General features: G+C 45.5%; 64 protein-coding genes and 4 tRNA genes (2 of these 68 running past the window's edge). 7 read left to right on the forward strand and 61 right to left on the reverse strand.

Features of this window, described 5'->3' with window-relative positions; translation table 11 throughout:
• Position 1: a 1-nt sliver of an N-acetylmuramoyl-L-alanine amidase gene (locus RQP50_RS27425; RefSeq protein ID WP_315747325.1), read on the reverse strand. 692 nt of this gene lie to the left of the window's left edge; only 1 of the gene's 693 nt is visible here; only part of the start codon is in view: it crosses the left edge, with 1 base visible at position 1; its stop codon lies off the left edge, out of view.
• On the reverse strand, positions 1-461 hold the 5' portion of the coding sequence (locus RQP50_RS27430; RefSeq protein ID WP_315747326.1) for a phage holin family protein. Its footprint begins 16 nt before the window's first position; the window shows 461 of its 477 coding nt (coding positions 1-461); it begins with the start codon at positions 459-461; its stop codon lies off the left edge, out of view. The genes RQP50_RS27425 and RQP50_RS27430 overlap by 17 nt, the downstream gene beginning before the upstream one ends.
• A gap of 87 nt (positions 462-548) precedes the next feature.
• Positions 549-650 carry a CD1375 family protein gene (locus RQP50_RS27435; RefSeq protein ID WP_315747327.1) on the reverse strand — a complete coding sequence of 34 codons (102 nt, stop codon included), beginning with the start codon at positions 648-650 and terminating at the stop codon, positions 549-551.
• Positions 643-945 (reverse strand): hypothetical protein, encoded by a 303-nt coding sequence (locus RQP50_RS27440; RefSeq protein WP_315747328.1) that lies wholly within the window; start codon positions 943-945, stop codon positions 643-645. Before RQP50_RS27440 ends, RQP50_RS27435 begins: the two co-directional genes overlap by 8 nt.
• A gap of 12 nt (positions 946-957) precedes the next feature.
• On the reverse strand, positions 958-2,343 hold the full coding sequence (locus RQP50_RS27445) for a pyocin knob domain-containing protein (RefSeq protein WP_315747329.1): 1,386 nt from the start codon (positions 2,341-2,343) through the stop codon (positions 958-960).
• Positions 2,336-2,644, reverse strand: coding sequence for a hypothetical protein (locus RQP50_RS27450; RefSeq protein ID WP_315747330.1), 309 nt, complete (start codon positions 2,642-2,644; stop codon positions 2,336-2,338). The genes RQP50_RS27445 and RQP50_RS27450 overlap by 8 nt, the downstream gene beginning before the upstream one ends.
• Positions 2,645-2,657: 13 nt before the next feature.
• Positions 2,658-3,194 (reverse strand): putative phage tail protein, encoded by a 537-nt coding sequence (locus tag RQP50_RS27455; RefSeq protein ID WP_315747331.1) that lies wholly within the window; start codon positions 3,192-3,194, stop codon positions 2,658-2,660.
• Positions 3,191-4,015: a baseplate J/gp47 family protein gene (locus RQP50_RS27460; RefSeq protein WP_315747332.1), complete on the reverse strand. Its 825-nt coding sequence runs from the start codon at positions 4,013-4,015 to the stop codon at positions 3,191-3,193. Before RQP50_RS27460 ends, RQP50_RS27455 begins: the two co-directional genes overlap by 4 nt.
• Positions 4,012-4,446: a DUF2634 domain-containing protein gene (locus RQP50_RS27465; protein WP_315747333.1), complete on the reverse strand. Its 435-nt coding sequence runs from the start codon at positions 4,444-4,446 to the stop codon at positions 4,012-4,014. Before RQP50_RS27465 ends, RQP50_RS27460 begins: the two co-directional genes overlap by 4 nt.
• On the reverse strand, positions 4,439-4,792 hold the full coding sequence (locus tag RQP50_RS27470) for a DUF2577 family protein (RefSeq protein WP_315747334.1): 354 nt from the start codon (positions 4,790-4,792) through the stop codon (positions 4,439-4,441). The genes RQP50_RS27465 and RQP50_RS27470 overlap by 8 nt, the downstream gene beginning before the upstream one ends.
• 2 nt (positions 4,793-4,794) lie before the next feature.
• Positions 4,795-5,772, reverse strand: coding sequence for an XkdQ/YqbQ family protein (locus RQP50_RS27475; protein WP_315747335.1), 978 nt, complete (start codon positions 5,770-5,772; stop codon positions 4,795-4,797).
• Position 5,773: 1 nt separating this feature from the next.
• Positions 5,774-6,415 carry a hypothetical protein gene (locus tag RQP50_RS27480; RefSeq protein WP_315747336.1) on the reverse strand — a complete coding sequence of 214 codons (642 nt, stop codon included), beginning with the start codon at positions 6,413-6,415 and terminating at the stop codon, positions 5,774-5,776.
• Positions 6,416-6,420: 5 nt separating this feature from the next.
• Positions 6,421-9,861 carry a phage tail tape measure protein gene (locus RQP50_RS27485; protein WP_315747337.1) on the reverse strand — a complete coding sequence of 1,147 codons (3,441 nt, stop codon included), beginning with the start codon at positions 9,859-9,861 and terminating at the stop codon, positions 6,421-6,423.
• 146 nt (positions 9,862-10,007) lie between these two features.
• On the reverse strand, positions 10,008-10,418 hold the full coding sequence (locus tag RQP50_RS27490) for a hypothetical protein (protein WP_315747338.1): 411 nt from the start codon (positions 10,416-10,418) through the stop codon (positions 10,008-10,010).
• Positions 10,419-10,478: 60 nt separating this feature from the next.
• Positions 10,479-10,922, reverse strand: a complete 444-nt coding sequence (locus RQP50_RS27495; protein ID WP_163974699.1) for a phage tail tube protein — start codon at positions 10,920-10,922, stop codon at positions 10,479-10,481.
• The gene (locus RQP50_RS27500) at positions 10,922-12,274 is read right to left on the reverse strand and encodes a phage tail sheath subtilisin-like domain-containing protein (RefSeq protein ID WP_163974701.1); all 1,353 of its coding nucleotides are present in this window, start codon (positions 12,272-12,274) and stop codon (positions 10,922-10,924) included. Before RQP50_RS27500 ends, RQP50_RS27495 begins: the two co-directional genes overlap by 1 nt.
• Positions 12,255-12,518: a hypothetical protein gene (locus RQP50_RS27505; protein ID WP_315747339.1), complete on the reverse strand. Its 264-nt coding sequence runs from the start codon at positions 12,516-12,518 to the stop codon at positions 12,255-12,257. The genes RQP50_RS27500 and RQP50_RS27505 overlap by 20 nt, the downstream gene beginning before the upstream one ends.
• Complete coding sequence (locus RQP50_RS27510; protein ID WP_315747340.1) at positions 12,515-12,994, reverse strand: hypothetical protein; 480 nt, start codon at positions 12,992-12,994, stop codon at positions 12,515-12,517. Before RQP50_RS27510 ends, RQP50_RS27505 begins: the two co-directional genes overlap by 4 nt.
• Positions 12,991-13,461, reverse strand: a complete 471-nt coding sequence (locus RQP50_RS27515) for an HK97 gp10 family phage protein (RefSeq protein WP_315747341.1) — start codon at positions 13,459-13,461, stop codon at positions 12,991-12,993. The genes RQP50_RS27510 and RQP50_RS27515 overlap by 4 nt, the downstream gene beginning before the upstream one ends.
• Positions 13,448-13,774, reverse strand: a complete 327-nt coding sequence (locus RQP50_RS27520; RefSeq protein ID WP_315747342.1) for a hypothetical protein — start codon at positions 13,772-13,774, stop codon at positions 13,448-13,450. The genes RQP50_RS27515 and RQP50_RS27520 overlap by 14 nt, the downstream gene beginning before the upstream one ends.
• Complete coding sequence (locus RQP50_RS27525; protein WP_315747343.1) at positions 13,771-14,145, reverse strand: head-tail connector protein; 375 nt, start codon at positions 14,143-14,145, stop codon at positions 13,771-13,773. The genes RQP50_RS27520 and RQP50_RS27525 overlap by 4 nt, the downstream gene beginning before the upstream one ends.
• Entirely contained in the window at positions 14,123-14,473 is a 351-nt protein-coding gene (locus RQP50_RS27530) for a Rho termination factor N-terminal domain-containing protein (RefSeq protein WP_315747344.1), read from the reverse strand. The genes RQP50_RS27525 and RQP50_RS27530 overlap by 23 nt, the downstream gene beginning before the upstream one ends.
• Positions 14,473-15,408 (reverse strand): major capsid protein, encoded by a 936-nt coding sequence (locus tag RQP50_RS27535; RefSeq protein ID WP_268594172.1) that lies wholly within the window; start codon positions 15,406-15,408, stop codon positions 14,473-14,475. The genes RQP50_RS27530 and RQP50_RS27535 overlap by 1 nt, the downstream gene beginning before the upstream one ends.
• 32 nt (positions 15,409-15,440) lie before the next feature.
• Positions 15,441-16,664 (reverse strand): XkdF-like putative serine protease domain-containing protein, encoded by a 1,224-nt coding sequence (locus RQP50_RS27540; RefSeq protein WP_315747345.1) that lies wholly within the window; start codon positions 16,662-16,664, stop codon positions 15,441-15,443.
• A gap of 68 nt (positions 16,665-16,732) precedes the next feature.
• On the reverse strand, positions 16,733-17,119 hold the full coding sequence (locus RQP50_RS27545; protein WP_315747346.1) for a toxin-antitoxin system HicB family antitoxin: 387 nt from the start codon (positions 17,117-17,119) through the stop codon (positions 16,733-16,735).
• 64 nt (positions 17,120-17,183) lie between these two features.
• Positions 17,184-17,414, reverse strand: a complete 231-nt coding sequence (locus RQP50_RS27550) for a hypothetical protein (protein ID WP_315747347.1) — start codon at positions 17,412-17,414, stop codon at positions 17,184-17,186.
• 412 nt (positions 17,415-17,826) lie between these two features.
• Entirely contained in the window at positions 17,827-18,657 is an 831-nt protein-coding gene (locus RQP50_RS27555) for a phage minor head protein (RefSeq protein WP_315747348.1), read from the reverse strand.
• Entirely contained in the window at positions 18,650-20,128 is a 1,479-nt protein-coding gene (locus RQP50_RS27560; protein ID WP_315747349.1) for a phage portal protein, read from the reverse strand. Before RQP50_RS27560 ends, RQP50_RS27555 begins: the two co-directional genes overlap by 8 nt.
• Positions 20,125-21,474 carry a PBSX family phage terminase large subunit gene (locus tag RQP50_RS27565; RefSeq protein ID WP_315747350.1) on the reverse strand — a complete coding sequence of 450 codons (1,350 nt, stop codon included), beginning with the start codon at positions 21,472-21,474 and terminating at the stop codon, positions 20,125-20,127. The genes RQP50_RS27560 and RQP50_RS27565 overlap by 4 nt, the downstream gene beginning before the upstream one ends.
• A complete protein-coding gene (gene terS / locus RQP50_RS27570; RefSeq protein ID WP_315747352.1) occupies positions 21,455-22,339 on the reverse strand; it encodes a phage terminase small subunit in 885 nt (294 codons plus the stop codon). Before terS ends, RQP50_RS27565 begins: the two co-directional genes overlap by 20 nt.
• 100 nt (positions 22,340-22,439) lie before the next feature.
• On the opposite strand from terS, the gene RQP50_RS27575 reads away from it, so the two are divergent.
• Positions 22,440-23,072, forward strand: coding sequence for a DUF4145 domain-containing protein (locus tag RQP50_RS27575; RefSeq protein ID WP_315747353.1), 633 nt, complete (start codon positions 22,440-22,442; stop codon positions 23,070-23,072).
• Here RQP50_RS27575 and RQP50_RS27580 read toward each other — a convergent pair whose 3' ends face one another.
• The 8 genes from RQP50_RS27580 to RQP50_RS27615 form a co-directional block, all read right to left on the reverse strand.
• Complete coding sequence (locus RQP50_RS27580; RefSeq protein WP_315747355.1) at positions 23,073-23,288, reverse strand: hypothetical protein; 216 nt, start codon at positions 23,286-23,288, stop codon at positions 23,073-23,075.
• A 128-nt stretch (positions 23,289-23,416) separates the two neighbouring features.
• The gene (locus tag RQP50_RS27585) at positions 23,417-24,445 is read right to left on the reverse strand and encodes a DNA cytosine methyltransferase (RefSeq protein WP_315747356.1); all 1,029 of its coding nucleotides are present in this window, start codon (positions 24,443-24,445) and stop codon (positions 23,417-23,419) included.
• Positions 24,446-24,447: 2 nt separating this feature from the next.
• Positions 24,448-24,981 (reverse strand): ParB N-terminal domain-containing protein, encoded by a 534-nt coding sequence (locus RQP50_RS27590; protein ID WP_315747357.1) that lies wholly within the window; start codon positions 24,979-24,981, stop codon positions 24,448-24,450.
• Between the two features lie 37 nt (positions 24,982-25,018).
• Complete coding sequence (locus RQP50_RS27595; protein WP_315747358.1) at positions 25,019-25,345, reverse strand: hypothetical protein; 327 nt, start codon at positions 25,343-25,345, stop codon at positions 25,019-25,021.
• A gap of 306 nt (positions 25,346-25,651) precedes the next feature.
• Positions 25,652-26,359, reverse strand: a complete 708-nt coding sequence (locus RQP50_RS27600) for an ATP synthase subunit B family protein (protein ID WP_315747359.1) — start codon at positions 26,357-26,359, stop codon at positions 25,652-25,654.
• A 132-nt stretch (positions 26,360-26,491) separates the two neighbouring features.
• The gene (locus tag RQP50_RS27605) at positions 26,492-27,046 is read right to left on the reverse strand and encodes a hypothetical protein (RefSeq protein ID WP_315747360.1); all 555 of its coding nucleotides are present in this window, start codon (positions 27,044-27,046) and stop codon (positions 26,492-26,494) included.
• 85 nt (positions 27,047-27,131) lie between these two features.
• On the reverse strand, positions 27,132-27,890 hold the full coding sequence (locus RQP50_RS27610; protein ID WP_315747361.1) for a hypothetical protein: 759 nt from the start codon (positions 27,888-27,890) through the stop codon (positions 27,132-27,134).
• Positions 27,891-27,931: 41 nt separating this feature from the next.
• Positions 27,932-28,060: a hypothetical protein gene (locus RQP50_RS27615; RefSeq protein ID WP_315747362.1), complete on the reverse strand. Its 129-nt coding sequence runs from the start codon at positions 28,058-28,060 to the stop codon at positions 27,932-27,934.
• 714 nt (positions 28,061-28,774) lie between these two features.
• Between RQP50_RS27615 and RQP50_RS27620 the strand changes: the two genes are divergently transcribed.
• Positions 28,775-30,106 (forward strand): hypothetical protein, encoded by a 1,332-nt coding sequence (locus RQP50_RS27620; RefSeq protein ID WP_315747363.1) that lies wholly within the window; start codon positions 28,775-28,777, stop codon positions 30,104-30,106.
• A 42-nt stretch (positions 30,107-30,148) separates the two neighbouring features.
• Here RQP50_RS27620 and RQP50_RS27625 read toward each other — a convergent pair whose 3' ends face one another.
• From RQP50_RS27625 to RQP50_RS27715, 19 genes are all read right to left on the reverse strand, one after another.
• Positions 30,149-30,637, reverse strand: a complete 489-nt coding sequence (locus tag RQP50_RS27625) for a hypothetical protein (protein WP_315747364.1) — start codon at positions 30,635-30,637, stop codon at positions 30,149-30,151.
• A gap of 115 nt (positions 30,638-30,752) precedes the next feature.
• Complete coding sequence (locus RQP50_RS27630; protein ID WP_315747365.1) at positions 30,753-30,932, reverse strand: hypothetical protein; 180 nt, start codon at positions 30,930-30,932, stop codon at positions 30,753-30,755.
• Positions 30,933-31,950: 1,018 nt separating this feature from the next.
• Positions 31,951-32,958, reverse strand: a complete 1,008-nt coding sequence (locus RQP50_RS27635) for a hypothetical protein (RefSeq protein ID WP_315747366.1) — start codon at positions 32,956-32,958, stop codon at positions 31,951-31,953.
• Between the two features lies 1 nt (position 32,959).
• Positions 32,960-33,499 (reverse strand): crossover junction endodeoxyribonuclease RuvC, encoded by a 540-nt coding sequence (locus RQP50_RS27640; protein WP_315747367.1) that lies wholly within the window; start codon positions 33,497-33,499, stop codon positions 32,960-32,962.
• A 132-nt stretch (positions 33,500-33,631) separates the two neighbouring features.
• Positions 33,632-33,805: a hypothetical protein gene (locus RQP50_RS27645; protein WP_315747368.1), complete on the reverse strand. Its 174-nt coding sequence runs from the start codon at positions 33,803-33,805 to the stop codon at positions 33,632-33,634.
• Between the two features lie 14 nt (positions 33,806-33,819).
• Positions 33,820-35,214 carry a replicative DNA helicase gene (gene dnaB / locus RQP50_RS27650; protein ID WP_268594194.1) on the reverse strand — a complete coding sequence of 465 codons (1,395 nt, stop codon included), beginning with the start codon at positions 35,212-35,214 and terminating at the stop codon, positions 33,820-33,822.
• Positions 35,211-35,555 (reverse strand): replicative helicase loader/inhibitor, encoded by a 345-nt coding sequence (locus tag RQP50_RS27655; protein WP_315747369.1) that lies wholly within the window; start codon positions 35,553-35,555, stop codon positions 35,211-35,213. The genes dnaB and RQP50_RS27655 overlap by 4 nt, the downstream gene beginning before the upstream one ends.
• Positions 35,533-36,423 (reverse strand): MarR family transcriptional regulator, encoded by an 891-nt coding sequence (locus RQP50_RS27660; protein WP_315747370.1) that lies wholly within the window; start codon positions 36,421-36,423, stop codon positions 35,533-35,535. The genes RQP50_RS27655 and RQP50_RS27660 overlap by 23 nt, the downstream gene beginning before the upstream one ends.
• Before the next feature lie 11 nt (positions 36,424-36,434).
• Positions 36,435-36,623, reverse strand: coding sequence for a hypothetical protein (locus RQP50_RS27665; RefSeq protein ID WP_268598181.1), 189 nt, complete (start codon positions 36,621-36,623; stop codon positions 36,435-36,437).
• Between the two features lie 202 nt (positions 36,624-36,825).
• A complete protein-coding gene (locus RQP50_RS27670) occupies positions 36,826-37,533 on the reverse strand; it encodes an MBL fold metallo-hydrolase (RefSeq protein ID WP_315747371.1) in 708 nt (235 codons plus the stop codon).
• Positions 37,533-38,618 carry a hypothetical protein gene (locus RQP50_RS27675; protein WP_315747372.1) on the reverse strand — a complete coding sequence of 362 codons (1,086 nt, stop codon included), beginning with the start codon at positions 38,616-38,618 and terminating at the stop codon, positions 37,533-37,535. The genes RQP50_RS27670 and RQP50_RS27675 overlap by 1 nt, the downstream gene beginning before the upstream one ends.
• Positions 38,619-40,610, reverse strand: a complete 1,992-nt coding sequence (locus RQP50_RS27680) for an AAA family ATPase (protein ID WP_315747373.1) — start codon at positions 40,608-40,610, stop codon at positions 38,619-38,621.
• Complete coding sequence (locus tag RQP50_RS27685) at positions 40,607-40,810, reverse strand: hypothetical protein (protein ID WP_315747374.1); 204 nt, start codon at positions 40,808-40,810, stop codon at positions 40,607-40,609. The genes RQP50_RS27680 and RQP50_RS27685 overlap by 4 nt, the downstream gene beginning before the upstream one ends.
• 358 nt (positions 40,811-41,168) lie before the next feature.
• Positions 41,169-41,429 (reverse strand): hypothetical protein, encoded by a 261-nt coding sequence (locus RQP50_RS27690; RefSeq protein ID WP_315747375.1) that lies wholly within the window; start codon positions 41,427-41,429, stop codon positions 41,169-41,171.
• Positions 41,426-41,695 carry a hypothetical protein gene (locus RQP50_RS27695; protein ID WP_315747376.1) on the reverse strand — a complete coding sequence of 90 codons (270 nt, stop codon included), beginning with the start codon at positions 41,693-41,695 and terminating at the stop codon, positions 41,426-41,428. Before RQP50_RS27695 ends, RQP50_RS27690 begins: the two co-directional genes overlap by 4 nt.
• Before the next feature lie 13 nt (positions 41,696-41,708).
• On the reverse strand, positions 41,709-41,951 hold the full coding sequence (locus RQP50_RS27700) for a helix-turn-helix domain-containing protein (RefSeq protein ID WP_251487807.1): 243 nt from the start codon (positions 41,949-41,951) through the stop codon (positions 41,709-41,711).
• A gap of 86 nt (positions 41,952-42,037) precedes the next feature.
• On the reverse strand, positions 42,038-42,277 hold the full coding sequence (locus RQP50_RS27705) for a hypothetical protein (RefSeq protein WP_315747378.1): 240 nt from the start codon (positions 42,275-42,277) through the stop codon (positions 42,038-42,040).
• A complete protein-coding gene (locus RQP50_RS27710; protein ID WP_315747379.1) occupies positions 42,274-42,582 on the reverse strand; it encodes a hypothetical protein in 309 nt (102 codons plus the stop codon). The genes RQP50_RS27705 and RQP50_RS27710 overlap by 4 nt, the downstream gene beginning before the upstream one ends.
• Position 42,583: 1 nt before the next feature.
• The gene (locus RQP50_RS27715; protein ID WP_315747380.1) at positions 42,584-42,832 is read right to left on the reverse strand and encodes a helix-turn-helix domain-containing protein; all 249 of its coding nucleotides are present in this window, start codon (positions 42,830-42,832) and stop codon (positions 42,584-42,586) included.
• A 160-nt stretch (positions 42,833-42,992) separates the two neighbouring features.
• Between RQP50_RS27715 and RQP50_RS27720 the strand changes: the two genes are divergently transcribed.
• From RQP50_RS27720 to RQP50_RS27740, 5 genes are all read left to right on the forward strand, one after another.
• Positions 42,993-43,397: a helix-turn-helix domain-containing protein gene (locus RQP50_RS27720; RefSeq protein ID WP_315747381.1), complete on the forward strand. Its 405-nt coding sequence runs from the start codon at positions 42,993-42,995 to the stop codon at positions 43,395-43,397.
• Positions 43,398-43,429: 32 nt separating this feature from the next.
• The gene (locus RQP50_RS27725; protein WP_315747382.1) at positions 43,430-43,756 is read left to right on the forward strand and encodes a hypothetical protein; all 327 of its coding nucleotides are present in this window, start codon (positions 43,430-43,432) and stop codon (positions 43,754-43,756) included.
• A gap of 74 nt (positions 43,757-43,830) precedes the next feature.
• Positions 43,831-44,382, forward strand: coding sequence for an ImmA/IrrE family metallo-endopeptidase (locus tag RQP50_RS27730; RefSeq protein WP_315747383.1), 552 nt, complete (start codon positions 43,831-43,833; stop codon positions 44,380-44,382).
• Complete coding sequence (locus tag RQP50_RS27735) at positions 44,363-44,686, forward strand: hypothetical protein (protein ID WP_315747384.1); 324 nt, start codon at positions 44,363-44,365, stop codon at positions 44,684-44,686. Before RQP50_RS27730 ends, RQP50_RS27735 begins: the two co-directional genes overlap by 20 nt.
• An 18-nt stretch (positions 44,687-44,704) precedes the next feature.
• Positions 44,705-45,862 (forward strand): tyrosine-type recombinase/integrase, encoded by a 1,158-nt coding sequence (locus tag RQP50_RS27740; protein WP_315747385.1) that lies wholly within the window; start codon positions 44,705-44,707, stop codon positions 45,860-45,862.
• A 99-nt stretch (positions 45,863-45,961) separates the two neighbouring features.
• On the opposite strand, the gene RQP50_RS27745 is transcribed toward RQP50_RS27740, so the two are convergent.
• The 4 genes from RQP50_RS27745 to RQP50_RS27760 form a co-directional block, all read right to left on the reverse strand.
• Positions 45,962-46,045 (reverse strand) — tRNA-Leu (locus RQP50_RS27745).
• Positions 46,046-46,057: 12 nt separating this feature from the next.
• Positions 46,058-46,133 (reverse strand) — tRNA-Lys (locus RQP50_RS27750).
• 6 nt (positions 46,134-46,139) lie between these two features.
• A tRNA-Gln gene (locus tag RQP50_RS27755) sits at positions 46,140-46,214 on the reverse strand.
• 12 nt (positions 46,215-46,226) lie between these two features.
• A tRNA-Thr gene (locus tag RQP50_RS27760) sits at positions 46,227-46,302 on the reverse strand.
• Between the last annotated feature and the right edge of the window lie 45 nt (positions 46,303-46,347).

Consider the following 46,347-nt stretch of genomic DNA (forward strand, 5'->3'; position numbering starts at 1 on the left):
TGATTATCTACTTCCTTTCCCTTCTCATTCAATTGCTCAAGAAATGCAACTAACTTCGGCGGTAAGTCCACGCCGTAAACTCCCAAGTTTTCAACGACAGATAGCCCCTCACGCCCGGCATAAAAGAATATCGCGATGGTTCGGAATAGGAGTGAACCAGGTTGGATCCAAGAATCGATGAGAGCGGCCAGACCAATCACGAACAGAATCGTAATTTTTCGAATACCACCCCAGAACATAACCTCGCTGTTCAATGTTTTTGTTTTAATAGCGCCAAGAACACCGGTAACGTAATCAGCGGCCATAAGTGCAAGTAAAAAAATCAGAGGCTTATCCCAACCACCTAACAAAGATCCGAGTGTTCCGATAAATGCAGTGCCTGCCCCCAAGGAAGCCTCTTTTGCATTAGCTCCTGCAGCGGCAGTCCATACTGTAAGTCCTAACTCTTTAAAACGATCCATACTTATCCCCCTTTAGGTGAAATATAAATAACCCCCGACATTAGCCGAGGGCATAAAAATAGCGCTGACCGTCTATCCGGTAGCGCCTTAAACTTCAAGCATATTTTGTACAGCATCCCGCCATGTGAGCGGTACTTGCTCAATGCTTCGTAATCCAAGCCTGATAAGATCACAATAAATCTTAGCCATTCTCCTTTGCACCTCCTGCAACCAACTCGGCAAGCTCGGCTAAAGCTAGTTTCAATTCGGTATTCTCCTTTTGCAGCTCATGAACACGACTTTCAATGGTATCCGGTCTTTCATAATCGTAGTAGAGCCGAACTTTTCCGACGTCCACCTTGAGCACTGGAACCATTCCAGGAATGGCATCCGGAGTCGGAAATACGCCTTCGATCTCAATTCCTGGTTTTGTTTTCTGTTCCGGTGTTGGGTTAAAGAACAGATACTCAACTTGATTGTTTGCTTCTTTATAAATAGCGTACATTCGATTCACTCCTTATGAATAGGTGATTAGTCCTCCTGCTCTGCTTACAACAGTGTGCCCAGTTCCAAAAATATATGTTCCGAAAGACAATCCCTTATCTGGATTCAAATCTGCTGCTTTGTTGTTATAAGTCCCATGCAGCTTATTAGCATCACCATCATAAAACGAGCATCTCGCGTTATTAGCAACCGTATCGATAGAAAAACTAAAGAGATACATTCTAGATCCTCTAAAACTGCCAGCTACCACGCATTCATGTCCGTATCCATCCCGAACAACAAATTCCATCTGGGTACCGTCATAATAATTGCTCTGCTCGTACATCGCTGTGCTATAGTCCGAATCTGCGAAGAAGGTCACTTTTGTCGTACCGGGTGGCATATCGAAGAAATTATGTCTATCCGAATATTTGTTAGGAGCCACTTCGCGTTCAGTGTTGATATAGGCCGTTTTAATTACGGCGGCTTGCCTTACTTTAGCAATCAACGTCCCCCAATCCTCATTAACCGACGCGGCTATCCCCTTGGCGTTAAGCGCGTCGACAAGCGCTTGCTTGTTATTAACGCCAGATTGCTTTACCTGATCGAGTTCCCAAAGGACATTACGACCATTCAGATGTACAGCTCCAGCAGAAGCGTTTAACCAAATGTTAGTTTTGGCATTTACCACTGTGTCACCATGGTCTGACACAACCGCTATGTTATTAGGTGCGTTTGGGTCACCCGCTCCAACATAACCTTTTCTTTGATCGCCCACTAAGAATTGTTGGTATACATGAGTGCTGCCGATCAAATTTGCTGCTGGGCCGTCTGATCTAATATCTAGCCATTTACTGAGTCTTAGCACACCGTCAGAATCAAGCTTGGAGGTCGCTCGCCAAGGTTCCCATCCTCTCCCCGTTGAATCCTCTGCTTTGGAACGTGTAAAGGTGACATTATTTAAAACGCAAGTATACGACTGAACCACATAGGCGGTTGTCCCTAGCGTCTCTACACGCAAGATCCCCCAACTGAACCCGCCATCACTCGAAGGTGCATTGGTGTACTCAGATAGGCTCCCCACGAAAAACAGCCCCGGTTCTCGGTACGTATTAAAATCCTTGCTTGTATTTGTCTTAATGCTTACGCTATTTTTTTGGAATGTGTCCAAGTCCGCCTTTTTCGCAGCTCCGATTGATTCTGGCGTTAATGACTGAGAGATGTTCTCTATAGAGTCATGAGCAGCTTGAATACCATCTTCCATGTGGTTTAACCGAGAAGATGTAATACGTGTACCTTCCTGCACTAGTTCCCATAAAGGGCGTCCTGTTTGAGGATCCACTTTCTGTTTTCCCGTGCTATCCAGAATGGGCTTGGATAAGTCAGGGATTTCATCTTTCCACTCCTGTTTTTTATACATTCACCTTCACCTCCAACTCAAAACTTATCAAGAAGCCTTTGTTGCTCTTTGATATTTTCATGGATTGACTTACTAACTCATTTCCGTCCTTATCGTTTAAGGAAGCTCCAAGAATCGTTTTTCCTATAGCATCAGAATCTTGCACAAAAACATATTTTCGTACAGTTTGACCGGATATGCTCGTGTTATGAATGGGATAACGCTCCATTTTCCCATCAACATTAACAATGGCATGGTCAAATTTATCACTCATATCCTTAATGATGTGATCTATTAAAGCTGGTTTAATGGTTACCCCCAAGTTCTATCCCTCCTCACACCATAGGAATTTCAAGTCCACATATAGGAAAGTCGAAAGTAAAATAATTAGCCTGGCCACTTACAACGATCGTTTCTATTTCTGTTTGAACGGACGTAGTCGCTTTACGCACATGCACAGGACGGATATATTCAAAATCCTGATAGAACTTCTTCAAGTCGATGGGTTTATCCGCTGAAAAATCAAAGCGAATCTCTTTTTCCAAGAAATCCTCTTCGACTCGAATTAATTTACCGTACTGTGAGCCGAGCGCTCGTAACACTGGGAGTTTGAACGGCTTATTGGCAAGCTTTTTCTTGAGAATAGCTTCTCTCCGCTGAACATCGGTTCCTGATTGCATGGCTTGGAAGAAGATCCACTCCCAAACGGATAACGCCCATGTCGCTCGCTGCAGCATGAACTGATTGCCTAGATCCTCGACTGTCGCTTCACGACCGTCCATCTCCTCTTCCATAACTGAAAAATGACGGTCGGCCATATCAATTTCGTACCAATATGGAGGCAGCACCTGCCGGTATTTCAATGGTATCATGATAGAATCACCTCTACCTGGAGGACTGATGTCGTAGGGACATCGACATCCTTCTCATCTCCGTTAAGCTTGAAATCGAAATAGTTTTCGACTCCTGGTCCAAGGAGCAACGCTGCAATGTAGTTGTATACTAACAATGTTCGACCATCCGCATAATCGATAACGCGCTTCCGGATCTGCTCTGCTAACTTCGTGAGATCTTCGATCGTGGCCAGGCGTGCTTCGATCCGTAACGTAAATACTGGTGCTGGATGAACTTCTAGGTCATGGCCGGCAATCCGCTTTTCCTCCCACATCAAGGCTTTTACCTTGGCCGCAAAGTCCGGCGTGATTGGTTGCCCGACCAGATCTGTCAGATACAAGTCAATGGAGTTGTCATGGCGCTCCTTCTCCCTCGCAATTGCGCCACCGACGCCCTCAGTTTCTTTCGCCCACGTTTCGTAATCCTTCCGTCGTCCGCTCCCCTCCTCTGCAAAAGCCTGCTCAAGCATCCGTATACGGAGAGCGTCGTCATCTTCACCAGCTTTTCTGGCCACACCGTTTGCCCAAGCATGTGCATCCAGAAATTCTGAATCAGCCCATATCGGGAATGCTTGTATGAATCCATATGTCCATAGTTCCTGCTGTTCTGCGATTTCTTGAGCAATCGGGTACCAAAGATCATAGAAGTACTCGCCCTCATCCGTCGGTGGCGGCGGCAGCCCCCGATCCTTTGCCATGTCAATCGCTCGATTCACCCACCGACGATAGATTTCGTCCGGGGTTTCCTCCAGGATAGGCATTGGCGGAAGCTTCGGTAAATCGGTCAATTTGATGCTCATAACATTTCCTCCAATACCGTGGTTCCGGCCAATCCGGTCAATTTAACTCGAAGGTGCAAATCCTGACCCTCTCGAGTCATAGACAGTACCTCTGCTTGCTGAATTTCGACATGTGCGGTAAGTGCCTCTTCAATGTCCCGCTGGATCTCTACATCTTCCCATCCAGGCCATTCGGATCGCTGAACGCCAATATCCTCACCATAAACGACATATCGGAACCGCTCTGTATTAAGGATTTTCATGGCGGTCTGAATCAGGTATTCCTCATAGGTTCTAGTCTTCCGCGGCAGCCCCTCATCGGTCAGGACAGCACATCGATTGCGGTAGTCAATCATGTATGTCCACTTCGTCTCCGACGATACCGTCTCTGTCAGCTCCACTTCGGAAATGTCGGAAAAATCCATCTCAGGAAATAGTGTTTCTTCATCCACCGCTGCTCACATCCTTTCCATGAACGTAATAGCGTTGCCCCGTTAGTCGGGACACAATGACACGATCGCCTGACTTCAGAGGACTAGGAATGACGATGCTGCCGGTCAAGGTTGTTCCTGCTACTTCCTTCGGCCCCGTTTCAACCTCGATTTTTACTTTCTCGATACGGCGTTCTAATAGATAATCCGCAAATACAAGCTTGCCAGCCTCGTAAGGCACTTCATCGCCGTCAACCTGCACCTTCGGATTTCCTGGCCATGCCAACAAAGTCCCCCGCTCTACATCGCGCGCATCGATGTGATCCGTTGTCTTCTGGCGCATCAGTTTCAAGGCCTCGCTCAGCACGATCATTCCCTCCTTTCCAGTTCCATCTTGACCACATACATACCGTTTTTCACGCTTGTTTGGGCACTCTCCACAATCCATTTAGATACATGGTCCGTTTTTAACATTACAAGCCATCCAGCCCGCAACTTCGCAAGCGAATGGTCTTCATGCCTTACGGTTATTTTTTTGAGTTGCTTTGGCTTCGATAGGCTTTTCAGACGCTGCTCTGCCACCGTGGCCGGCTTCTCGTTTTCGCCTACCTCTATTATTTCCTCCATGCGTCCAAGACTTTTAATAGCACCAGCGTCACTCTTTGTCGTTGCAGATGCTATCAATTCGTCCTTCCACTTCTGAGCCGTTACGACCGTATATGTATCCTCGATCGTATATCCAGCAGAGCTAGATTCTATTTGTTCGGGCACAAAAATAGGTACGCGGGTATTTGTTCCCTCCCTGCGTACCTCCAAATAGAAACTCTGATCAGTTCGAACCACATCTACATAATAGTGATAGCCGGTACGTTCATATGCTTTCTGCAACACATCCAATATCACATCTGAGTGTGACATTGTGCCATAACGTTCATCAAGGTTAAATCCGAGCTTGGGACAGCGAAAATCGACCCCAGTCGTCTTTATATACCGTTGTAACTCGGCACCCGCCTCCCCTTTCAGATACGGACGGGACCCCTTATTCTTCGTCAGGTACCACCCAACGTCCCGAGCATCAATCTCCCAATCGTTCGTAAACTCATCCACCTCATACCGAATGATCGGGCCATGGAAAAACTGGTTTGCTGCATTCAATTTCAGCTCCGATCCTTGCTGTGCAAAGCACATCAACATACCCGCCACTTTAAGCCCAGCTGCATCTCGGAGTCGAACATTCATGCTCCGACAGATTTCATCGCGGTACGAACTCCACGAAAGCTCAGTTATCGCGTCTGTAAGGATTTGACGAGCCTTCTCCTTTCCATACAAAACCGCGATGCCCTTCATTCTATTTCCCTCCTTTCACTTGCTGATTTTTATTGTCGATTCGCTCTTTCTGTGCGATATAATCAAAATCGCCCTTAGCATTTGCATCTTTCTTCTCCGTTTTCCCCTTAGCTTTGCCCTTCCCCTTACTGTCCTTCTTATTTTTCTGAGACGTCTTTCCCGTCGTATTAGGACGGCTCTTTGACGCCTTAGTAATGATCGTACCGGGCTTCAGAAGCTGCTTGGAATTGGAATAGGAGACGATTTTAACAGGACGGTACTCAACAAATGAAAGACTCACATGCAGGTTCCCTTGGCCGTCTTTGTACGTGCCTTCCATGCTCTCCAGCAGCATGGTCTGAGAAATTAGGTTCTCAAAATTAAATACAACCGGCTTTCCTTTCCATTGTTCTAGCAGCTTCCACGTTATCTCTGGAGTTTTATATGTGACTGTTTGCTTCTTGTCTTTTTCCCAGATGTTCTCCCACTTACGCGGGAGTATGGCAGAAAAAGAGACCCGCTTCACCTTGGAAACGGGTCTACCTGTGCGTTCTTCTCCGGTTATAACGCTGAATGCATCAACCGTATTCCCCGCCGAGACTGTAATCTCTGCGGGGGTGATAGGAAAGGTCATACGGACTTTCCCCTGCGATAGTGCTAGCATGTGACTTAGCCCCCATTCTCAATTGCTTTGTGCAGTTCCTCTCCCAGCACCTTTCTAATCAAAGCCCGCCCCTCAGAACCGGTCAGCATCTTTGCAATTTCTGCGAAGTTAGTAACTCCTTTAGCCAGCTCACCAAAATCGAAATTAACGGTTTGGATTGTAACTTGTCCTGCAGTAACTTTCCCTGTTCCTTGGCCAATGGACTTAGCGGACGTAATACTGTTCGGCATTGGTTGTGCCATCGGCGGACGCAGTGCCCCCGCGATCATAGTCGCTCGATCACGAATTGGCCTAACATCCAAACCACCAGCAAACATTGAAACGAAGTTACCAGCCCACTGGTCTGATTCGCTTGCTGGCCCTTCCTTCGTTGGAGAATGAAATCCAAGGAAGTTCTTGATCACTCCGGCCGCTTCGCTCACGGCTGAAGTAAGAGAAGGGAACTTGCTCCGAATCCCTGATGTCAACATGGAGATCAAGTTACTTCCCCAGGTGCTTCCTTGACTCACTATCGACTGGATTGAAGACAGATGCTGCTTTGTTTCATCAGCTGCCGTCTTCGCCGATGCGCCTACCCCTGTTAGGCTTTGCTTCGCGTTTGCCGCGCCTTGAACGACCAAATCCGTGCTACTCTTGGCTGTATTGCCGAGATCCTTGGTCTTGGCAGCAGTCTGCTGCGATGCCGTGCCCACTTCATCAATGCCTTGCTTCGTTTTGCCGCCCTTCCACATATTTGAGAAGGTTGTGGAAAGATGATTGCCAAGGCTCTCAAATCCCTGCATCGTGTTTTTCACTTCTGGCTGATCCATCACACCATTAAAAGCTTCTTTCCAACCCTTTTCTTTCAGCGTTGTAGTGAATTGAGAAGCTACTTCCTCAATTCTTTTTTTCGCTTCTGGCGCTATGTTACCGAATGTAATTTCTGCTTTCGGTGGCGGCGGTGGAGGTTCCGGTGGTTTCGATTCCGTAATCCCGATCCAGTCCGTAAAATCTCCAAAAGCACCCGAGATCGAATCAGCAGCACTGCTCGTCCAGGATACAACCGTATCTTTCACGGCGATCGCACTGTCTACGACCTTACGGGTGAACCCACTAGAATCAGCCCAGCTGCCTAGCTTCTCGCCCACATAGTTACCGATGCTGGCACCTACCATCGATCCAACAGGGCCAGCAATTGAGCCCACAGCACCCAAGATTGCACCGCCTGCTATTCCACCCACGGCTGCTCCACCTTGCGTCGATGCAGCTTCCCGCCATCCAACATCTTTGGCTGATTGATACATGTTATAGGCGCCGATTCCAGCGCTGGTGATGCCACCAATAATTCCCGCACCTCTTGCGAGTCCTTTGGTAGATGTAAATAATCCTGAGTCTTTCATACGCCCTAAAAACCCACGTTTCGGTGGTGTTGGATCTGGAATCGGGTCAGGACGTGGCGCACGCCGCACGCGGATTGGTTCATTACTGCGAGAACCATTATCCCCTCCAAACGTTTCCCTCGATCCAGGGAATCTAGATCCGCGGCCGCCGCCTCTTCCCCCACCTCTCCGCCCGCCGCCTCTGCGCCCACTACCTCGGCCATCCACATCGCCAATACCGCCGCCGTTACCACCGAGCGGTCCGTTCACGAACACACGGGATGCCTGAACGGTCATGGAAGAGTATGAACGCACGGAGTCAAAGACATCGGTTGTCGTTCTTGATCCACGTCTATTCTCAAACCTAGTAAGTTGTCTTCCCCTGATGCGATCTGTAGGTGTCGGAACGGGGGGATTCTCTCCCCTTCGTCTCCTCTGCTCTCTCCGTTCTTTGTACGCTTGTTGTCTTTCAATTACTTTATCTTTAACTTCCTTACCTTTATCTACAGTCTTTTTGGCAAAGTCATAGACTTTTTTCGTCGCAAAAACTCCACCAAGAGCTATTAAAACACCATTAATTAGATCAAAATGTTCCCCATAGAACTTAGTTACTCCTGATACAAAACTTGCAATTCCAGAACCAAGACTCTGAATGGAGTCCTTATTTTCTGTCAGCAGCGTATTGAACTCTTTCATAACCGGTATCGCTGCTGTTGATATATTCGAACCAATCTCCTGCATCTGAAGATCCATCTGCCGCCTAGTTTCAATCATGTCTTGCATCGGGTTCGCAGCCAGTTGAGTCTGAACCATTCTATCTGTGGTTCCTGCAATATCGCTAGGTGCTTCTTTAAAAGCTGTTCCGTAGTTTTTGATCATGGATATCCCGTTATCTTCCGCAGTAGCTGAACCTAGCATGACGAGGGATTGCTTCAGGTCATTCGGCGACTGACTGGAGAGGTCACCGAGCAGGGCCATGAGCGCCCCTTTCATCCGCTGCTGATTACCAGAGTTAATATCCCCGGTAAACGCCTCAGCCTGACGCTCTGCTTCCTCTTTACCTGAGCCACGCTGCTCAAAATACTTTGCCATATCACCACTATCCAAGGCTTTAACCCCGAAAACTTCCTTGAAGAAGTCGGCGGGCTTGTCAAAGTTGAAGCTGCCTTCTTCAACACTGCGGACGAGGAAATTCGACATTTGAGCAGATGATGCCCCGGTATTTTTGAAATAACCCGAATACTCCCAAAAGGTATCGTAAAGATCCTGCTGACGGTCACCAACTTTCTGATAAGCATACATCATGCTGTCGGCAACTGACTGATAGCTTTCTTTGAAAGTATCCGCTGATTGAGCTAAAGCTCGGTGAATTTCTTCTGAGCTGGCGTCAGGCGTGATTGTCTGCATTTTTGCAGATTGAGTTACAAAGTCGCTTACTTGAGTCTTGTCTTTCACCAATGGAGCCGCATTGGCCAACTGGCTGGCTCCTTCGGAACGAGACGCAATCAGCCCTTTCTTGTACAGTTCATCCACTGTACCTAAACCCTGAGCACGTTCTGCTGGTGACAGGAGAGCTGCGCTTCGTGCTGCAGCGGCATGATAATCCATCACACCACCGAACATCGCATCATTTACCCCGCTGCCTAAGATAAGTGTGCCAGCAGTAGCAGCAATAGCTCCTATTTTCGACGAGATTCCATCTAGTACTGGACTGACATCATCACGTGCGCGTAGATGGACACGAGCATCACTCATGCCTCTGATTTCGCCTTCTGCACGATTTACAGATGAACGCAAATCGTCGGCACCGCGCCGAGCTCTGCGGAACAGATCATCTACGTGCGTGTTGCCAAGACGACGCGTTTCGTCCCGGACATCGTTTACCCGTCTGCCTAGGTCTTCTGCCGTCTCCCGCGCACGACGACCACCCGATACGAAATCATCGAACATATTCCCGGATATTCTGCGGAAATCCAACAGATCATCTGTTGCTCCCTGAATCATGCTTCGCATGTTCCGCACAGCGCCAGAAATAAGATCCCGTGCCTCGAACGGTACTGTAACCCGTGCTGTAGCTATAAAATCCACCCCCTTCCCGCTCTATTTGCTCTGTTTCTCCCTTTCCTGCTCTGCGATCATGCTGGCCGCAAGGCAGAAATAATATTGTCGTTCCTTGTCTACGTCATAAGGCAAGACTTCCGCCGGCAGCCGCTTCTGATTAATCCAAAAAGACGCTACCCAGCTTGCTTCTCCGTCTTGCCGGATGAGTTTTTTGCTTCTTTCAGCAATGCGTCTTTCGTCTCCTGAAAGTTACGGACAGCTTTGCTTAGAGCTGCATAGTCATCTGGATTCTCCAGCAAGCGCGGCGGCAACTCGAACTTCTCTATACAATTGAATGCTTTGAGCAGCTCTGTGTTGTTCCAATCGAAATCATGTTCCGTCGCCTTTACGATCATGACATCGATCTCGTTGTAAGTTCCTTTTGGGCTTCCGTTGTCATCGTAAGCCAGTTCATATGACCGACGAACATCCATTGTGGTAAGTCGTCGTACAGACCATTCCTCCCCGTCGGCTGGAACATTGATAAAATCACCTTTGTGTACATTTTTACCTTTTTCGAGATATTTCTGCAGTTTGTCGCTCATTGTTTAGCCCTCCTAATGATTAGTTTTAGTTACGAAAAAAGAGGACGGTAACCCGCCCTCCTATGCCATATACTCTGGGAACTTTTCGACGAAATCGAAATCTGTAGCTGTCCCCGACAACGTAATATCAATTCCCTTATTCTCATCAATCTTCGCTATCAAAATGTCCATGTCATCATGGATATGAATGCCCGTAATCAGTACCCGCTCCGTGTTCCCAGTCTGCATATCTTCGATGGAGCCGGTGATGCGATCAAGAAACATTGTTTTTCCTGCCTTGAATTGTTCCAACAGACGGTATCGAAGACGAGATTCAAGTTTCGACATGACCAGCTTCACCGGGATTTCGTACCCGACGATTTGCTTTGTTTTTGACATTCGTCGAGCTCGCACGATGTCCAAAGTCTCCGGTTTGAGGGTAACCTCAATTTCCTTTATTGTTTGAATTGGATCTCCTTTATCATCCTGGACGGACAAATTCCGTCCAATTAGTTCTCGTTCCACTATGCCACCTCCCAGTCAATGTAGAACGCTTCAATCGCGTCCAATGGCTTCGCTAGCAACGTGAAGAAGGCATAATCGAATTCGCTCTTCTTAGTCGGATGCTCTTCAAATACAAAGCCCTCTGCAATTGCCTTTTGTTGTGCTCGGATTTTAAGGTATTCGATAACCTCCGCAATAAATAATGCGCGGCCTTCCTTATCGTTGTTCAGCTTCGCCTTATTCCGTTTACCAGCGGCGTAAATGTCGTTCAAGATCTGGTCGATCGTCATAGAGACTCGGATCTTCCCGAAATCCTCACGCTCCCCTGGAGAAAGAGTTGATAGAGTATTGACTGCTGACTCAATGATGTAGTCATAACCATCACGCGTCGCCATCAAAGTTCCTTCCGATAACCCCTTCAGGACTTCCGAATGACTCCAATCCACCTTTGCTAATGTCATTGGAACTTTAGTTCCTGTGAATGATTGGTTCGCTGGCGTGCCGGCTACCAGTCCGGCCACCCAAGCAGCCCATTCAACGGAGCTGTATGTCTTGCCATTGATATGCTGACCAGACAACGAACAGTTGATGATGTACCGCGCATTCATGGCGCGGCTTCGTTCGTTGTGCGCCTCGATGTCATCATCCTTCGCCGGGTCGCCAGCAACCACCAACTGTGCCAACTTTCGCGCCTTCGTTCTGCGATCAAGTAGCCATTGTTTCGCAGCTGCCTGTACAGCAGGATCAGTTGCAGGCAAATAGAATACATCAAAGGTCAGACCGTCGACGCGATTGAAAATGCGGCTCCAATCCGCCGGGGTAATCGGCGCTGTTCCTGTCTTCCCGCCAGTCATTTTGGTGAATACCACGTCAGCCATATCCACTGCACCGATGTCTTTGAAGCGCACCATAGCGGATTTCTTCAGCTTCGTAACTGCCTCGGCTTTGTCCGCTACAATATACGTTTCAGTGTCATACACGCCTTTAGTGTCGCGGATCACGATCTCCTTTTTCGACGGGTCGGCAAGCGCCGAGCGAATCATATATTCGAAATCGTTACCGCGTGATCCCGCATAGCGTGCTTCTATCGTATAGCTGTCCGCTACCGTGACGTTGGCTGCTTTTTCATCGCCATTAGTTACCCTGTAACCAATCACGGTAGCGCCCTTTTCAGCAGCAAGCTCCACTACATCTACTAGTTTGCCTGTCTCAAGGAGTCGTTCCGAATCGTCGGCCATATCTACGGCTTGATTCGGCTGCCCCCACTCGGCCTGATACGGCACCAGAACGCGCCCCGTATTTGGAATTACTCGTGCTTTTGCCAATGCGTGCAACTCCACATATGCGCCCGGTCTATTCCGTTGAATCGACATTCACTGTTTCCTCCTTCGTTCGTTTTGGTTTTCTTTCTGTAGGCGCTGGTTCTGGCGCCATAACAGAAGCAGCTAGAGCAGGACGTAAGTAAGCATCCAGTTTCCTAGCCACTTCCTCCTGTGTCAGCAGAGCGTCATCCGAACAATCAAAAAGGGCGCCTGCCACCTCGAAGCGTTCGTGCTTCAAGGCGGCTGCGCCCTCAATCCATTCACACTTATTTCGTTTGTTATATTCCGCCGTCATGCATTGATCTCCTTTCCTTCATGCTCAATGTAAAAGTGGTTAATCTTCTCACCCGTTTCCGAAACTCGATCCACATGCAACAGATACGAATATCTGCAGGTGACTTCCACCTGATCGGCTTTCGGCCTAAGCTGCGGCGGCTCCATCACCAAAATGATTCCAAACCGATCCGATGCCACACAGAAGCGCTTCTGGCGAAGGTAGGTGAATAAGGGAGTCAGGTCAAAGGGGATTGGTTCCCCTTCGTCTTCTTCGGTCAATCGTTCCTTATCGAAGTGGAAGACGAGCCCCACGTCCTCGATAATGCGGTCAGCCTGCGGCGTGTGAACCCGATCCGAAACAAGATCCGTCTCGATAAATACGGAAGGCCGCTCGAAATCGCCGGCCAACCACCGCGACCGATCCCGTAGGATAGTGAGATCCGGATACACCCGCCGTACAATTTCTGCCCACGCCTTCAATCCTGCATCTATCATGCAAACAGCCTCCCCAATTCAATCTCCAGCCGTTTCATGATCAACTGGTTCATGCCACCCTCCAGCTCCTTCACCGCGATATCAAAATAGTGGCGCCCGATGAATGTCCGGGGCGTGGCTTGAAAACCTATCTTTTTTTTAGATTCAATCGTGTATCCTTCGTTAATTAAGCGCGGATAACCCCATTTGTTTGGATCATTAGGGTCAGTTCCCAAGTTGGAACCAACTTCCAACGTGATGGCATTCCGATCCACATCCCATTCCCATACATTTTCCTTGTCCCCACGTGCAAATGAATTCCGCATAGTCCCAGTATCGATAAGATCCTGCCGAGTGATTTCCTCAATGATATTATTTAGCAGGGTTTCCCCGACCACTTCAGCAATGTTCCTTAGAACCCTGTTTATCCCTTCTTCATTCAACTGCTTGAACTTCGTGGTTAATCCGTCGAAATCATGCACGTTCACTGCCCTTCACCTCACATGTCACAAGAATTTCCCGCCAGTAACGGCGGGGAATTGAATCTATGACGAGATAGCGACGACCGTGCAGCAGTACCTCATCGCTGTACCGAACGTCTGCTTTTTTCGGGATGCCGACCGTCTTCTTGATGATGTATACGACAGGTTTGCTGTCCATCTTTTCAGATGTCTCGTTTTTGATGACAAAGCATTTGAGATCCAATACCTTCCCTGATTTACGGTCATTGAACAAATCATCATCATCCCTCTTGCTGCCCACACGGTATACAGCAAGAGGTGTATTAAATCGATGATTCATAACACATATGCCTTCACACTGCCATTTTGACGCTTTGCTATCCACTGAGAGAGAATGACATCTACGTCCAAGTTCCCCGTGGTTTTGCCTGCAATCGCTTGCCGGGTGTATGTCCAAGCCCCATCGCTTTCCGATGCATAGTTTCGAGCAACTGAAGCAAGGTATTCCTCGCTATCTTGAAGAGCCAATGATTCGGCCAGTTTCGTCCAGGCAAGCATTATCTGCTTGTCCGGAACCTCTGGGAAAGGGACTGGAAGGAACAACTCGATTCGCGTCTCGGCATCATCAATGTACTGCTGCAGCAGCGTATCAGCAGCATCTTGAATGGCTGAAACTCGACTCCTTGTTTTAAGAAGTTGGGGCGTCAGCATAAAAATCCGCCTTAGATTGAGCTTCCAATGCTTCGATCAGTTCCTGCTTATTCATCGTCGAGTACCCTTTGATGCTTGCTGCCTTGGCTTGTTCCTTCAAAGCCGTTAGGGTCAATTCTGCCTCTTCTTCATAACCAAATGATTGAGCTTCTACGGGTGTAGAGACTTCCGATGCAACTTCTGCAACTTCCTCCACAGTAAAATCATCGTGACGATTAAACTGGTTAATCAGCTCAAGATCAACAACTAATTGTGGTTTCCCTGGTTCAAAACGAATTCCGTATAAGTTCAGGGAGGAGTTCTCCCCCCGATAAGTGATGTGAACCATCAGAACTTCACCCCTTCAGCCATTGCAACAGCTCCCGGCTCTTCGAAGATAGAATCATAGTCCGAATGGATAGCATAGAAGCGCTTGTCCGCATAAATTGCCTCCCGCCCCTCTGTCGTCTTACGAATTTGCATGTCATATGTGTTGACCAAGGCAAAATTATCATGATAAGTGAATAACACAGCACCTTCAGGCATATGTGCCACTTCTTCTACGTCATAAGCGTTGATTTTTTTCACACCGCCTGTGATTTGCAATTGAATGGAAGCACTGGTGTCCTTCTCAGCCAGCTTCTGCAAACGTTCGCTGAATGTGTTCGGGTGCATGAAATATTTGAATACACCACTGGCACGCAGCCGTGTAGGAATGGATCTTTCTAACTCAAAAAAGATCCCTGTTTTCTTTTCAGCAGGAAGTGTTGACCAGTCGACGAAATTGCCCTTTGTTTTCGCCTTCTTTAACCATCCATCATTGATATGAAGGAATTCATAATCTGGGTCGGTACTTGGTGTGGCCGTATCCCCATTGAATCCTAAATCCTGCAGATTATCAGCGAAATTTTTTGTCATAGCTGTCAAGATGATATCCTCAGCATTTTGGCCCCGAACACGCTGTGTCTGCCGGATGAATTCTTCCGTGATCTCAAATGGCAAAGTCACGGGCACAACTGCATACGGAACTTGTGGTAAAGATAAAGTAGCTATATTCTTAGCCAAAGCATTTTCAACTTTGCCGCGCAGGTTACGCCCTGTCACGCCAATCTTATCGATTGTGCCCTTCGCACTCGTGCGGGTAACTTTACGAATACCTTTGAGGAATGCTGTGGATTCGTACGCCATCTCCAAAAATTTATCTACTTGTTCGTAGTTGAGGGCAGTTTGATCCATTGATGTAACGATGGTGGATTTTTGAATAATTTGTCCATTGGTTCTCATATTTTCATAATCTCCCTTCAAATTTTGACTGATTAGAGTAAGCCGCCGAAGCTAACGCCACCGGCCGACTTTTGGATATCTTCATCAGATGCGCCACCCTGAGCTGATCCACCGCGGCTGTTCTTCACAATTTGCACATCTTGAGCCAGCGTGTTCATCTGATCAGTCAACGGTGCAAGAGCTTTTGCAATAACGTCTGCCAAAGCATCAGACTGTGTTTCATTTCCACCCTCTGTGCTGGTTGCAGGAACGGCTCCTTCGCCTTCCTGCTTCTTCAGTTCCGTCACATCAGCGGCCAAACCTTCAACCTGCTTAACGATCGGCTGGATGGCAGCCTGTACAGCTTTTGCAATATCTTCTGCTTTCACTTCGTCTTCCTCCTCGTGCTCCTCGATAGGAGCCGTTTTATTTTTTAGTTCTGTTAGCGCAGCAATAGCATCATCAAGATGTTTCATATTGCCCTCTGAAATCTTCTTTCCTGCCTTCGCGATCTGCTCCGGCGGCTGGCCAATGGCCTTGATAATGTCATCCTGAATCAGTACGTCCTGTGCGATCTCAACGAAATCCTGTAAGGCCTCGCGGATTACTTCGGCATCTGTCTCCATGCCGCTTTCCCATGCATCCCAACGAAAAAGAACCGAGTTCAAGGCATCTTGTGCAGCCCAGAATTCTCGGTTCTTTCGGTTCGCGTTATATTTGTTGGCTACAGCTCCTTTTTCAATCAAGCCGAGCGCTTTGGCTATTCGTTTCAAGAGTCCCTTTGATACCTCCTCTTCTTCGACTTCCACGCGCTTCCCAGCGCCAAACATCGAAAAACCGGTAATCTCTCCTTTTTCGATCTGCTCCCAAGTGTCATCATCCAACACCTTCACGCCAGCTACCCAAGAGCCCTTCTTAATTTCTTGGTCTCCTAGCTGCATGTCTACGGGAGCGATATAGGATTCGACCACATATCCCTTGTCAGCATCAAGGTCGTGCTGCTTATCAATGTTGTATGTGTTTTGACGCTCCATAAAGCCGTGTGCTGCTTTCTCTATTTCGTCGGCGGTCATCGTGTCCTCGTGAGCATCTTCTACATCTGGCTCATACACCACACCGTAAACAATCTGTCGAGCCTTATCTGCCTTTGTAATTCGAATGTCCTTATGCAGCGGCTCCTTCCCTTCCTCCTTGATAATGGCGAATGGGCGGCCATTTGCTCCCTTGTCGACCAATGAAATGTGAGTTATCTTTGCCTCACTCAATTTAAACGCCATTTTTAAGTTCACCTCCTTAACATGGTCAATAAAAAAGGCTCTGCGCCGTTTGGCGAGAGCCTAATTAATTAGTTTAGTGCTGCAGCTTCTTCGTTTGATCCTGATCCTGCCGCTTTTGCGAGAATGTAAACCATTAGCTGATTGAGTGAAACTTCTTCACGCGCGGCCATCTGTTGAAGCTCGGCATGTAACGACTTAGGGAGCCGCAACGGGAACTTTCCAGAGGGAAGCCCAGTTGGTTCGGGTATAGAAGCGCCCATCTCCAACTTTACTTCTAAATAGTCACGCATAACCTGCTGCAGCTCCACAATAGCTTCCTCTGCTGTGTTACCGTCAGTGTGACACCCTGGAAGCTCTTCGATCTTCGCGAAGAAATACGCACCATCCTCATCCTCTACGCGGTTTACACGCTGCGTATAAGGAAGACTCATGTAATAATCGATGTCCTTTTCCATGTGATCACTTCCTTTTCAATATATATTACTCTTGCTATATGATGGAGAGAGACAGGAAGGGGAACTATTCCCCAACCAGTCTATCCAGAATTTCTGTTATGTACGATATTTTCAACGGGCTTTTGTCTTTAAGAACAAACACGTCACCGTCTTTATTACCGTACACCCTATGAGATGTTGCTGACTTGCGTTTAAGCTCGTAACCGTAATGGTTTAGAACTTTCACCGCTTCGTCGTAGCTGATCCCGCGGGGCTGGCGCCTCATCTTCTCTATAATCTTTTCTACTGACGCCACTTTATCGCCTCCCCTCACTTATTATAATATCATATATGATATCACTATTCAACAAAAATGATATTACATACGATATCAAATTATTATGTAATGGGAAAGAAGTAGCCTGTGTTCTAGCAAACTCTTGTGTTATAATTTGCCTGTACAACTGAACTTGGGTGGGAAAGTATCGCCTCCAGAATCGAGGTGATGCTTATGACATTTTCGTTTTCGGAAGTGATGATGCTCGGGATGTTTATCCTCGCGTTGCTCACATACCTGAATAAACGAAAATAACCCGCCCAGGTTAGCGCCAAGGGAACGGGTTATTCTCTGTTCTTTTTTGGAGGTTTCCCACCCAAGTGTTGTACGGGGAGCTGGAGGCAACCAGCTCCTTTTTCTATTTATATCTTATCACGCAGCATATCATACATCAATCCATTACAGATTGCATGGTGCAGCGACAATTGACGATTTCTTTTGCTTTCCCAGACGGATCTCCGGGATACATCAACCAACTATCCCCAACCTTGAACTTCTTGTCCAATGGCTGTACATCGCCATTTACCTTGCGATGGCTCTTACGTGTACGACTGCCCCCAGACGATCTCCATCTCTTTCCCGTGACAACCTCCGATTGCTTCCAACCTTCCAGCTTCCCACCATTTGCGGCCGCTGTGCTCATTGTGCGAGCTACGCGAACAGCCCTCGTCATCGAAAATGGTCCTTCTTCACCTTTGCTAGCTTGGGCGGTGACCTCCTGCACCAGCAATGCCCGCTCCGCTGGCGTCTTCCCTTCCTTAATCGCCTTTTGAAACGAACGCAGCATAATTTCGGTCGAAGTGGCATTCATATCCGGAACAAGCTTCTGTAGCTTGCGGGCAAATCGCCCGGCGGCCTTGCTTTGTACTGTCCATGTTTTATCTGGATTGAGTACCGTCAATTCGGTCTCTCCAGCTAACTCGAACAGTGGCATGAACGCATCATATACAGCTTGCTCAAATTGGGTCGTAAAGAGTTCACCCGTCTGGAGCGTAACGATGACCTTCCTCAGCCCGTCTATGTCAATCAACGCATCCTCGGTCAGTTCTTGGATAGCTTCGTGCAGCGCCTGCCCCTGCAGCTCCAGTATCTCGATAATCTGTTCTTCGCCCTGATTGTATAGTTCCTCAAGCACCGCACGTTCCGCGTTGGTCAAATCTAAGCTGTCTAAAAATTCGGTATCGTCTGCTTTTGCGATTCGCTCCCAGCAAGCCTCACACATGTACCTTCGCCTCCGCTGTACCTTGACGGAGCAGCCGCTTCGCTACTGTCACAACATTCTCTTGAATGTTGTCAGTATCCGAATTGAATTGAAAGGATGACGGCTGGCTGCTGGCCAACTGAGCAATAGGCGTGTCCAGATAATCATCGGTATATTTTGTTTCGTCGATTGTTGTGTTAAGGACTTTTTCGGCGATTGGTATCAAATGACGTACTAACATGATGCCTCTGTCAGCCAAGTAGTCCAACAGGCGAGTGCGTTCTTCTGGATCAGTTATTTCTGGCCCATTAAGGTACGCCTTCACTCTGAGGATGTCATAAGCAGGGAATAGACGATAATTAAAGATCTCATCCATGAGCCATTTGCGGTATGGGATAAATACCTGTTCCTCCGTGATACGCCGTGCAGTATTTGACGTCGCGAGATTGTAGTCATCGGAACGTCCAACATAGATCGGCGGCAGCCTAAAAGCAGACAGAAGATCCCCGCGCTTATCCTTTCCATAATCGAGAAATAGCGCATCGCTCTGCAGCAGGTCGTTGAGCTTGTCTAGCTTGATTTCCGTCTTTTCTTTTTCCTCGCTAACACCTATCCCCTTCTCGTAACCGATAGCTTCCAGAACAAGAATTCCGCCTTGCGAGGAACTGCCTTTCGCTTTTTTCAAGGCTTCGATTGAATCCTGTGTCAGTTCCCCGTTGATTACGGTTAATAGCATGGCCAGCATACGACCATTGTCGAAGTATTCAACGTTCAGCTCCTCAGATTTGCGTGCACCGATAACCCCAGGCGCGTTTCCAATCCAAAGCGGTTCGCCGTATGGCCCATTCTGACCAACACGGAGATGAATGATCTCATTTGCTGCTTCAGGAAATTCGTCCTCCGGCACACCAAACTCTCGATACCAAACAATATTGGTGCCTATCTTCTGAGCATAGCGGCGCACCCAGCGGCGCTGTCTGTACGTCTTAACTTTGTCCTTATATAGTCGCTTATACTCAAGCTGTACCGACTTTTCAAACTTTGTGCATCGCATGTTTTCAGGAGCAATTCGGAACAAGCCGGGAAGTTCCCCTTCTCGTGAAACCTCAATGTATGCATTGCCACACTCATTAAGGTCATCGACGATTTCTGCCAGAAATGATTCCAATGGTTTGTCCAAGACAGCAGTATCAAGTAGTTCATTAGCTCGATCCCATTCGTCTGCTGCTGTAGTGTCCTTCTCACCGGGCTTGTAATCCGTTCCCCTGCCGTACCCAGTCACATTCTGTCGATACGCTTGAATGCATGTTGGGATGACGTTTGAATTCTTACATAATTGGCGTAGGATTTTAGGATCTTGCCCCTCTGGATATGGTAACAGGCCATGTGCATCGTATGTCCCTTCGAATGAATCAATTGCCTGTGTGCTTTCCCCCGCAGTTGTTACGCCGCTACCCTCGCCTTTTTCAAACGAGACCCAGCCAACCTTCATATGACAGTTCCTCCTTTCCCGCCATGCAATCTCTGATTTCTGACGCTGGCTTTTCGTAGAGCATGCCACATGTTAAAGAGCGCATACCGCAGCGCATCCAGCGCATGGTCGTTCTCTTTTATGACGGCATCCTCTCCGCGTTCTTGGGCTTTTGGATCCCAAGCGTATGACGAAAACTCCCGAATCAAATTGACGCAGGAGTGATGTATTCTAAGTTGTCCGGAATAACCGGACAGAAGATTTTGAACAAGCTGAATTCCCTCGTTCACCGTATTATCAGCGGCCTTAATATTCGTGAACCCTTTTACTCGTAGTTCTCTAATTAAAGCAACTGCACTTGGGTCAAGGTATATAACTTCTGGACGATCGTCTCCAAGGAATTTTATGAAATCCTCAACATACTGACCGAGTGTCTTCTGCTGCACTTGTACCTCTGAATCACTGCCTTTTTTCTTACCGCTGGCATGATAATATTCTCGGAGTACATAGAAGTCCTTCCCTTTTTGACCGAGAAGCAGGAATGCAGTCGGGTTACTCATACCGAAGTCGCCCCCGACGAACAATCTATCAAACCTATCAGGCAGCTTTTCATCGCTTAATATATGAATATCTGAATCGAACATCTCATAAACGATACCCTCAGCAAGAACCCACAATCCGAGAATAAACCGCTTGTAGAAGACACCGGAGAAAAGCCGACGATAACCTTCTTTCACCTTCTCGGACAAAGATAGGTTGTCATCCATCGTGAAATGAAGATGCAACGCACGCTTTTTCTTTAACTGATCCAACCACTCTACCTTGAACCAGTGGAATGGCCCGGCAGGGTTACAGTTGAACCAGTATTTTCGACCTTCAACAGAACAACGAGCAACGGCCTGATCTACGAAAGAGCGTGGCATAAGCGCCACTTCGTCAAAAAACATACCCGCTAATGTGATTCCTTGAATTAGGTCTTGGGATCTTTCATCTTTCCCGCCGAACAGGAAAAAGTAGTTTGCCACCAGCCCACGGCTGATTGTCATCACGTTGTCCGTTTGATTGTCGTGCACCTGGTAGCCCCGACTTTTTAGCATTCGCTTTAGAGGGCCAACTACATTTCGGCGTAATGCACCAATTGTCTTGCCCGCCATGCCAAACTGTTCGCCGTTGAAAGTCTCCATTGCCCACGTAATGTAGCTAAACGACATAGATACTGTTTTTCCAGCACGAACCGACCCATCACAAATTATTGCATCCAGATCATGATGCGGAGCTTCTGGCATCCACCATGTAAGGACTTGAATTTGCTTAGCGGAGAAAGGCTTCCACTTGAACGGCGGCGGCTTAAGTTTCAATCTCGCCATCCGCCCACACCTCCGCTATTTTCCCTTTCAATGCCTCAATGAATCCATCGTCCTCTACCTGATCAGCATCGCCACCACGAAGCATCTGCAGCTCAAACTTCAGCTTTTCAACTCGAACCCTTCGTTCCTCATCAATAAGCTTATTCTTTAACTCGATCGCCTTAATTTTTTGTCCCTGCACCCGCGTGAGTGCCTCTTCAAGCTTGATAATGTCGTCGATCGCTCGAAATTCTGTTTCCTCGATCTCAGTTTCGACCATCTCTGTACGGGAAATGGGCACCGACTTTGTCAGACCTGTTTTTTCATCATGGACGGTCATCACATCCTTGATTGTCTTCAGTTCGCTTAAAACCCGCCGCTGCTTTTCTGTCAGACCGTCCATGAGTAGCCCAATCCGTTTGAGCATGCGACGCTCTCGAATTGTCAGAAGCAGAATAGATTCATTAGCCTGCTGAATCGGGTCAGTGTCAACCTGATCGATCAACACCAGCTCGTCCTCATCGAGTGCATCCATCCAGATCGTTTCATACTCGCCAGTCGTGACTGCCTTCTTGTTGCCATATGGCCCACCGTTTCCACCACGGTTTCCCTTGGCATTTTGATTACCCTTAGGAGCGCCGCCGCTGTTACCCACAGCGTTCTTGTTACCCTTGGGCGCTCCCCTTCGTTTGGTAACGTTACTATTTGATTCATTAGTAACGTTACTATTCAGAGCATCCGCCCAACGGTCTACACTCTTCCATTTTCGTATCTGCGTCTCACCGAGTCCAAGAGCTGCAGCAATATCCTTCAGCTTCATATTGCCGCCGCTGTCCAGCCACATCTTCATGGCTTCGTCACGCTGCGGACTTCGCTCTCTAGCCACTACATATCACCACCTCCGTGAGAGATTCTTAGAAGGATTCTTATAGGATAATGCCGAATAACTTGTTGATCTATACTAACAATAGAAAGAGGTTTTTTATGTGACACATGAATATTTCCCACCCTTTCATCGAGCAAAATCATTTCATTGTCCTTATTGCAATGTAAAGACTTCTCAAGATTGGTATAGTGCAATGATTTATATATCAGACATAAGTTTCGATTCTGGTATTGATGTTTGCATATGTGACCATTGCAGTAATAGATCATTCTGGTATGGAGATAAAATGATCATCCCATTGGCTACTAACGCACCGATGCCTCATAGTGACATGCCTGAATCATTAATTGACGATTTTAATGAAGCTAGAAATATTGTTAATCAATCTCCAAGAGGAGCTGCTGCCTTACTCAGGCTTTGCCTTCAAAAACTCATGGTTGAACTAGGTGAGTCAGGAAAAGACATCAATAAAGATATAGGCTCGCTAGTGAGTAAAGGTTTGCCTGATGAAATTCAGCAAGCCTTAGACATAGTACGCGTTATAGGAAATGAGTCAGTTCATCCAGGTGAGCTGGACCTCCGAGACGATCAAGAGACAGCGCTACAATTATTTGAATTAATTAACTTCATCATCGAAGAAAGAATATCCCGAAAGAAGAGAATAAACGTTTTGTTTCAAAAGCTGCCTGAAGGTAAACGACAAGGTATTGAGGCCAGAGATAAGACGAGCTGATCAGAGCTCGTCTTTTTGCAACTCGATATCTATTTCAATTAGCTTCTTCAGGTCATCCACCGTCTTGATCTCAATGCGACCATCTTGGAAGTCCTTAACCCAGCGAGCAATACCCGCTTTAACAATCTTGCGGTACTGTTCCTTGCTTTCCAGAATCCCTTCCATGACGGCCAGCTCATGCTGCATCAATACATCGTGTTCATATTCTGTTCCCATTGTGTTCCCCTCAATTTTCCGTTAAAATTGGTGGCGAGATAGTGGCTTTCGATTCCGTGGCCACGGGTTTCCACTATCTCAGTCGGGGGAACCTGACTGGGTAAGGGGGCGTTGACGCGCCCTCTTTTTTATTTACTAAACCATTGCTTGTGAATCTCTGAAGCAATACCCTTCATCATTAACGGTGGGACACTCATACCGCAGACATACTGGACATCTGCATCCATGAAATCGTAGTCCCGTGGGAATGTTTGAATCCGAATAACGTCCGAATCGCTAACCTGTTGAGGTACGTCTGTCCGAACAAACACAGAAGAGCTCGCAATAGTATTCGGTACCTTTTGATTCTTGACCAGTATTGTATTGAAATTACTGTTTTTACCCTCTTCCCTCTCTGTCACATCGCCCATATTAAGATCCCGCGGTCGTCGCTTCTGCCACCGTTGGAACGTCCTAGTGCTAGGGTTTAAAGGCGCCCCTTCCCCGTCACGAATGTCCCTATACAGAACTGGCGGCTCATTGAATTCGAGCTGCAACCGTGGGAAAGGTATATCATTCCGCGAAGCAATAAAGAAGATCCGCTCCCTTTTCTGCGGTACGCCCATCGTAGCCGAATTCAGAAGGAACAACTGTGGTCGGTAACCAAGTTCTCGGAACCGTGACAGAACCATGCTGACATAGCCTCGTGCCTTTCCTATGATCATCCCTTTGACGTTCTCAGCAACAATGACTTTAGGTCGAAGCTTCTCCGCTACATCTAGGAAGTCAAAGAACAGATCATCCAGCCGCTGAACAGCTTGCCCCTCCCGAAACGCAAACTCACCGCCCCATTTCTTTTCTCTGGCACCTGCAGTAGAAAATACGCTGCATGGTGGCGAGCCATCCAAGATGTCCAAATTAAACAGTTCAGGTGGCAGCTCATCATTGGGCAGTGCCTTGAAATCCTGAATTGGCATCATAAAGGGATGCTTAGGATTATGATTGCGCCGATAAATCCGCATCATCTGGGGATCAATCTCCACATTCCCCAGCACCGTGTATCCTGCAAGCTTGTATCCCATAGTTGAGCCGCCACCGCAAGAGAAGCAGCTGAACACCGTTCTCCCGTGCTTATTTACGGCATCAATATCTTTCAAACTCCAATCCCATGCTGGCATATCTACTCACCCTCAGAATCAAAAACGAATCCACAGCGCGGGCATTTACACCCGAATTGGGATTCGTCGAATTCACTCGTATCCAGTTCTCTATTCTCAAAATCGCCGAGCTGATCCTCTGACGGCTCCGTGAATTCTTCAATAAGGCTTTCTATTTCATCGGCATCAAAGCCCGTAAGTCCAAGGTCTGCTGCTTCTGCTTGGAGCTCTTCAAGAAGGCGTGACAATGCTTCATCATCCCATCGACCTTCTACCTTGTTTAAGGTGATGTTTAAGAGCCGTTCCTGTGTTTCATCTAGGTCAACGACCGAAACCTCAACCTCCGTACGCCCTAACTCGTTGACGAGGATCTTGTAACGCTGATGACCGCCGACCATGTTTCCAGTACGTTCATTCCAAACGATAGGGTCAATGTAACCGAACTCCTCAATACTTCGACGCAGCTTCTCGTATTCTGGATCACCTGGCTGCAGGTCAACGCGAGGGTTGTAGGATGCTGCGTTGATGCGGTCTATCGGAATTATTTGAATGTTCATACTTTCTTCCTCCAAAAGAAAAAGCACCCGAAGGTGCTTATTTCAGATTATACTTTTTAAAAAATGTCGATCTATATTTATCAATTAATTGCGCAACTTGCTCTGAATCATTGGCATTGATTACATCTGATAAAAACTTATCCATCAGATCGTAATCAGAATCTTCCATTTCCTCGAGGTTTCTAATATGCGCGTTGTAAATTCCTATTGCGTAAGCCGCTCCTGTTTTAACACGTTCCAATGAGCCAAAATTAAAAATGTCAGTGTCTGCAAGGTGTGCAGGATCGTTCCCACGCCCAACTTGCTTGTTTAGAGCAAAACTAAATGCACTACAAATAAAGTTTTCGTATAACAAAGCTGACATAACTTTTTCCTCCCCTCATTGATATATTAATATTTTCACACATATTTCCCTATATTTCCACAAGGGATTATGTCGAATGTAAACTGATTTAGAATCAGTCCCGACTCTTTTCCCTACTATTTCCCTCGAATGTCTGTTTGTGTTAAGTTGGTTTTGCCATATGTGCATCCATAACACTCTCGTAAAACGATTCTACGGTACCACCATGACGTTTTCTAATCTTCATCTTACATTCGACTCATTAGAATATGCGTACCTTAGAACGGCTAATATTCGCTGGTTTTAAAACAAAAAAAAGAACACTTATCAAAGTGCTCTTTCACGGAGATCTCTATAATATCTGTTTCCATCGCTTAATATACTTCCATCAATTCTGAGCGAATAAAGCGCGGTAACAATTTCTTCTTTACTATAACCTGTAATCTTTTCTATTTCTCCTATTGTGATTCCTACGAATCCTGACTCTTCAATTTCTTCAAGTATGTTTTTTATTGTAGTAGATACTATTTTCCCGTTATTCTTTTTATGTAGTTTAATATTATTAGTTAACTGTGTATTCTTGTTAGTCTGCATTGCATTTTCAACTTGGTTCTGAATTGAATTAAGTTTCTTTGACAATTCTTTAATTTGTGTAGAGTATATATTCTCAGCTGTAGACTCTTCCAACTGTTTTTTAGCTTCTTCAAGTGCATCTATCAATTTTTTAGCCTCTACGATTTCACTAGTCGCTTCGGTTAATTCATTATTAATTTTGTTACTACGATTCTTTAATATGCCAATAAAATTACTTTCATCTGTAAAATCACTTGGGGCATATAAAACACCGTGTTTGAACAACAGCACAAGAAAAAATAAGACTATTAAGACAAATGGAAATAACATAACAAACCAAACAAAAGTTCTTTGGATCTCAATAGGCAAACCTATCAAAACTGTTGTGCCGGCTATTTCAGCAATACCCGCAAAGATAGCTATTATCGTAAGTGGATTTTGTACCTTGCTTTTATTATTCACATGATTCACCCCACAACCATAATAACCCAATCGTCATTATGAGACAATAAGCGTCACTTCATGCTACTCCTTTGGTCGTTTTATTACAAAAGAAAAAACACCTGTATCGGTGCTATAAATCTAGATTCCTTTTCATCTCCATAACAGATGCAATCTAGCTTCCTTCTCATTTCCATATTTCGCAAACAGCTCATTATATTCAGCTATTTTTGCTGCCATCAAGTCTAAGTCTGTAGTATAAACAAACTTGTTATTACTTTCATAAATATTAAGTTGTATATTGGCTGTTGTATTAAGAAGATCTAAGTGTGCCTTCATTTCAATAAAATCCTTATAATACTCCAAAGGTATATAGTCATCATTAATTTGATTCAATACATCTATGCAATACGATAAAGCATTTATTTCATTCCTTAGTATTGCAATTTTCAACTTCAAAGTAAGGTCGGTATTGTTTACTGCACTTGAAATTTCACTGGCTGAACCAGCTGCAGATTTTAGCCAATTGCAGATTTTAAGATTGCTCTTTAAAAATTTTTCAATTTCCTTATTTTGTTCTTTTTTTAAATCGAATTTTACTTGTCCTCGAAATACAAATATCGAGATACCGCCCGCTAGAAGAGCTCCAATAAAACCGCCAAATGTCTGAATCCATGCATTAGCATCAATGTTGTTGAAGAACTGCACCAGTATTATCCCTCCTAATCGTCTTATTTCGACATCAGGAAGGACTACCCTTCTACAGCAAAAGAAAAAGCACCATTTAAGGTGCTTAATACTCTGCAACGGAAAGTTCATTTTTAAATTGTTTTTTCAATTTATCGACATTCAAGGAAATTTGTTTATACAGAGTATCAGTATCCGTACGTGCTTTATTATTCAAGACTTCATCCATCTCGTATGAAATCATAAAGATATCATATATTATGTTCTCCAGAATCTCATCAAAGTCTTGTATTATCTCCTGTATTACTTTAACACCTTCATCTGAAAGAAAGAGTTCTACCTCTAAAAAATAATTACGAAAAACCTCATAATCATTCTTAACACTTTTGGTCTCTAACCTTTTAATTGCATACTTAATATCTTGTATCTTTTCTTCAGCTGCTTCTTCGTCTTCTAACCAACGATCTGTCAAATATTCAATTTCCTTTTGTCCAACACTTTTTTCAATTAAATATCGTTCAACAAACTCTTTACTAAGCAATTGAAAAAGAGGGAAATCCCAGTTGTTTTTCAAATTATTTAGACCATATGTCGCCTTAAGAAACAATTTAAACAACTCGGGATAGATTTCATGTTTCTTACTTCGATATAAGTTAAAATCAAGCATCATTCTTTGTAGATCGAACTTTTTCGTTTCTAAAACACCTTGTAAATTAGTTTTATATTCCTCTATTTTTTTTTGAAATTGCTGATCGATATATTTTTCAGAAGTATGTTTTACAAAAAGCCAAATTGCTCCTCCGACAGAAAGAATTATAGATGCCAATGATAAGGATATATTCCACGGGTCAACTTGAATATTCAATTTAGCCATCTCCTTGACTTATTTACTGCAAAAGTATCACGTCATGGCTTCTTTGTACAGGTAGGCATCATACAAAATTGCTTCGTGCCCGTCCAGTCGCCCCATACACACCCCTTGCATTTAACCGGCTGCTTCGGCGGATCTCTAAAACGTTTCTTTTTCTTCTTCATAGGTAATTCCTCCAACAAAAAAAGCCGCCCAAGAATGAGCGACTTCGGTTTATATATAAAGTTATTTCAATCAAAAAGTTTTGTTCGAGCAATTGCGTCCGCAAACGGCCGCCGCAAAATTGCTTCGCTCTTTGCTTAAAATCTTTACGTACTTTGTAACTAGAGAGGAAGAACAACACCATTTTACAAACGCCTCATTTTCCACGTCAAAATGATATTCACTCAAAAACCCCGTTTAACTCCACTAATGCTTAAGCACATAAAAAATCGCTCCCTATTTTCATATAGCCTGTCACAAAGATAAACAGCTCTCTATATTTAAGCAACGAAAAGACACATAACGAAAGGGGGAGTAACAATGTATATACTCTTAGGAATTATTTGTACCAAAACCATTCCTGCAGTTTGTCCAGTTTTGGTTGCCTGGTTGAACTACAAGACAGCAATTGTGAACGCTACTAACAAGAAGTAATGAAAACAGGGGACAAGCCGTGTTGGTTTGTCCCCCTTATTGCATACGAGATGAGGTACGCCCCGGTTCAAATGCTGCCTATATGCAGCCGTGCGTGTCATTCTCGCCTGCTCTTTCATGATTACATATTAGCACGGTATTTTCGTCATGTGGTCGTCAAGATTTATCATAATATACCACATTGTCGTCAAATTTTTTGTATTATGGATAAGTGATCACATTTTCAAAAGGGGTATGATTATATGGAAATCAATTTTGAACAATGGATTAAACGACAAGACATTTCTGAAGAAGCTAAGATGCTTTTTGATGATGCCGTTAAATGTTATCGTATAGGTGTTTACAGACCGGCATTCTTAATGTCCTATTTAGGCTTTATGAAGGCTCTAAGAGATAGATTATTAAAGAGTCCAAAGCCGCATCTAATTCATGAAAACCACTGGCCGAAAGTCTTGAATGACCTTAAAGATGAAAAACTTTGGGAAGAAAGAGTATTTACTTGTATAGAGGAAAAAGAGAAAGAGAAAAAAGGCCCCAATGGGGAGAAGCCACCTCCAGTTAGCAAAGTATTCCTGGTAAGCAACGATATTATTGAAGATATGCCCCACTGGAGAAAAATTAGAAATACTTGTGCACATGCTAAGGATTCAATAATCAATCACAGTCAAGTTGAAGAGTTTTGGTCTTTTGTACAGTCACACCTCTCAAAATTTATTGTGAACGGAGGAAAGCAGTGGTTATTAGAACAAATTGATAAACACTTTGATCCTAAATATAAAAAACCTAACTCAGCTTTTGATTACTTGATAGAAAAAATTCCGAATGTAGTACGATCAAGCGAAATTCCAGAACTGTTAACTGAAATTTATAAGGAGCACATCGATCTAACCTTTGATGACGATCATATAAAAAATCGTTTTTGGAAAGAAATCTTCAATTGCACTGACCAAAATGTATACGAAGCCTTCCATACCTTCGTCACATCAGAACATATAATATTTTCCGAGTTCATGGAAGCATTCCCAGAAAAGTTAATGATGTTCTCAGAGAATGAGGAATTAATGAGATATTTCTGGCACCATTCTTTATTTGAAAACATAGGTAATTTCCTGGATTGCTTCTGGATATTGGCAACTACCCTTATTGAGAATGAAGTAATTCAAGATGAAGAAGAGAAAAGGGATTTTGTCCAAAAACTCGCTACAAAAATTCATCCTTTGGGAATACCAAACGACAAACAAATCAGGCTATTTGATCAATATGGATTTTTCGAGCCAGTAAAAAGCCACTTTAACTCACTTACAGTTCAATATCGCGGATATGATAATGCTAATTCCAAAAGTTTTTATTTAATATATTATTTAAAATATAAGGCCCTGGATAGTGAAATAGTAAAAATACTAAACTCACTATTTAGAGCTGGTTACCACTTTGGTAGATTTTATAATGGCCTCTCAGAATTCATTGATAGTAACCCTAATTTTCTTCCAACCTTCCGAGAAATTGCTTCAAAAGAGGGGATTCAATTAGCAGATTATTTCCAAGAAGAGTTTCATCCCGTTGAGCAGTCTTAATATGATAAAAAGTCAGGCACGGATGATCCGTGCCTGACTTTTTTAAAACTCTTCTATTTGCTCAAAAAAACTCCATAGCTTCAGGGTATCAGCAATTGCAATAACCCCATCTTCAATACGTCTATCGATCGTACTACTACTCAATCCCCGACGAAAAAATAGAATTGTCTCTTTCCTCGTATATCCTTGAATATATCGATAGTCTACCGCCTTCTTTACTTCCTCATCAATAATAGTCCTGTAGGCACGCTGCAGCATGCTGGTATAGAATTTATACTGCTTATACACCCAGCGCTGCTTCTCGTTCAAAATAACAGCATTTGCCGTTTTATCTGCATGCAAATCATCTGAATCTATCCGGCGGGCAGCCTCCCCATCGATGGCTACCTGCGCCATTTCCTTCTCAAATTGCTCGTAATCACGCATTAGCATGAGCATATCTGTATATTTTTCGAGAAGGAACTTAGTGCGTTCGACTTCCTCTTTTGTTGCTTTAGCAAAGAGCTCACACTGCCCCCACACCATCGCCATTCCCCTCATTCCCCTCGTTATGGTATATTGGTTATGGAACATGAGGACATGTTACAAAACGCCCCCGCAGCCTGGCCAAGGATCAGCGGAGGGCGTTTTATTATTGGTTGACCACCTACCACTCCCCACCCTTCCGGATATACTTCCCGTTCCACTTCTTCTGTGGGGCAAAGACTTCGGTCTGTCCCTTGTAGTCACGTGGTTTTAAAGCATCAAGCCGCTCGCATTCTGCTTGCAGCTGCTCCTCAGTTAGAAAGTATGAATCGATTTTTTTATAATCAACCACATTATTCATCAGCTGTCCCCCCTAACGTGATACAGAATGAAAAAGGCCCCAAGTAAAATGCATGCTTTCGTTTTCCACTCCAACTGCTTCCAAGCATCCAGTACCCAATGAACCACCGTCGGAGGTTTATATCTATCTCCACTTTCATTCCCTTTACCTCTCTGTCCAATTTTATTTGTGAAAATATTTCCATCTATGATAGAATAGAAACCGTATTACCGTAACACCCATCCCACACGTAAAGGAGGGATGGCCATATGAATCTAAGGAAAATCAAAATCATTTTTGACCTCATCATAGTCTCCGTAGAGTTCACATTTGGTCAAAAACCGAAAAACGGTTCATAACGGCCGGATTGAAGGGATTGAGTGGATATACTTTATCCTCTCAATCTGGCCTAAGCGTTACATATATGAAATGAATTTATTAATTTGTCTGTAATTCATCTAGCTAAAATCATCTACACATTTAACATGAACGCCGCAATCGTCCCGTAAGCAAGCAACGAAAGCGACATTGCCACGAATGATGCTGCAATAACTGCAATGAAAAGTTTGAATCTTACTTTGTTCATAAATCCTCCCTCCACATTTCCATAACGGTTTCCGCTTTAGTTACTCCATCACTGAATTAGCCCCAATTGCTTAAATGCCATCAGAAGTTTTTCAAATGCTGATTGTCTAATGTTTGAATAAGTCACTGCGCTAAGTGGTGGGTTAATTTTCTGAGAATAAACCTCCAGATCCGATACTCTCGTCTTTTTCATATAGCGTTCATACACTAAGCATCTTTCTATCGGATCCAAGTGTTCGACTACAGCGTCAATGGATTTACAAATCTGCGCTTCCTTCGGAACTACTGGCAAGTTAAGTCGATTCAAAAAACTGAACTGCCTATAAGCTTCGAATATTCTTTCGATCGTCATTTTGATTTCTCTTTGAGTCACAGCCTCACCCGCACATACGTTCTGTTTAACGGCCGCAAAGGGCCGCCAAACGACTTCAAACCTTAGGATTGTTAGGATGTCTTAAGCCGCTCCTCCGTCTTTCATTTGCTCTTGCACACGCTTTTTGTACATGCTCCAGCGACTACTCAACTGCCCACTTGTCATGCCCGCTTCATTAGCAATTTCACGCCAGGTCTTATTCTCTTGCAGACGCTTTTCAAGTAATGCTGGAAAGTCGAGAGGAAGATCTTCATATGCTGGGCGATGCTGCAGGATGAACTGTTCCAGTGCTTCTTTATCAACTGATTCAGTTTCGCTACCAGCAGTAGTATCCTCATTGCCTGCTGCCTGTTGTGCCTGCTCGCTATCTTCACCAGCAGTCACTTCTTGTTCTGGTTCAAACTCTACTGAATCAGTGCTAGTTGCTCCCATGTCGGATCCGTCGTGCCCATCTGACTTTGTATCATCAACTTCTTCAGCACTGCCCTCTTTATTCGCTGCAGGTTCCGGTTCAAATTGAACATTGCCCTTTCTCCACTCGTCCCATTTGATCGCCAGCGGTGCAACCCGTGTCCGATAATCTTCGATGATTTCAGCAACCCGTCCGCTGCTCACATCGAGCTCATTAGCAATCTTCATGTACGTTTCCCCGCTACGAATGCGCTGAACGTAGGCCGCGAAGTCATAAGGCAAATCCTCGTATGTCGGTGCCAGCCCAGAAACGATGAAGTCGTCAATGATGGTCTTATCTGATTCCTTCGCTTCGTGCTTAACCGGTACTTCCTCTTTCGGAACGCCTTCCAACTCCATCTCTACCTGTTCGCCTTCTGGCTTAACCTCAGATACAACACCCTTTTCATCCACCCGATAGTTCTTGATCGGTTTCTCCGTTCGCGCATCGACTGCAACGTTATATTGCACGACCTGACTCTCCAAAGAGAATCGAATGTTTTTTTCAATCATTTTGCGAAGGTGGTAATAATCTTCACGGCTATCAAGATCCTGAGTAACCTCGATCTGCAGAACCATCTTCCCGCCCTTCTTCATATTTGCTCCCAGCAATGTTCCTTCTGACTCGATGTAACCCATGTTATGCAGCTCCTTTTCCTTTTTTAAGTTTTTGATGGAAGGCCCAGCAGAGCGCAATAGCATCTGACGGGTCGAATAAACGATCTCTAATGTCGCCTTTTTTGAATTTCCCTTTCGGGTCGTCCCGTTGGTACAACACAGGAACCGCAATTTCGTCATAATCCAAGTCGAATAGCATTTGCATTTCTATTGCTACAGTCTCCTTGTCTGCATTCCCTTTGCCCGTCTCCCGTTTCAATTCTGTTGGTCTGACTTCTGCAATTTTGATGCCCTGATGGAGCGCTGCCAGCGTCACCATGGAGTACGCACCAACAAGAGCTATTACACTATTCGCATTCTTGAAATGGACTGGACGCTCCAACACAACGACGTCTGGCTGTTCCTTTCGTAACATGTTGTATGTGTCCTGGTATATTGCATCTAGGACAAACGGCATTTTAATTTCGCTATAATCACGGAGACCAAAATCAATTGGCTTGCCGTTGCTCATGGTTGCCCATCCTGCGTAGTTGGTTCCGTGGTCGATTCCCATCGTTTTCATTCGTCGTTCTTCCCTTCTGTCGTGGCAGCAGACTACGATCGATTACAAACACTTCCCCGATCGTATACCCGTCCTCTCCTATCACTGTGTAGTACATGCTCTGATGAAAAAATGGATCAATAGTCTTCTGCTTCATGACAAAACGCCTACCCGACATTCAAACTCGTGCACACCTTCATTCAATTCGTCCGAATCAATTTGCGGGAATGCTGTTTCTAGCTCCTCACGAGTTGGAACCTGATAGGTCTGTTCGAAGCGCTGCTTCATGTACTCATATACGCCCCATTTACTCATGATCCAGCTCACTGAACACTCCTCCTCTATGCACCACGCTTTTGCTGCTCATTGGCTCGTGTGAGGTTTACGAATTTGTTGAACTGCTTCAGGAATACCAGCTCAACGGTACCAACAGGGCCATTCCGCTGCTTAGCGATAATAATTTCGATAATGTTCTTTTTCTCTGATTCTTTGTCGTAATAATCATCTCGGTACAGGAACGCAACAATATCTGCATCCTGCTCGATCGAACCAGATTCACGAAGATCGGACATCATCGGTCGCTTATCCTGCCGCTGTTCCACTCCCCTGCTTAACTGTGAAAGAGCAATGACTGGGACATCCAGCTCGCGAGCCAGCTGCTTCAACATCCGTGATATCTCAGATACTTCCTGCTGGCGGTTATCACCTCGACCGCGACCTGCAATAAGTTGCAGATAGTCGATGATGATCATCCCTAGTCCATGTTCCTTCTTGAGACGCCGGCACTTTGCGCGGATCTCATAGACGTTTAACCCTGGGGTGTCGTCTAGGAAGACGTTCGCCTCAGCGAGCTGTGCAATTCCGTTCGTCATCTTCTCCCAGTCGCCATCCTCGAAGTATCCTGTCCGCATACGACTGGCATCAACTCGTGATTCTGAGCAAAGCACCCGCTGAACCAACTGCCTCAGCGACATCTCCAAGCTGAATACTGCAACCGTCTCTTTCGTCCTGACTCCAACGTTCTGCGCGATATTAAGCGCAAACGCAGTCTTACCAACTGAGGGACGAGCTGCGACTATGATAAGATCACTCTTCTGGAAACCTGCTGTCATACGATCCAAGTCATCGAAGCCAGAAGGTAACCCCGTAATCCCGCGGTCTTCGTTCCTGTTTTCATAACGCTCTTCAGCTTCCTCGTAGACATCCATCAGTACATCCCTTAATCGGGTGAAGTCCTTCTTCGGTGCCGCCATGTCCCCCAGCCGCGTCGCGGTGTCCTGTAAGCCTGTTATGATCTTCCCGGGGTCGCCCGATGTTGCCGCTTGCTGTATAAGCGCCATGCTTGCCTCGATGCTCTGGCGAAGCAAATACTTTTCCAACACGATGCCCGCATAATGCTCTGTATTGGCTGTGGTCGGAACGCTGCTAGCCAATCGTGTAAGATAACTAACTCCCCCAACGATCGCAGCTTCGTCATGCTCAACAAGCTTCGCAACAAGTGTCAGTACATCGATCGGATCACCTTCAACAGCTAGATCCATCATTCTCCGGAATATCTTCTGATGCTTCGCGGCATGGAATGAGGCTGGTGTCAGACGTTCCTGCAGCATGTCCATCAACTGCGGATCGATCAAAACTGAGCCGAGTACAGCCTGTTCCGCTGCAATATCATGCGGTGGTTCCGCTCCAAGGATGTCAGCCAGTGTCGGGTGGTGCTGTTGTTTCTGCTGGTTCATACTCTCTCACCCCGTTTTAAGATTGACCGTATCTTTTCAAGATTGCCTCGCGGTGGCGGTACTGCTTTCTTCCTCCATTCGTCCAACTGCCTGAAATATTCGTCTGTCTCTTGTTTCATCCGGTTCCTCTCGATCTGTTCTCCTAATCGCCCACGTAGATCCGCAATCGTTGGTGGGAACCGCTCTGTCATGATGTGACTATCAAGGTTCTGCTTCGCAACCTCAAACGGAATATCTCGAAGGTACCTTGCATGACGTTCAACGCTTTCGGCGCTAGCATCAAATGACGGATAATTTTGCTTAATCCCTAGAAGCAATCTAGCCACTTCTGCTCTGTTCATGGCGTTCCTCCTCAGCGATGATTTTCATCAGCTCGTCAAGCTGTTGCTGTTGCTTACTGCGGTATCCATGATGTGAAGGCGGTTGACCAAGGGCGACTGTTCCCTGCGGCGAGGGGGTAGTTATGGCCTTTTCCGCTTCCCAAGCTTCCAAGATGGCGTCTTTGTAATAGCTGAAACTATGAATCTTACCTCCGCGATCTCGGAAAATGGTTTCCATGACTCGAATGATTAGGGTAGTCGGCACTCCCAGGGCGATCATCTCGTGCATCATGGTTATGTCCAAAGCTTTAACATGGATATCTAGCTTGCCATGAATTCGGCAGAATGCTTGCATGATTTCTTCAAATTTCGATCCCGTATTAATAGCAGCAGTATTATATATCTTTGTAATATCTTTATTAGATCGGACATTTTTGTCCGGGTGATCGGACATTTCTGTCTGATCACTTCCTATGTGATCGGACAAATTTGTATTATCAGTGGGTGGGTGATCGGACATTTCTGTCTTGTCATTTTCGAGTGATCGGACATTTTTGTCTGTCTTATCAGAGCTGAATTTCTTTGAATTTTTAACAGTGATTATTAATCCGTGTGGTGCTCTAGTGACTCGTATGTACTCATGTTGTTCTAAGGTGTCTAGCCACCTACTCACCGTCTTATCATTAACCCCAAATTTTTGAGAGATTTCAGACAACTTCATGGGCTTGTTCCCGAGCACTATACCCCACACAATTCCGTCTTTTTCGACTTCCTTTGTCGTGGAGCTAATGCACCAAAGGAATAGCCATATCGCAGTGCTTATGTTCTTGTAGTGCTGTGGCTCCAACAAACCTGAATAAGTCGGAAAAGGAAAACTATTGTTGGGCATTGACTCATCCCCTAATCTATTGCGCGTTCTCTCTTCAATTTCTCTTTCCACGCCTTGTCACCAAGACACTCCCAGAAAGAGATTTCGAAATATCTTCGACCCAGCACGAACGATACAAATCGATTCGTGCTTCGTTCGTAGTACATTCCGTTCAATGACGGCTCCTGTTCAAAGTCTGAAAACAGATCCATCTGAACCACACTCAATTCAATCTCCCCCTATCGTCCCTGAGATAAATGAATGGGTACTTCGCACTGAGAACCGTCCATCCTGGATAGCCTCGTTCAAAATAAATTCTTACTTCCCGTTTGAAGGCCTCTGGATCAGAATCTTTCAACTTCCATATCCGATTACCAATCATGCTTTTCATATGGGTACCAGTCAGTTCATTCATGCGATCACCTACCGTCTAGCAATCATGACTTGTTTGCCAGTCAGCGCCTGAATCTCGCTTTTAAACAGCTCTTCGTCGCTGTTTTTGTCCGACAAATGTAGCAACCAAATCTCCTGTACACGGCGCATATCATTCGCCCGGATAAATTCTTTTATATTCTCAAGGCTGAAATGCGATCGAAGCAGTCTGTTTTTCATGACCGCCGGCACACGTCCAGCAGCGATGTTCTCGCGCAATATCTTGATAGAATAATTGCACTCAATCATGATGTGGGTCAGACCCGCGAACCGGTACCGAATGTAATAGGTATCAGTCGCGAACAGTAGCTTGTCCCCCGATCGATTCGCTAGGATAAATCCTAGCGGCTCAGCAGCGTCGTGTTCGACCTCAAACGGGAGAATAGTCCATGTACCGATGGTAAACTGCTGTCGGGCTGCCACAGGTCGTATACGGTGCCCTGAGAGCCCCAGAGCTTCCGTCGTCCCCTGTCCGGTATAAACATTAATTCCTGCCTTCATCAGATCCTTGATAGACTTGCTATGGTCGCCGTGATCATGCGAGACTAGGCATCCAGCAATATCCGACAACCGAAACTCCAACGCTCGCTGAATGTCCTTGAACCGGAGCCCAGCTTCCAACAGGAGGGACGTATGCCCATCGGTTACCCGATAGGCGTTGCCCGCACTGCTGGAGCCAAGCGGAAGAATGTCGATCATTAGAAGCCAGGCCCTTCTTCAAAGCTGATGACGCCCTGCTCCTGTTCTTCTGATTCAATTGTTCCGCTATCATCGTCCGGTCGTTCTCCCATTTGGAACTCCTCAGAAACTTCAACAGGGTCAACGTCAATGATCTCACCATTAGCCCTCTCTGCGATCTCTTGTTGTACGGCAGTATAGGATTCATCTGTTGTATCTGTATAAACCATCTCGACAAACGCGTTACCGAAGTCTTTAGGAATCTTCTTTACAATGTTATTCCGCATTTTTCTAATGATCATGGACTCTCTACTTTGCGGTTCTGTCCATGCTGGGCTAATGTATTGCTGCAAGTCCGGATCGTCCAAAGCGGCAAGACCGAGCTGTTTCGCCTTATTAAGTATCTCTGCTTTCTTTGCAGTGATCTGTTTCTTCTGATCCGCCGTTGCCTTGAATCGATCAGCACATAAACCAAAGGTCTCGTTCATCAAGTTGTTATTCATATGAGCTATGAGGTTGCGGATAACGTCATCACGTTCTGCAATATAGAACTCAACCGTACCGTCCTTCTTCATAATTGGATATACGACCCGAACAACATCGCCTTTACCTGTCGGCCTCCATTTCGGGGGAATGACGTCAAATCCGGTATAAACGGGATAATCAAATTCATCCCCTTCGCGTACAAGCCAATACTGCCCAACTTTCTTAACATCTCTACCAAATCGAGCGAGAATAGCGTCATTCCCGTCTCCTTCGATCCCCATCTCCACTTGCTTTTTCCAAATCGTTACGTCCTTCCCGTTCTCCTTCTTTTTCACACTAACATTTCGAATTTGGAAAAATACTTCCCGTGGGCTCGCCGCAGCATTGAGCTTAAGCGAAGCCACTTGGATTAGGGTTTGCGTGATGTTGCTCTTATCTAGTTGATCATCGTTCCAACTGATGCCCTTTGTATCAAGAGCGTTATTGATAGACGAAATTGCATTCAGGACACAGGATTTCGAGTATTGATCCATTTCAATACCGTTACCTGTAAGCTGTCGCTCGATCATAGGGAAGTAGTTATCATTTACCTTGGTAAGTACCGTTGAAAAATCACTCAATTAAATCGCCTCCTGCATCTTGTTATGTTGTGTCCCTACTCGAAGTTGTTTGTCCGCTTCAGACACGACCAGGCGGATTACCTGCGCGTCCGTGTCAATCAGCTTCGTAACGGCTTCTGCGTTATCGACGAAAATCGGTGCAGTGAAACCGTAATGCTGACCTAATGTGTTGATGATGTCTAAACCGACATTGATTCGCGCCGCGTTGTTCAATCCACCGTCATATGGCACACCTTTGAAGGTGGTCACGCAAACCTCTTTCAGGCCCCCGTTGATCTGCTGGTCGAATAATTTGAACCGAGCATGATGGAACTTAGAATTGATTTTCGTCTCCAGCATACTGACCTTAGTCCGGATGAACTCCTCCGTGAGGAAAAGTTCTTGTTCAAGTTGCTCGAACTCAGCCGCCAGTGATTTCTCTTGCTTCTCTAGTTCAATAATGCGTTGATCGATTGCTCTTGCTTGGCCAATCTTGGCTTTCTCTGCCTCGAGTGATTCGAGTTCCTTTCGAAGCCCAGCAAGTTGTTCACGAACGGCACCCGCTGCAGCAACGGTCGATGAACGAAGCTCCTCAATTTCCTGTCGTAAGTTCCCCGCCTCAAACTTCAACTGCTGATATCGCGAATCAGCTGCCGGATCTTGCATGCTGGCACGTAGGGCAGTTAATTCTTCTTCAGCAGCGGCGAGCGCTTCTTGCTTTGCTGATAACGCCTGATGGTTCTCTTCAACTGCAACAGTGAACCGATCTACTTCTTCCTGCAGACGCTTGACTTCAGCTGCTGCTGCTTTACCTTCGGTTGAGATTTGTTCCAGGCGTCGTGCTTTAGCAACATTGAAATCAGTCAATTCCTTATCTCTAGCCGCTTGAACCTGATCTTCCGGAAGCGATTGCCCGCAAGTTGGGCAGTTATCATTATGATGATGATCCATCAGTTGTTGACTACTCACTTCAGACCATTTCTCACGTAAGCGTTTCGCGTCTTCCTCACGTCCCTGTGCTCTTCGTCTATTCGTTTCTATGTGGTGCTGAGCGTCATCAATGTGGCGGCGAATTTGATCAACTTCCCGATGGAGTAAATCAACTTCTTCCCGCTTGCGTGAGAGGCGCCCTAATGTCTCTTGCTGCAGCTCGTTCTTGATTCCGATCATGTCGGTTTCAATTTCCCGTAGCCGCTTCTCTTTAACAGATATTTCGCCACCAGATTGTATTCGTGACATTTCATCTTCTTTCGCCGCGATACGTCCACGAACTGTTTGGATGTCCTCTAGCAACAGTTCCTCGTCAAGCTCAGAGATGTTCGGCACGCTGCGGCGCGCCTCATCGATGCGAACCGGAATTTTCTCCAGCTCCTTATTTATGTCTGCCCGTCGTGCTGCGATCACCTTGCGGTGATCCTCAATACTTCGTCCTGACAGGATGGAAGGAAGCTTCTCTAATGCCTTGTTGCTGAAGATGACTTCTTCATCCGTGATATCACCGCAGACTTCTAAGAGAATTCGTCGACGTTGCTCCCACTTCAACTGTTCATTGAAGAATTGCGGATTGGTCAGAAGCTTGAAGACATCCTCTTGGATAACCGTATCAACCGCCGCGGTGTACTCTCCTTGCTTAACTGGCACACCATCCACAAAGTAAGATGTCGTGTGCCCTGTAAACTCGGACAAAGCAGATCCTCTCTTCTTCGTCCATTTCTCGGCGAACACACGCCGGAAAACCTTCCGACGTCCGTCAAGACTGAGCACCACTTCTACTTCATGGTCAAGTCCGTGCTGACGAACGTTTCCAGCTTCGTCAAGTTCCTTGATCTCGAAATCGGTGCGGTTAGTGCTGTCCTTTCCGAACAAGCCCCACATGAAAGCATCAAAAATCGTCGTTTTACCTGTACCGTTGTCGCCAAATGCATCAACATTCCCACCATCAGCTACTAATGCAAAGTCGCGGAAACCCTTGAAGTTACGAGCAGTCAATCGCTCCAATTTAATCTGTTTCATGCAATCTCCTCCTTGCGGTTATTTTTCCGATACTCACGAATGGCAAGTTCGATTTCTTCCAGTTGCTCATCGTCGGCATGCAGTTCAACCGTTCCTGATTGCCCCCTGATTGATAAGGTCGTAGGCGAATATCTGAGCTTCGGCTGGATCACAACCTCGATCCGTCCTCTTGTGACATCCAATGACATAGCCGCTCCCATGGTCATCCTCCTTGTGCATTTCAGACCATCCGTGGTAGAATGGCCGTAATATTTGATTTTCAATGAACCGAAATGACCCGTTGCTGCGGGTCATTTCTTTTTTTTAGGCTTGCTGTTGACTCTCTTAACACTCACAGTAGGAATGAAGTCCCCTTCTTTGGGTGGATCTTGAGAGACGCGGACAATTTCACCGTTATCATCTCGCCTAACCCATAGCAGCTCTTGCATCCAAGGTCGTGCCAATCTATCACCTACTCTCTTATGTATTGATGCGTCAGCCACATCTCTCGACGCCGCACGGAAGGAAAGGTTAGAATACCGTACGACGCCGAGAGACAAAGCCGAAGCTTTGTCATATCTATTCAGATTTGAGAAGTTCGCACTCTTTGAGGAAAGCTTGTTTTATATCGAGTGGAAGCTCACTTATAACCTCATTGAACAAAAGCCACTTAGCGTAAGCTGTTTCGGCCTGAACACGAGCTGACTGAAACTTCTCTATAGGCGTTGTGGTCACATCCATATTGATAAAATACCGAGCACTCAATGAATACTCTTCCGTAACTTGCAAATAGCGCACAGCCAGTGCAGCCGTGAATTGTTTGATATCCTCTTCGTTCACGCTGCTCCCTCCTTGCGTTTCTGTTTTTCAGAGGTTACAATAGACAGCACGAGACACTTCAACCAAGTTCTCAACGACGTCCGGCCTGCCTGCCGGGCGTTTTTTATTTCTTCTTCTGCAAATTCAATCATCATGTTCAGGTATGCCTCAGCGTTCTCCATCTTCCCTGGATGAATCTTTTCTGGATTCTCCTGAATCACCTTCAGATTGTGCTTCGCAGCTCGTCCAGCAGCTAACGCTTCAGCCGCAAGAATCTTTCTATCCATGAAAATACCTCCTTCAAAATGCCGTCATAATGTTTTGAAGAATTGTGATGCCGTCCATGCCGTAGAGTATAGATACAGCAACTTCGGGGGCGTTCGTAGCTTGAATCATTCGCATGAGTGTTGGAACATCAAGTGTTTGCTGGTCGTTTTCCAGCTTTGATATTGCGCTGCGGGACATGTGAACCTTGTCGGCTAATTCTTCTTGGCTCCAGCCTTTTCGCGTCCGCAGCGCCTTGATAATGACACCAAATTTCACAGCCTCTCACCTCCCGTTCGAGATTCGAACAGAAATAGTGGGCGATAAGTTGTAATATGAATTTAAGCAATTCCCCATCTATTCCCTCACCCGCTGGCGCTGGATCCGCACCAGCGGTTTTCTTCTATCTTCCGCAGAGCTTCACTGACATCCCGATTCAACGAACGCCATTCCCTTTTCGAAATCGCTTCAGGATTCTTTGCATGTCCCTTATGTAATGTGAAATTTAATGCCTCTTCGATATCCATTCCTTGAATCTTCACCCGAGCAACCGTCATCGTTATGCAGGCCGCTCGGGACGACTTTCTAAGCCAGCGGAATCTCATTGTTCTTCCCTCCGTGACCGAGCTTTTAACCAATCGAAGAAATCCCACTTTAAACATCGAATGGCGTCTCCTTTCTTTCTTGCCGCATCCAGATGAGGAAACGTTGGATCCTTAGCAGCTTGAGAAAGCGTTGCTTTCGACCAGCCCATCAATTCAAGGATGTGCTTCGAAAGCAGTACATCAGGGTAACGACTCGATTCCAATTTCTTAAGTTGCTGCCATAACTCCTCATTCTGCTCGGCTAAATCAGCGGCTAAGCGAAGCGCCTGTGCAAGTGTTGTGGGCATTTCAAGAACCTTAGCCAAACTAGCTCACCTCCTTTGAAGATATATCATTTGCTGTTTCAGCAAAGTTCTGAGCAAAAAAATTTTCGATCTGGCAATCTAACAATTCCGCAAGAATCGGTAATTGATTAGCCTTAAAAGAATAAATCCCATCTTCATACTTCATATATGTCGAAGCATGCTTAAAACCCAATCGTGTTGCAACATCCTGTAATATTAACCCCTTACTCATACGCCGACTTTTTATAAAATTCAGATCTAGTTGTATCACTTTGCACCCCCTACCATTTGCTGATTTAGCAATTCCGTTAATACAAATATACATTGCCGTTTTAGCAAAGTCAACAGATATTTTGTTATTTTAGCAAATTTCTTTTTTCCGTTTTAGAAAAATGATAAGATATTTGCTGAAATGGAAAGGTGGTATAGTAATGTCGGTTACAGGAGAACGGATTAAAAAGTTAAGAGAACGAGCAGGCTTGAACCAATTGGAGCTTTCGAAAAAGATTGGTATGAATAATAGTGTTTTATCGAGAATTGAGTCAGGAAAGCGTCCCGTTGAACACGATGAAATCAACTTATTTGCTGATTTCTTTGTGGTTACAGGTGACTACTTACTAGGCCGATCTGACACTCCAACTCCAACTACCGACAAGCAGCCATCAAATCTGGAAGATGAAGATTTTGAAGCTTTCATAAACGATCCACAGCATGGAATTTTCTTTAAGGAGTACCTTGAAGCACCGGAAGAGAGAAAAAAAGAACTTATGCAATTCTGGCGCATTATTAAAGAAGCTGAGAAGGGTAGACAATTAGGAGATCGCCAAGGCGAGTAGTGAATAGGTCTTACTAACAAGGGGCTGATATCTTGATAGCTATATTGCTCATCATACTGATTGCCGCAATTTTATTCAATAAAGGAGTCAAGAACGCAATCTCCCTTATTTTCGCTTTTGTCTTCCTTGGCATCCTTTGGCATACGACTTGGTGGATGAAAGTAATCGTTTCACTGTGTCTGAGTGTTATTGTCATTGCTTTGATTTTTCAAATTATTAAAGCCATCAAAGATAAAAAACAACCAACACAATCTCAGCCAAAAAATATTGGTTCTGGACGAATTTCATCTTCTGAGCTGCCTCCAGAATTACAAAAGAAATGGGCAGACTTTGATAAGAAAAAGAAAAGCGAACTTTAAGATACTCTAAGCCCCGTCGGGCTTTTATTTTCACCCTAAATACGAACATACATTCTATATCGGGGGCATTCATCATGATAGAACACTATCAAATGACACGTATTGAGGAGTTTACAGAGAAACTATACGAAAAGATCAATATCAGTAATACATATCACCTCACGATCGAGGAAATAGCGAACCGCCTGAATATCTGGATTTACTACACTCCAATGAGAAGCAAAGCGCTCGAAGTGCGCCCTGGTATGTACTCGATGAATATCGATTCAAGATTACCACCACGTGAACAGTGGATTGAGTTCCTGCATGAGCTATGCCATTTACTCCGGCATGCCGGGAATCAAACCATAATGCCTGAGCAGTTTACTCAGGCGCAGGAAGCTGAAGCTGATGCCTTTACGATGTACGCAGCTATGCCCATTTCGATGATTAGGGTAATGACTCTTCCAGAACGCTGTTGCGATGCTGCAGCAAGCTTGGCTGACGAGTTCAAAGTACCGATTGATATGGCACATCAGCGCCTTGAGCAAATTCGAAGACGTGTGTATGCCGGTAGATTCTTTGCTGCAGTATCCGATCAGGGAAATTCATCAATAGTGAAAGAAGGTGTACAGCTTGCGTATTAGCGCTTATTACGACTTTTATACGGACAGGGTGAGGCCACTTCAGCTAGTCGTCAAACCTGCAGCAAACGAGCTTGATTGGTCAAATGCGCTCTTTATACCAGTGGATGGACCATTCGAACGTCTGGAGCCCGAGGATTATGGGGATATGTTGTGCGTATCTGTGCTGCTCTCAGACTTAATCTTAGGAACGAGCAGTGGACAAATAGGGATTAACCTTCCCTCAATTGCAGAACGACACGGTACTGATATAGAACAATTCCTTATTTTAATGGATGACGTTGAAGAAATATTGCAATTTACCTAATAGGAAGGAGTAGCACCAATGGAAGGACACGTGTACAAACGAGGTAGCACCTGGACGTATGTCGTTAACCTTCCCCCTGATCCTCTAACGGGGAAGAGAAAGCAGAAGTCTAAGGGTGGATTTAAAACAGAAGAAGAAGCAGAGCTGGCCAAGCTCGAAAAGATACTCGAAATCAAAAAAGGCTTGTATAAGCCTGATTCACAAATGACGGTTGAGCAATATCTTGAATTTTGGTTAGAAAACTACTCCAAAGTAAAGCACCGATTAACAACCTATATTACAAATCGAGAGCTCGTTAGGAAACGTATGATTCCTGTATTAGGGAAAATCAAACTAAATAGTTTAAGTGCGGATAAAATAGAGACCTTCCTTACTGAGTTGAAGAAAAAAGGATACTCTGATTCTTATATTCATGGTATTTTCCGCGTACTCCGTAGAGCGATGAGAATGGCACACTTTAAATGGGAGCTTATTCCCACTGATATTATGAAGAAGGTTGATCCACCGCGTGTGACCAAAAAGGAACGTCTTACGTGGACGCTGGAGCAGTGCCAGACATTTCTTAAGGCGGCATCTGAAAGTCGCTTCTACACGGCTTATCTGACGGCCATAAACACGGGAATGCGGCGTGGAGAGGTTCTAGGCATCCAAGAGAGCGACTTTTCTTATGAAAGGACATACATCGAGGTTTCGCAGTCACTGACGTACCATACAGAATTCGGCTTCATCATCCAGGAACCAAAAACAAAGAAATCCGAAAGGCGCACACCTATCATTGATAGGCTTATACTTGAAACGCTGAAAGAGAAAATCGAGCAGAATCATACCAACGCACAAAAGAACGAAGCGTATCAGAAACAATGGGGCTTGATTAATTGCCACTCAGACGGAGAGCCAATACGTCCAGCTCAATTACGCCATGATTACGACAAGATAATCAAAAAGAGTGGATTGCCATACATTCGATTTCATGACTTACGGCATTCATTTGCAACTAACTTGTGGGAGCTTGGCTTCGACCTGAAAGACATCCAAGAAATATTGGGTCATTCCAGTGTAGCAATCACTGGAGACATCTATACTCACATGAGAGAAGAAAAGAAAAAGAACCTCATGGCCAAATATTCAGAAGCAATAAATTCATCAAAAGAAGACCTCGTACCTGTGGATAATTAGTTCTCCGTTAGCAAGGCTGTTAGCATGGGTGGGGAGTATAATGCTCCTCACTTCCCTATAAACAGCAAAAAACCCTTGTCCGACAAGGGTTTAATGATATGGTGCGCGTAGAGGGACTTGAACCCCCACGCCAAAGGCGCTAGATCCTAAGTCTAGTGCGTCTGCCAATTCCGCCATACGCGCACGATATTTAACTGGTGAGCCATGAAGGACTCGAACCTTCGACACCCTGATTAAAAGTCAGGTGCTCTACCAACTGAGCTAATGGCTCTTACAATGGCTGGGGATATAGGATTCGAACCTATGCGTGACGGAGTCAAAGTCCGTTGCCTTACCGCTTGGCTAATCCCCAATAAGGTAACAATGGTGCCGGCGAAAGGAGTCGAACCCTCGACCTACTGATTACAAGTCAGCCGCTCTACCAACTGAGCTACACCGGCATATTATGGTGGACGCTGACGGGATCGAACCGCCGACCCTCTGCT

This window comes from Paenibacillus suaedae (assembly GCF_032337355.1).
In the GTDB taxonomy this organism is placed as follows: domain Bacteria; phylum Bacillota; class Bacilli; order Paenibacillales; family Paenibacillaceae; genus Paenibacillus_B; species Paenibacillus_B suaedae.

Excerpts from the sequence above, each read along its gene's own strand:
- RQP50_RS27490 (WP_315747338.1), bottom strand. The coding sequence starts at position 10,418 with ATGAGCGACAAACTGCAGAAATATCTCGAAAAAGGTAAAAATGTACAC.
- RQP50_RS27535 (WP_268594172.1), bottom strand. The coding sequence starts at position 15,408 with ATGAGAACCAATGGACAAATTATTCAAAAATCCACCATCGTTACATCA.
- RQP50_RS27445 (WP_315747329.1), bottom strand. The coding sequence starts at position 2,343 with ATGTATAAAAAACAGGAGTGGAAAGATGAAATCCCTGACTTATCCAAG.
- RQP50_RS27630 (WP_315747365.1), bottom strand. The coding sequence starts at position 30,932 with ATGAATAATGTGGTTGATTATAAAAAAATCGATTCATACTTTCTAACT.
- RQP50_RS27455 (WP_315747331.1), bottom strand. The coding sequence starts at position 3,194 with ATGATACCATTGAAATACCGGCAGGTGCTGCCTCCATATTGGTACGAA.
- RQP50_RS27615 (WP_315747362.1), bottom strand. The coding sequence starts at position 28,060 with ATGAAGAAGAAAAAGAAACGTTTTAGAGATCCGCCGAAGCAGCCGGTT.
- RQP50_RS27620 (WP_315747363.1), top strand. The coding sequence starts at position 28,775 with ATGGAAATCAATTTTGAACAATGGATTAAACGACAAGACATTTCTGAA.
- RQP50_RS27565 (WP_315747350.1), bottom strand. The coding sequence starts at position 21,474 with ATGGCGAGATTGAAACTTAAGCCGCCGCCGTTCAAGTGGAAGCCTTTC.
- RQP50_RS27595 (WP_315747358.1), bottom strand. The coding sequence starts at position 25,345 with ATGTCAGCTTTGTTATACGAAAACTTTATTTGTAGTGCATTTAGTTTT.
- RQP50_RS27545 (WP_315747346.1), bottom strand. The coding sequence starts at position 17,119 with ATGGAAAAGGACATCGATTATTACATGAGTCTTCCTTATACGCAGCGT.
- RQP50_RS27475 (WP_315747335.1), bottom strand. The coding sequence starts at position 5,772 with ATGAAGGGCATCGCGGTTTTGTATGGAAAGGAGAAGGCTCGTCAAATC.
- RQP50_RS27655 (WP_315747369.1), bottom strand. The coding sequence starts at position 35,555 with ATGAACAGAGCAGAAGTGGCTAGATTGCTTCTAGGGATTAAGCAAAAT.
- RQP50_RS27695 (WP_315747376.1), bottom strand. The coding sequence starts at position 41,695 with ATGGATAGAAAGATTCTTGCGGCTGAAGCGTTAGCTGCTGGACGAGCT.
- RQP50_RS27560 (WP_315747349.1), bottom strand. The coding sequence starts at position 20,128 with ATGAAGGTTGGCTGGGTCTCGTTTGAAAAAGGCGAGGGTAGCGGCGTA.
- RQP50_RS27540 (WP_315747345.1), bottom strand. The coding sequence starts at position 16,664 with ATGGCGTTTAAATTGAGTGAGGCAAAGATAACTCACATTTCATTGGTC.
- RQP50_RS27525 (WP_315747343.1), bottom strand. The coding sequence starts at position 14,145 with ATGCTGACGCCCCAACTTCTTAAAACAAGGAGTCGAGTTTCAGCCATT.
- RQP50_RS27440 (WP_315747328.1), bottom strand. The coding sequence starts at position 945 with ATGTACGCTATTTATAAAGAAGCAAACAATCAAGTTGAGTATCTGTTC.
- RQP50_RS27720 (WP_315747381.1), top strand. The coding sequence starts at position 42,993 with ATGTCGGTTACAGGAGAACGGATTAAAAAGTTAAGAGAACGAGCAGGC.
- RQP50_RS27670 (WP_315747371.1), bottom strand. The coding sequence starts at position 37,533 with ATGATCGACATTCTTCCGCTTGGCTCCAGCAGTGCGGGCAACGCCTAT.
- RQP50_RS27460 (WP_315747332.1), bottom strand. The coding sequence starts at position 4,015 with ATGAGCATCAAATTGACCGATTTACCGAAGCTTCCGCCAATGCCTATC.
- RQP50_RS27740 (WP_315747385.1), top strand. The coding sequence starts at position 44,705 with ATGGAAGGACACGTGTACAAACGAGGTAGCACCTGGACGTATGTCGTT.
- RQP50_RS27505 (WP_315747339.1), bottom strand. The coding sequence starts at position 12,518 with ATGACGGCGGAATATAACAAACGAAATAAGTGTGAATGGATTGAGGGC.
- RQP50_RS27435 (WP_315747327.1), bottom strand. The coding sequence starts at position 650 with ATGGCTAAGATTTATTGTGATCTTATCAGGCTTGGATTACGAAGCATT.
- RQP50_RS27590 (WP_315747357.1), bottom strand. The coding sequence starts at position 24,981 with ATGAACATTCAAATAATTCCGATAGACCGCATCAACGCAGCATCCTAC.
- RQP50_RS27635 (WP_315747366.1), bottom strand. The coding sequence starts at position 32,958 with ATGGGTTACATCGAGTCAGAAGGAACATTGCTGGGAGCAAATATGAAG.
- RQP50_RS27510 (WP_315747340.1), bottom strand. The coding sequence starts at position 12,994 with ATGATAGATGCAGGATTGAAGGCGTGGGCAGAAATTGTACGGCGGGTG.
- RQP50_RS27555 (WP_315747348.1), bottom strand. The coding sequence starts at position 18,657 with ATGTGTGAGGCTTGCTGGGAGCGAATCGCAAAAGCAGACGATACCGAA.
- RQP50_RS27680 (WP_315747373.1), bottom strand. The coding sequence starts at position 40,610 with ATGAAACAGATTAAATTGGAGCGATTGACTGCTCGTAACTTCAAGGGT.
- RQP50_RS27640 (WP_315747367.1), bottom strand. The coding sequence starts at position 33,499 with ATGAAAACGATGGGAATCGACCACGGAACCAACTACGCAGGATGGGCA.
- RQP50_RS27660 (WP_315747370.1), bottom strand. The coding sequence starts at position 36,423 with ATGCCCAACAATAGTTTTCCTTTTCCGACTTATTCAGGTTTGTTGGAG.
- RQP50_RS27585 (WP_315747356.1), bottom strand. The coding sequence starts at position 24,445 with ATGCCAGCATGGGATTGGAGTTTGAAAGATATTGATGCCGTAAATAAG.
- RQP50_RS27705 (WP_315747378.1), bottom strand. The coding sequence starts at position 42,277 with ATGAGATTCCGCTGGCTTAGAAAGTCGTCCCGAGCGGCCTGCATAACG.
- RQP50_RS27500 (WP_163974701.1), bottom strand. The coding sequence starts at position 12,274 with ATGTCGATTCAACGGAATAGACCGGGCGCATATGTGGAGTTGCACGCA.
- RQP50_RS27685 (WP_315747374.1), bottom strand. The coding sequence starts at position 40,810 with ATGGGAGCGGCTATGTCATTGGATGTCACAAGAGGACGGATCGAGGTT.
- RQP50_RS27580 (WP_315747355.1), bottom strand. The coding sequence starts at position 23,288 with ATGGGAACAGAATATGAACACGATGTATTGATGCAGCATGAGCTGGCC.
- RQP50_RS27480 (WP_315747336.1), bottom strand. The coding sequence starts at position 6,415 with ATGCTAGCACTATCGCAGGGGAAAGTCCGTATGACCTTTCCTATCACC.
- RQP50_RS27730 (WP_315747383.1), top strand. The coding sequence starts at position 43,831 with ATGATAGAACACTATCAAATGACACGTATTGAGGAGTTTACAGAGAAA.
- dnaB (WP_268594194.1), bottom strand. The coding sequence starts at position 35,214 with ATGAACCAGCAGAAACAACAGCACCACCCGACACTGGCTGACATCCTT.
- RQP50_RS27520 (WP_315747342.1), bottom strand. The coding sequence starts at position 13,774 with ATGAATCATCGATTTAATACACCTCTTGCTGTATACCGTGTGGGCAGC.
- RQP50_RS27530 (WP_315747344.1), bottom strand. The coding sequence starts at position 14,473 with ATGGTTCACATCACTTATCGGGGGGAGAACTCCTCCCTGAACTTATAC.
- RQP50_RS27625 (WP_315747364.1), bottom strand. The coding sequence starts at position 30,637 with ATGGCGATGGTGTGGGGGCAGTGTGAGCTCTTTGCTAAAGCAACAAAA.